Origin of the sequence: Pseudomonas brassicacearum subsp. brassicacearum (assembly GCF_008801605.1) — a bacterium.
Lineage (GTDB): Bacteria > Pseudomonadota > Gammaproteobacteria > Pseudomonadales > Pseudomonadaceae > Aquipseudomonas > Aquipseudomonas brassicacearum.
Map to the genome: position 1 here is coordinate 283071 of NZ_VZPJ01000002.1, position 57671 is coordinate 340741.

Annotated in this window: 40 protein-coding genes (2 of these 40 cut by a window edge); 15 read left to right on the plus strand and 25 right to left on the minus strand. The window is 61.8% G+C overall.

Translation table 11 applies throughout. The features are described 5' to 3' along the window. From F7R20_RS07055 to F7R20_RS07065, 3 genes are all read right to left on the minus strand, one after another. A protein-coding gene (locus tag F7R20_RS07055) for a dermonecrotic toxin domain-containing protein (protein ID WP_003206961.1) crosses the window boundary here: on the minus strand, window positions 1-1335 show its start. It extends 3267 nt beyond the left edge of the window; 1335 of the gene's 4602 nt are visible here — the first part of the coding sequence; the start codon lies at window positions 1333-1335; its stop codon lies off the left edge, out of view. A 245-nt stretch (window positions 1336-1580) separates the two neighbouring features. Beyond that, window positions 1581-2681 carry a polyamine ABC transporter substrate-binding protein gene (locus F7R20_RS07060; protein ID WP_003206959.1) on the minus strand — a complete coding sequence of 367 codons (1101 nt, stop codon included), beginning with the start codon at window positions 2679-2681 and terminating at the stop codon, window positions 1581-1583. Between the two features lie 11 nt (window positions 2682-2692). Continuing rightward, entirely contained in the window at window positions 2693-3724 is a 1032-nt protein-coding gene (locus tag F7R20_RS07065; protein WP_003206957.1) for a histone deacetylase family protein, read from the minus strand. A 680-nt stretch (window positions 3725-4404) separates the two neighbouring features. Between F7R20_RS07065 and F7R20_RS07070 the strand changes: the two genes are divergently transcribed. Together F7R20_RS07070 and F7R20_RS07075 are read left to right on the plus strand one after the other, a co-directional pair. After that, on the plus strand, window positions 4405-6105 hold the full coding sequence (locus F7R20_RS07070; RefSeq protein ID WP_003206956.1) for an ATP-dependent nuclease: 1701 nt from the start codon (window positions 4405-4407) through the stop codon (window positions 6103-6105). A gap of 102 nt (window positions 6106-6207) precedes the next feature. Continuing rightward, window positions 6208-7272, plus strand: coding sequence for a hypothetical protein (locus F7R20_RS07075; RefSeq protein WP_042956402.1), 1065 nt, complete (start codon window positions 6208-6210; stop codon window positions 7270-7272). 287 nt (window positions 7273-7559) lie between these two features. Here F7R20_RS07075 and F7R20_RS07080 read toward each other — a convergent pair whose 3' ends face one another. The 17 genes from F7R20_RS07080 to tssA all read right to left on the minus strand — a co-directional run bounded on the left by F7R20_RS07080 (window position 7560) and on the right by tssA (window position 32338). Continuing rightward, window positions 7560-7919, minus strand: coding sequence for a DUF6124 family protein (locus tag F7R20_RS07080; RefSeq protein ID WP_003206954.1), 360 nt, complete (start codon window positions 7917-7919; stop codon window positions 7560-7562). A 1128-nt stretch (window positions 7920-9047) separates the two neighbouring features. After that, the gene (locus F7R20_RS07085; protein ID WP_003206952.1) at window positions 9048-9671 is read right to left on the minus strand and encodes a hypothetical protein; all 624 of its coding nucleotides are present in this window, start codon (window positions 9669-9671) and stop codon (window positions 9048-9050) included. Window positions 9672-9676: 5 nt separating this feature from the next. Then, window positions 9677-14083 (minus strand): RHS repeat-associated core domain-containing protein, encoded by a 4407-nt coding sequence (locus F7R20_RS07090; RefSeq protein ID WP_003206949.1) that lies wholly within the window; start codon window positions 14081-14083, stop codon window positions 9677-9679. Between the two features lie 84 nt (window positions 14084-14167). Beyond that, window positions 14168-14446 carry a hypothetical protein gene (locus tag F7R20_RS07095; RefSeq protein WP_003206947.1) on the minus strand — a complete coding sequence of 93 codons (279 nt, stop codon included), beginning with the start codon at window positions 14444-14446 and terminating at the stop codon, window positions 14168-14170. Between the two features lies 1 nt (window position 14447). After that, window positions 14448-18887 carry an RHS repeat-associated core domain-containing protein gene (locus F7R20_RS07100; protein ID WP_003206945.1) on the minus strand — a complete coding sequence of 1480 codons (4440 nt, stop codon included), beginning with the start codon at window positions 18885-18887 and terminating at the stop codon, window positions 14448-14450. A 12-nt stretch (window positions 18888-18899) separates the two neighbouring features. Continuing rightward, window positions 18900-19334, minus strand: a complete 435-nt coding sequence (locus tag F7R20_RS07105) for a DcrB-related protein (protein WP_003206943.1) — start codon at window positions 19332-19334, stop codon at window positions 18900-18902. An 18-nt stretch (window positions 19335-19352) separates the two neighbouring features. Beyond that, window positions 19353-21290 (minus strand): type VI secretion system Vgr family protein, encoded by a 1938-nt coding sequence (locus F7R20_RS07110; RefSeq protein ID WP_003206941.1) that lies wholly within the window; start codon window positions 21288-21290, stop codon window positions 19353-19355. A 170-nt stretch (window positions 21291-21460) separates the two neighbouring features. Then, complete coding sequence (gene tssH / locus F7R20_RS07115; RefSeq protein ID WP_003206940.1) at window positions 21461-24151, minus strand: type VI secretion system ATPase TssH; 2691 nt, start codon at window positions 24149-24151, stop codon at window positions 21461-21463. Next, complete coding sequence (gene tssG, locus F7R20_RS07120; protein WP_003206938.1) at window positions 24144-25196, minus strand: type VI secretion system baseplate subunit TssG; 1053 nt, start codon at window positions 25194-25196, stop codon at window positions 24144-24146. The genes tssH and tssG overlap by 8 nt, the downstream gene beginning before the upstream one ends. Next, on the minus strand, window positions 25160-27019 hold the full coding sequence (gene tssF, locus F7R20_RS07125) for a type VI secretion system baseplate subunit TssF (RefSeq protein WP_003206936.1): 1860 nt from the start codon (window positions 27017-27019) through the stop codon (window positions 25160-25162). The genes tssG and tssF overlap by 37 nt, the downstream gene beginning before the upstream one ends. Next, window positions 27016-27528 carry a type VI secretion system baseplate subunit TssE gene (gene tssE / locus F7R20_RS07130; protein ID WP_003206934.1) on the minus strand — a complete coding sequence of 171 codons (513 nt, stop codon included), beginning with the start codon at window positions 27526-27528 and terminating at the stop codon, window positions 27016-27018. The genes tssF and tssE overlap by 4 nt, the downstream gene beginning before the upstream one ends. Continuing rightward, window positions 27522-27971 (minus strand): hypothetical protein, encoded by a 450-nt coding sequence (locus F7R20_RS07135; RefSeq protein WP_003206930.1) that lies wholly within the window; start codon window positions 27969-27971, stop codon window positions 27522-27524. The genes tssE and F7R20_RS07135 overlap by 7 nt, the downstream gene beginning before the upstream one ends. Next, entirely contained in the window at window positions 27968-28423 is a 456-nt protein-coding gene (locus tag F7R20_RS07140) for a type VI secretion system amidase effector protein Tae4 (protein ID WP_003206928.1), read from the minus strand. The genes F7R20_RS07135 and F7R20_RS07140 overlap by 4 nt, the downstream gene beginning before the upstream one ends. An 81-nt stretch (window positions 28424-28504) precedes the next feature. Beyond that, window positions 28505-28993, minus strand: a complete 489-nt coding sequence (locus tag F7R20_RS07145; protein ID WP_003206927.1) for an Hcp family type VI secretion system effector — start codon at window positions 28991-28993, stop codon at window positions 28505-28507. Window positions 28994-29213: 220 nt separating this feature from the next. After that, the gene (gene tssC / locus F7R20_RS07150; RefSeq protein WP_003206925.1) at window positions 29214-30710 is read right to left on the minus strand and encodes a type VI secretion system contractile sheath large subunit; all 1497 of its coding nucleotides are present in this window, start codon (window positions 30708-30710) and stop codon (window positions 29214-29216) included. 2 nt (window positions 30711-30712) lie between these two features. Continuing rightward, window positions 30713-31219, minus strand: a complete 507-nt coding sequence (gene tssB, locus F7R20_RS07155) for a type VI secretion system contractile sheath small subunit (protein WP_003206923.1) — start codon at window positions 31217-31219, stop codon at window positions 30713-30715. 81 nt (window positions 31220-31300) lie between these two features. Continuing rightward, entirely contained in the window at window positions 31301-32338 is a 1038-nt protein-coding gene (gene tssA / locus F7R20_RS07160; protein WP_003206922.1) for a type VI secretion system protein TssA, read from the minus strand. A gap of 414 nt (window positions 32339-32752) precedes the next feature. Here tssA and tagH point away from each other — a divergent pair, with 414 nt between their 5' ends. The 12 genes from tagH to tagQ all read left to right on the plus strand — a co-directional run bounded on the left by tagH (window position 32753) and on the right by tagQ (window position 50181). After that, complete coding sequence (gene tagH / locus F7R20_RS07165) at window positions 32753-34303, plus strand: type VI secretion system-associated FHA domain protein TagH (RefSeq protein ID WP_003206920.1); 1551 nt, start codon at window positions 32753-32755, stop codon at window positions 34301-34303. A 68-nt stretch (window positions 34304-34371) separates the two neighbouring features. Continuing rightward, window positions 34372-34878, plus strand: a complete 507-nt coding sequence (tssJ, locus tag F7R20_RS07170) for a type VI secretion system lipoprotein TssJ (RefSeq protein WP_003206918.1) — start codon at window positions 34372-34374, stop codon at window positions 34876-34878. A 15-nt stretch (window positions 34879-34893) separates the two neighbouring features. After that, window positions 34894-36228: a type VI secretion system baseplate subunit TssK gene (tssK, locus tag F7R20_RS07175; RefSeq protein WP_003206916.1), complete on the plus strand. Its 1335-nt coding sequence runs from the start codon at window positions 34894-34896 to the stop codon at window positions 36226-36228. Window positions 36229-36234: 6 nt separating this feature from the next. After that, window positions 36235-37551, plus strand: coding sequence for a DotU family type VI secretion system protein (locus F7R20_RS07180; protein WP_003206915.1), 1317 nt, complete (start codon window positions 36235-36237; stop codon window positions 37549-37551). Next, on the plus strand, window positions 37548-41048 hold the full coding sequence (gene tssM, locus F7R20_RS07185) for a type VI secretion system membrane subunit TssM (protein WP_003206913.1): 3501 nt from the start codon (window positions 37548-37550) through the stop codon (window positions 41046-41048). Before F7R20_RS07180 ends, tssM begins: the two co-directional genes overlap by 4 nt. Further along, entirely contained in the window at window positions 41045-41698 is a 654-nt protein-coding gene (gene tagF / locus F7R20_RS07190; protein WP_003206910.1) for a type VI secretion system-associated protein TagF, read from the plus strand. The genes tssM and tagF overlap by 4 nt, the downstream gene beginning before the upstream one ends. Next, window positions 41699-42430, plus strand: coding sequence for a PP2C family protein-serine/threonine phosphatase (locus F7R20_RS07195; RefSeq protein WP_003206909.1), 732 nt, complete (start codon window positions 41699-41701; stop codon window positions 42428-42430). Beyond that, window positions 42427-45525: a serine/threonine-protein kinase gene (locus F7R20_RS07200; RefSeq protein ID WP_033028160.1), complete on the plus strand. Its 3099-nt coding sequence runs from the start codon at window positions 42427-42429 to the stop codon at window positions 45523-45525. Before F7R20_RS07195 ends, F7R20_RS07200 begins: the two co-directional genes overlap by 4 nt. After that, on the plus strand, window positions 45525-46241 hold the full coding sequence (locus F7R20_RS07205) for an ABC transporter ATP-binding protein (RefSeq protein WP_003206906.1): 717 nt from the start codon (window positions 45525-45527) through the stop codon (window positions 46239-46241). The genes F7R20_RS07200 and F7R20_RS07205 overlap by 1 nt, the downstream gene beginning before the upstream one ends. Then, window positions 46241-47437 (plus strand): ABC transporter permease, encoded by a 1197-nt coding sequence (locus tag F7R20_RS07210; protein ID WP_003206905.1) that lies wholly within the window; start codon window positions 46241-46243, stop codon window positions 47435-47437. The genes F7R20_RS07205 and F7R20_RS07210 overlap by 1 nt, the downstream gene beginning before the upstream one ends. Beyond that, the gene (locus F7R20_RS07215; protein ID WP_003206903.1) at window positions 47430-49157 is read left to right on the plus strand and encodes a formylglycine-generating enzyme family protein; all 1728 of its coding nucleotides are present in this window, start codon (window positions 47430-47432) and stop codon (window positions 49155-49157) included. Before F7R20_RS07210 ends, F7R20_RS07215 begins: the two co-directional genes overlap by 8 nt. A gap of 85 nt (window positions 49158-49242) precedes the next feature. Continuing rightward, entirely contained in the window at window positions 49243-50181 is a 939-nt protein-coding gene (gene tagQ / locus F7R20_RS07220) for a type VI secretion system-associated lipoprotein TagQ (RefSeq protein ID WP_003206902.1), read from the plus strand. A 587-nt stretch (window positions 50182-50768) separates the two neighbouring features. Here tagQ and F7R20_RS07225 read toward each other — a convergent pair. After that, window positions 50769-51152, minus strand: a complete 384-nt coding sequence (locus tag F7R20_RS07225; protein WP_003206899.1) for a DUF6124 family protein — start codon at window positions 51150-51152, stop codon at window positions 50769-50771. 535 nt (window positions 51153-51687) lie between these two features. Between F7R20_RS07225 and F7R20_RS07230 the strand changes: the two genes are divergently transcribed. Then, window positions 51688-52068: a hypothetical protein gene (locus tag F7R20_RS07230; RefSeq protein ID WP_003206897.1), complete on the plus strand. Its 381-nt coding sequence runs from the start codon at window positions 51688-51690 to the stop codon at window positions 52066-52068. Between the two features lie 152 nt (window positions 52069-52220). Here the strand turns inward: F7R20_RS07230 and F7R20_RS07235 are convergent, their stop codons facing one another. From F7R20_RS07235 to F7R20_RS07250, 4 genes are all read right to left on the minus strand, one after another. Continuing rightward, the gene (locus F7R20_RS07235; RefSeq protein WP_003206896.1) at window positions 52221-53621 is read right to left on the minus strand and encodes an aminoacyl-tRNA deacylase and HDOD domain-containing protein; all 1401 of its coding nucleotides are present in this window, start codon (window positions 53619-53621) and stop codon (window positions 52221-52223) included. A 79-nt stretch (window positions 53622-53700) separates the two neighbouring features. Next, window positions 53701-55776, minus strand: a complete 2076-nt coding sequence (gene recG / locus F7R20_RS07240; RefSeq protein ID WP_003206894.1) for an ATP-dependent DNA helicase RecG — start codon at window positions 55774-55776, stop codon at window positions 53701-53703. 9 nt (window positions 55777-55785) lie between these two features. Continuing rightward, window positions 55786-56706, minus strand: a complete 921-nt coding sequence (locus tag F7R20_RS07245; protein ID WP_003206891.1) for a hydrogen peroxide-inducible genes activator — start codon at window positions 56704-56706, stop codon at window positions 55786-55788. 321 nt (window positions 56707-57027) lie between these two features. Then, window positions 57028-57671 carry the 3' portion of an energy transducer TonB gene (locus tag F7R20_RS07250; protein WP_003206889.1) on the minus strand. Its footprint extends 112 nt past the window's final position, so only the last 644 of its 756 coding nucleotides appear in the window; its start codon lies beyond the right edge, outside the window; its stop codon occupies window positions 57028-57030.

Genomic DNA, 57671 nt, shown 5'->3' on the forward strand with positions numbered 1-57671 from the left:
CGTCTTGTTGCCCGGGGGCAGGGCAATCAGGTTTTGCAAGGCCAGGTCGACGAGGTTGAACCGCGTGGTATCGAATTTGAAGGGCACTACGAAGGTACCCCAGACAACCGGGCTTTTTATCTCGATCTCGATTTTTTCCGGGTCCAGCGTCGAAGCGTCGTCGTGGTCGGATTGCATCTGCGTTTTCAGCGCCTGCGCCGCATACGTTTTGAGGGGGGGAATGTCGTCCAGGTAGGTTTTGCCGGCGTGGGAGCTGCTCATCGCCGAAAGATTCTTCATGTATTGGGCGAACAGGATCTGGTCGGAAATCGACGCGGCCTGCAGCCATTCGGGTAACTGTTTTTGGAACCAGCTTTCGCCAGGCCCTACGTCCACTCCGCTGGGGGCCGGTGGTTCGTCTTCTGCATAGCCCGGATTCAGACTGATGCTGGGGATGCCAAGGATCTTGACCTGCACGGCGATGATCCCGCAGGCCTTGCTGTCGAAAATATTGCCGCTGGGTTCATAGAGCCGCCAGCGAATTTTCGTCGGGTGGACCAAGGTGCCCAGGTGTTCTGGAAGGGCTTGTCCCAACGCGTGCCGTGAAGCGAACTTCTCATAACCGTTGAGCAACGAGTGCACAAGGATGACCTCCTTGTTGTCGATCAGGCCGATCAGCACCACCAGCGAGTTTTCATTCACGCGGTTGATCTCGTCGCCGTCGACCTCCTCGATGTCGACCAGATACGCGTGGCTGTCGTAGCTGTCGTTACGGTCTTGTGGGTCGGGGTACAGGAACAGTTGCCGGGCCATGTCGCATTCAGTCGCCGTCCAGCCCTCGATCTGCTTGACGTCCCAGAGCTTGCGCAGCGTGTGGGAGAGTTCATGCCAGCGTGGGCCGTAATTGCCGAACGGCATGTTCCAGTACGCCAGTTGCTGCTCCTGGCTGGCCGGCACCATGGCCGGCACCAGCTCGTTGATCAAACGGCCGATCTGGTCGATGCGCACCGGCAAATGCACCTCGGGCGCGGTGATCGGCAGTTGGGTCAGGAAGTGCAGCCCTTCGATCAACAACGTGGGTTTGCTCTGGTCCACCCGCGAGGCCAGCAAATCGCTGAGCGATTCATAGCGGGTGGGGCGCGCCACGATCTCGCCACCAACAATGTCCCAGGCCGGTTCGCCGATGACGGTGGTATGCGGGTCTAGATCCAGTGACGGGTACAGCTTCTTGAGTGCGTTGCGCAGCAGCATGGCCGCCACTTCCGGGTAGGTGGGGCCTGCGAGCAGTTGGTTGACCAGCGTGCTCCTGATACTCGCGTTGAACGCCGGGGCGGTGCCGGTAGGGTCTGATGTCATCTGAGTTGTCCCTGTCTCGAGATGGATGAAAACCCCGAAGCCGAACGCTTCGGGGTTTCCATGCTAGAGAGGCAAGGGACGGGGCAGGTGGTAACTATGTATACGCAGCCAACACCGGGTGGGAGCAAAGCTTGCTCGCGAAACAAGCGCCTCGGTCCTTGGCAGACCGCAGGGCCTTCATCGCGGGCAAGCCTTGCTCCCACAATGGTCTTGCTCCCACCATGGCCGTTATCCCACAACGGCTTTTACTGGCCGGATTTGATCCGGGTCCAGGCTCGTGTGCGCGCGCGCTCGGCATCCCGGGGCAAGGGTTGCAGGGTGTAGAGCGTGGTCATGGCCGCAGCGGTCGGGTACAGGTTGGGGTTGCCGCGGATAGCCGGGTCGACCATCTCGGTGGCGTCCTTGTTCGGGTTCGGGTAGCCGACAAAATCGCTGACCGGTGCAATCACCTGCGGTTGCAGCAAGTAGTTGATGAAGGTGTAGGCGTCGTCCGGGTTTTTCGCGCCTTTGGGGATGGCGAGCATGTCGAACCAGATCGGCGCGCCTTCCTTGGGCAGGCGCATGTCCACCGTCACGCCGTTCTTGGCTTCCTTGGCCCGGTTGGCCGCCTGGGAAAAGCTGCCGGAGTAGCCCACCGCCACGCAGATCTCACCGTTGGCGATGTCGGCCATGTACTTGGACGAGTGGAAATAGGTGATGTACGGGCGGATCTTCATCATCAGCGCTTCGGCCTTGGCATAGTCCGCCGGCTTCTTGCTGTTGGGGTCCAGGCCCAGGTGCTGCAAGGCCAGGGGCAGGATCTCCGACGGCGAATCGAGCAGCGCCACGCCGCACTGCTTGAGCTTGCTGATGTTCTCTTCCTTGAAGATCAGGTCCCAGCTGTCCACTGGTGCGTTGTCGCCGAGGGCGGCCTTGATCTTGTCCGGGTTGAAGCCGATCAGGATGGTGCCGTACATGTAGGGCACGGCGAACTTGTTGCCCGGATCGTTGGCTTCGATCAGCTTCATCAGCTTGGGATCGAGGTGGTTCCAGTTCGGCAGCTTGCTGCGGTCCAGCGGCTGGAACACCCCGGCTTCGATCTGCTTGGCCAGGAACACGTTGGACGGTACCACCACGTCATAGCCAGAGTTGCCCGTCAGCAGCTTGGCCTCCAGGGCCTCGTTGGTGTCGAAGATGTCGTAGACCAGCTTGACCTGGCTGTTCTGCGCCTTGAAATCCTCCAGGGCCTTGGGCGTGATGTAGTCGAACCAGTTGTAGACGCGCAAGGTGCGCTCCTCGGCCTGGACAGCGCCGCAAAGCAGCGCGGCGCACACGGCTGGAGCCATTAAACGCTTGAGTCTGTTCATGCAGTTATTCCTCATGGGGCGCTTTGGAAACCTTCAAGAACGTTCACGGCATTGATGCCGATTTCTGCCACCGCGTAGCCGCCTTCCATCACGAACAGCGTTGGTTTGCCGAGCGCCGCGATGCGCTTGCCCATCGCCAGGTAGTCCGGGCTGTCGAGCTTGAATTGCGAGATGGGGTCATCCTTGAAAGTGTCCACGCCCAGGGACACGACGATGACATCGGCGTCGTACCCCCGAATCTGCCCGCAGGCCTGCTCCAGCGCCGCGCTCCAGGTGTCCCAGCCTGAGCCGGCCGGCAAAGGGTAGTTGAAGTTGAAGCCCTCACCGGCGCCCTCGCCACGCTCGTCGGCATACCCCAGGAAGAACGGAAACTCCGCCTCCGGATGGCCGTGGATCGACGCGAACAACACGTCGCTGCGCTCATAGAAAATCGATTGGGTGCCGTTGCCGTGGTGGTAATCCACATCCAGAATCGCGACCTTCTTATGGCCCTGGTCGAGAAAGGCCTGGGCGGCGATGGCAGCGTTGTTGAGGTAGCAATAACCGCCCATCAAATCGCCAGCGGCGTGGTGCCCCGGTGGGCGGCACAAGGCAAAGGCACTGCGCGCACCACGCTGGATATCCGCCTGGGCGGTGAGGGCCACTTGCGCGGCGCTGTAGGCCGCCTGCCACGTGCCAGCGGTGATCGGCGCGCCGGCGTCGAAACTGTAATAACCCAACTGGCCGTGCAGGCTGGTGGGGATGACCGTGCGAAAGGTCCGCGCCGGCCAAGTGAAGGGCAACAAATCGCCGTCGCGGTTGTACTTGGCCCAACGGTCCCAGGCGCCTTTGAAAAATTCCAGGTACGCCGCGCTGTGAATACGCTGGATCGGCCCCAAGCCAAAATCCTGCGGCGCCTCCACCGGCCCCAGCCCCTGCGTCCTGACCCGCTCCAACACATGATCGGCCCGGGACGGCATCTCGAAGCAAGGCATCAATTGCCCGTCCATCAACTCGCAGCGCCCGTGGTGCAGGTGGTGATCGTCTGAGTAGATCGTCAGCATTTTTTTGTTCTCCGCAAGGCTGGTCGGTTTGAACACAGTCTTGCGGTGTGGGGCGTTTCAGAGAACGGCAGGAGAGGCCAAAAGGGGATCGAAATGGCCAATAACTTTGACCGTAAATCGCCCCTTGTTGGCGCGGGTGTGCGCGGGGTTGGGGCAGAAGGGGCGGCAGTTTCGATGGCGAGGTGGTGATTTTGCATGAGGGGCTTGCTCCCGTTCGGCGGCATGGCCGTCGTAGGGAGGCACAAAGTTTCGAGCGTAGTCGTCACATCAGTTGATGCCGCGTGTCTGAAATTGGTCGAGGTGGTCGTTAGTGGGCAGCCAGAGGAAGTCGTGTAATTGGTCAATCAATTGAGTTTACGACCAGCGGCGGGCGCTCCCCTTAACACCCATTAAGAAAGCACTTCTTCGACGAAAGCTACCGCGTTCGGTGCAGTTCGTTCGACCTTGGGCGCATATGGCAAAATGATGTCTCTCTGCTAGCATTCATGGGCTGCACCGCTATTTTGGGCACGAAAAATATGAATCGAACAGGCAATCTCAGGACTCGGTAACTGGGAGCGGTAGAAATATTAAAGGACGCGGCTAGGAAAATTTGGGAAAGAGATATTTGGCAAAAGCATCAGTTTTAATTGAATGTTTCATCTGCCGAATCGACTTGCTTAATAATTAAAGGAAGAAAAATGCGAATTGCCAGCATACGGATAAAAAATTTTAGGACTATATCGACTGATCAGACATTAAATATAAAAAATGGTCTTACCCTCATAGGTCCGAATAACTCAGGTAAAACAAATGCGTTATTAGCGCTTTATTATTTTTTTACCGGTCATGATAATAAGTATAACTATGATCCAGATCGCGACTTACCATTTAATTCGAAAAATATTCAAACTAGTTTGACTTGTTTTTTTGAAGCCGACCCCGATGCCGATAAAGAGATTTTAGATAAGCTTAGAAAATTGAGGCAAATGCTTAAAGTTCCAAAAACCGAAGCGTCTGAAAACACATTCTCCATAAATGTTTATTTCAATAAGTCGCTCCCGGTCTATCAGGTTTACCCGGGGGCAAAAAAAGCCGAAGGTAAATCTCCGCAATATTCGACGCTGCAAAAAACCATAGTCTCTTCCGTGCTGGAATGTTTCCAGTGTTATTACATTCCTTCGAACAAGTCAATTGCGCAACTGTATGATGAATTTGTTTCGCCTTTTGTTAAAAAACAGGTTGCTGAGGCTCTAAAGCCTTACGATTTGGAAATAAGGAAAAGCATATCGTCTCTTACCGATAGTATGGACAAAGAGCTAGCTGAATCAGGTTTGAGTAAAGTTAATTCATACTTAGAGTATCCTCGAAATGCGCTGGAGCATTTGATCTCAGGTTTCGAGTTGATGGTGCATGATACGAGTAAAAGCTCAATTTTCACGAAAGGTATGGGGTTGCAGTCGGCGGTACTTCTGTCGTCGTTTAAATGGATTACCCAACAAAATCCCGAGAAGTCTGTAATTTGGTTAATTGAGGAGCCGGAGACGTATATGCATCCTTCCCTCGCTTATCAAAGTTCTAAAATATTAGAGCAGCTTTCCAGCATCTCCACTGTGATAAAAACTACGCACTCCTTAAGTTTTATGCCGCAATCAGTTGCAGATGTTCAAGGTGTTACAACCGGGCCGAGAGGTGCTGGAACACGTCTTCACGTATATGACACTATGCAGCAGGCAACTGAAGATATTCGTGTGTCGTTAGGAGTTAAGTTTTCAGATTATTTTGGGTTAACTGATCTCAATGTATTTGTTGAGGGTGAGACTGATATTAATTATTTGACTACGATGGCGGATTATTATCAGGATGCATATGCTACGCCGATGTTGTTGGCGTCAGATACTGTCCAGTTTCGAGAGTTTGGAGGAGTTACAGAACTGAAAGGTTTTTTGCGTGCGAATTATGAACTAATGCGGCAAGAAGTCGCAGCAGTTTCGCTATTCGACGGTGATGATGCAGGAAGAAGAGGCGTTCAAGAGTTATCTGGTTATTTTGGAAAGAAGGGGTGTTTTAACGGTAATCAAGACTACGTAATTATTCCCAATAAAGTTGCGATTGAGGGGTTGTTCCCAGATCATTGGGTTGTAGAGCTACACCAGAAACATCCTGGATGGTTTGAAGTATTTATGCCTGATGCTGCGGGTGGCGTAAGTGAGTTCAAAGTTGGTGGGGTTCATAAAAACCAATTTATGTTAACGATGCTTGCAATGGCTGAGGCTTCGCCAAATTACGATTTTTTAGAAAAATTTGAGCCAGTGTTAGAAGCATTAGAAAATGCCTTAGTGGCTGGGATGAAAAGATTGTGGCCTGAGGGAGCTTTGTACCAGCAATGGAAGAGGGATTAGATAAGCTCCTTGCATTAGAAAAAACTAGGTTTCCGAAACCACATTCGTGATCGGTTTGAGTTGTTGTCTGGAATTTTCTATCGGGTTTTTTGGGTACATATAATGGCTATTGATAATTTCAAAAACGACACGCGTAATCAACATTTTGTTTCGCAAGCGGAGCAACGGCTTAATTCCTGCTCGGTTGATCCGTACTCAAAGAAAGCGGAAATACACCGCTTCGATGTGGTCGATAAAAAAAGGCAACAGATTCGCTCCAATGGAAAGAGTTTAATTAGAAAAAATCTAGCATTTCAGGATCTTTTTACGTTTGCGCGCGTAGGGGATTCCGAGAGAATTAATTTTGAGAGGCTATTCAATAAGTATGAGGGCGGTTATCCGGCGCAGGTAGCTGGCCTACTCGATTGGATCACTGTTGCTAGAACACGTGTTGATGTTACTAGCGAATCGATTGACCTACAAAAAATTAAAGGGTGTGATTTCGCAATTTTTTTAAAGCATGTTAAATATATATATACTTATAAATTAATGAATTGGTTAAGAAATCCATACAAAATTAAGGAGGTCTTGAAGAATTTTGACTCTTATGTGGATCATTGTATCGATAAGCCAGGGGCCTTTGCGCTCTATGTCGCTCTAACAGAGAAGAATAACGCAGAAGAAAAATATATCTGCGACTCCTACGGGGTCTCACCAAAGGAATATAAGGAATGGATTCGACTGCTGCTGTTGTTTTTGTACGCTGAAGGTGATGAGTCGACAAGCCTTGATGGGTTTGTTGATGAGTTTTTTTTGGCTAAAGAGTTTAGCACGAGCATCCTGGCCTTCGTGTTTGATAAAAAGTGTGCGCTACTATCTGACACCGGAGTCATTAAAGAACCGCTTAAAACTGGGCCGGCTATATATATGAATATAACTAAAAATTGCATAATTTTACTGCAGCATGCATTTGTGGATGGGAAGTACTTAGATGAGCTTATGGCAAAGCTATCATTGCCAGAGAGCGAGCGAGAGCGTCTAATGGAAATTCTTTCAACAAACGTGTACGGCAGGCTGTCTATTAACGACGAGGCGATGCTTGCTGGATATAACAAAATTTGCGTTAGAGAGGCTGCGTTACAAGTGTTTTGTGCGTCTCCTGATGTATATGGCGTAGAGGTGATTTAAGGGGAACTGCCTTCTAGTATTTCCGATCATTAGCTCTAACTGTTCCCAGTTACGGCGGGTAGCCTAAAGTTGATCCTGGCGAACGTTGATAATCGTCCACTGCTGTTATTAGGAGAGATATCTCACCTTTGAACTGTTCAGGCTGAGCTTTTACAAAATAGGGTTATCGCCAATTCTGTGTGTGCTAGCTAGCGAAGACGATAGAACGTTTATTATCCGCTCCGAGGACGTACATGGTTTGTGGCGAGAGAGCTTGCTCCCCCGCCACGGGGTTGGTGGTGCTGCGGCTAGCGTGGGTCGACGTTATCCAGCACTCGGTTCGCCAGTAATGAACTCATTTCGATCAACTGCTGGATGCCGAGGGCGATGTGGCGGCGGGGGCCTTCCAGGTCGAAGGCCAGGTTGCTGATCATCGCGTCGGCGGATGCCAGGTTTTCGCTGAGGTTGGCGAGCAGGCATTCGTTGTCGGCGTTTTTTGCCACTGTGAATAGCTGGCCCGGTTTGGATGCATCTTCGGACTTTTCCGGTTTGGGTAGCAGGTAGTGATCCAAGACGCGTTTGGTGGTTTCGTCGTGCTTTTTGGCTTTGGATTTGGTTTGCGCGGAAGTGTTGTCCGTTTCCGGAGGGTTTGGAGTTATTTTGAACATAAGCTGGAATCCTCGAGTTAGGCCGCGACCCTTTCCCTACTAAAAGAAGGGTGGCGGCTGTACGCAGGTTAGTAGACCGGGGATTCCAGCATTGCCGGCGCGCCGAAGCGCCCTGCGCACAGCCACCATCAAGGACAGGAATTGGAACACCTGCCTGAGTGGATAGCTCATGCATCTTGCGGAAAACCTCGGGCTACTAAACCCGACCACTGATGGGCAGTGGCAGGGAAACGATAGAACCCATGGGCAAGGCGCACAAGCGGACGGATTCTGGCGTAGTTGTAGGCAATGGCGCAAGGATTCGTAGCTTGGTGGAAGCGTTGCGGAGGGAGAATAAACAAGCCTTCGTAATGCCCAGGATTCGGGGCGAGGGAGCGTGCTCTCGCTCGGTGGCGCAGTGGTTTTTCTGTAGGAAGACGCCGGCTTTTTTTGGGCGGTTTTGCCGCCCAGCAGGATTGTGGTGCTGCGGCTAGGGGGAAACGACATTGTCCGGCATTCGGCTCGTCAGCAATGAATGAGTTTGAGCAGTCATTGGACGTCGGGCGGGGAACCGTACGGTGAAAATCCTTAATGTTCTACAAGCCCATCCTAGCTCGTCCCGGAGTCTTGATAGATCAAAAAACGATCGATTATTAGCTCTAATGGCATGTTTAGCTGGACAGCTAAACATGCCATTAGAGCTAAGGTATTGCACGTATAGGAAGTTTTGCTGCCGTCTCTGAACCAATCCGTATTTTGGTAGGGATCTTCGGAAGGACTCCTCGACCCGCAAGTACCAGAGGAGCTCATGGTGAAATTTTTAATTTTCTGCCCTAGGCGCAGTTTTTCTTCAGTGCGCCCAGAAAATCTTCATTTGAGCCGGTTTTGCGGATTTTTTCTTAACTCGCAGCACACCTTAAGGAGTTCGGGCTGGGCTTCACAGTGGAGAGCCTGCCGCCAATCTTTTGTGGAAGCGAGCTTGCTCGCGAAGGCGGCAGCACATACCAGGATTCAAGGTGTATGCAGACCGTGGCGAGGGAGCTTGCTCCCGTTCGGTGGCGCAGCAGTTTTCTGTAGGAATGCGCGGGTCTTTTTGGGGCGGCTTCGCCGCCCAGCGGGAGCAAGCTCCCTCGCCACGAGGATTTGTGTTTAACCTGCGCCTAGCAATTTGTTTGCAAGCGCCAAGTCGAACTGCTTGTTCCCAAATATGGATTTAGTCGTCAAGGCTTTCTTGAGCACATCCGAATCCAGGCTCAGATTATTTTTGTGCGCTGCAAAGACAATCGTCAGGAATGGAAACGCATAGTTATCCGGCTCGGCCAACACGTCATCGATTAATGCGGGGGAGCCAAGAACGCTGTGTTCTGCCTTGGGCAGGTAAAATTTTTCGAGCCGTTCGCTTATTTTTTTGACGGTTGCGCTGATGGCTTGAGGGGACGGGGTTCTGATGATGCCGCCCAGCTCGTCACCGAATTGTTTTGCTTCCTCCGACAAGGAGCTCTTCGACAAAAACGATGCGTTCAACAGCCGGCTCTCGTAGGGCGGGGATTGCTCTTTGCAGAAGCTAAAGGCCTCGCAGGTATAGATCTCCAACCCGGCGTAATAACCATCGGCCTTGGTCAGGTGTTGAACGTAGATTTCCCCAAGTTTTTCCTTGGCAGCGAGCAGGCCAAGTTTGTTTTTGCTGGCCTTCAGGTCCAAGTGGGGTGAGGTGATTTGCTTCAGCGCCGCAAGTAGTTCCACTTCCACGTTTTTGCGAATTTCTTGGCTCATGGTAGTCACTTATAAATTAGAAGATTGAAGGTGGCGTTGTGCTGTGCGCCTTTGCCGCCTAGCGGTACGCCAGGCTTGCCTTTGGTATCAACCTTGAACGATCCCTTCGTACCGGCGGAGGGTTTGATCGTGCCTCCACCCAGATGTTGCGTGGTGTTGGCCGGCTTCGTCATGTCGAAGACTTTGGAGTCGGTCTGGTTGGGGGTGAGTTTCCCGGTGCCGTGCTTGACTTCAAAGACGTGCAGTTTTCCGCGTTGGTCTCTGGCGACGAAGTCGGCGCGAATGCGTTTCCCATTGACCTTCATGGTGACTTCCTCCGCGACGATCTTGAATTTGTTGCGCTTGAGATCGTTAAGCGCCTTGGTTCGGCCTTTATTGCCACTGACTGCGCTTTTGCAGGCCCATCCCCATGGGTCAATCCAGGTCAGGGGGTTCGGTGCATATTGGTAAAGGTTTAATCCGCCCAGCAACCCAATCGGATCCGGCGTAGTAAACCGCCCCACATCCGGATCATAAAACCTGAACGTATTGAAATGCAGCCCGGTTTCCCGATCCAGGTACTGCCCCTGGAACCGCAAATTCTGCTCTTCGATGTAATACGGCTCGCGCACTTCCTCCAGCGTATTGCCCCAGACCCGATACGTGGCCTGCCACACATTGTGTCCGTCGGCTTCGGTGAGTTGTTCCGGCAGGCCGTTGAGGTCGTTGTGGTAGTAGCGGATTTTTTGCAGCGGGCCGCTGCCGTCGACGCGGGCCAGGGGTTCGTAGCCGTCGTCTTCGTAGAGGTACAGGCTGGTTTGCTGGTGGCGGTGTTCCTGCAACAGGCGCAGGCCATCCCAGGTGAAGCGGGTTTCGCCCAGTGGGTAACCATTGTTGTCGTGCTCGGCCTTGGCGATGCGCCGGCCCAGCGGGTCGTAGGCCATTTTCACCACGCTGCCGTTGTCGTTGCGCACTTCAATCAAGCGGCTTTCGGCATCGTAGGCAAAATGCTGCACGCCACGTTTGGCGCTGCGTTTTTCGATCATCCGGCCGAAGGCGTCGTAGCGGTAGCGCTTGTCCTGGTAGGTCAGCAGTTTGTTGTGCACCACCAATCCGGCGCCGGGCGCTGGGCCGTCCAGCAGGTTGGCGGCGGCGTCGTAGGTGAAGGTCTCGCGCTGGCCGTGCAGGCTGTCCTGGCTGGCGATGATGCGGCCGGTGGCGTCGTAGTGCAGCAACTGGCGCTGTTGTGCGGTGGATTGCTGGTCGAGTTTGCCGATGAGGTTGTCGGCGGGGTCGTACTCGAAGTGTCTTTGCACCGCCGCCGGCAACAGCGAGGGTTGGCTGCTGTGGCGGCGTTGCCGTGCGCGCAGGCGGCCGCTGCGGTCGTATTCGCTGCGGGTGTTGATCTGCCCTTGGGTGCGCAGCACTTCGCGGTGCAGGCGGTCGCGTTCGAAGTCGCTGATGACCTGGCCGTCGAGGTTGATCTGGTGCAGGTGGCCGCTGCCGTAGTACAGGCGGTTGACCCAGCGGCCATCGGGCAGTTGGGTCTGGATCAGGTTGCCGAGTTCGTCGTAGTGGTGTTGCAGGCTTCCGGCGGCGCTGTTTTCGGCGAGTAACTGGCCGAGGGCATCGTAGGCGAAGCTCAGGGTCTGGGCGTTGCCTTGCAGGTCGGTGAAGGTGACGGCGGTGAGTTGGTCCAGCGGGTCGTAGCTGTATTCGGTACGGCCATCGTCGGTGACTTTGGCGATCAGCCGGCCCACGGCGTCGCGTTCCAGGCGATGGACGGTGGGGGGCGGTGGGGCTTCGGGAACGAGCGCCAGGCCGGTGCCGTAGGGCGCGGGCATCGCCGTCACTGCCGCGACGTTGTCGAGGCGGTCGTAGTCGTAGCGCTTGGCGCTGCCGTCCAGGTCCTGCTGCTCGATCAACCGATCCCCGATATCCCAGGCAAACCGGTAGCTCTCGCCATTCTCGTTGGTCAGCGCTTGCAGCCGGCCGAAGCTGTCGTAGGCGAACTGCACCTGCCGGCCTTGGGCGTCTGTGCGTTGGCGGACCTGGCCGCGGCGGTTGTGTTGGTAGAGCGTGGTATGCCCGGCCGGGTCGGTGTAGCCGGTGAGTTGGCCGGCGGTGTCGCGCTGGTAGTGTTCGGTGCGGCCGTCCGGCAATTGGCTGCTGAGCAGACGCCCCTGGGCGTCGTAGCGGAATTGGGTGCGCTCGCCGAGGGCGTCGGTGATGATTTGCAGGTAACCGCGCGCGTCGTAGCTGAAGCGCGTCGGGTAACCCGAGCAATCGACGTGCTCCACCAATTGGCCGAACGGGTTCCAGCGCAGCTTTTTGCTTTTGCCGGTGGCGTCGATGATCTCCACGACCTGGCCGTGGGTGTCGTAGCGGTAGCGGGTGATGTGGCCCAGTGGGTCGGTTTCCTCCGTGCAGTTGCCGCGTTGATCGTAGCGGTATTTCCAGCTGTGGCCGGCGGCGTCGGTGTCCACCAGCGGCAGGGCCCAGTGTTCGAGCCAGAGGGTGGATTCGCTGCGGCCCAACGGGTCGGTTTCGCTTAGCAGGTTGCCGGCGTCGTCGTAGCTGAATTGGTACTGGCCGCCCTGTGGATCGGTAGCGCTGAGCAACTGGCGCTCATCGTTCCATTCGAACAGCCAGGTCTGGCCGAGGTTGTCAGTGAACTGGGTGATCTGGTGCTGGCTGTTCCAGTGCCGGGTGCTGACGCGTTGCAGGCTGTCGCTGATGCGGGTGATGCCCGCCTTGAGGTCATAGTCGAACTGGTAGGCGTCGCCTTCGTCGGTCCAGTGCCGGACCACGCGCCATTCCTGGTCGTCGATCAGGGCCCATTCGTAGAAGCAGTGCAGGCCGCTGGGCAACTGGTGCTCGACCATCCGTTGCCCGGCGTCGTAGCTGAAGCGCCGTTGCACCTGGCCGGTGGCGTCGCGCACTTCGGCGAGGGTGTTGGCCGCGTCGTAGGCGTAGCTGACCAGCACTTCCCGCGATTGGTCGGGGTAGAGGCGTTCGATGTGGGTGACGCGTTCGCCTTCGCGGATCAGCTCGACTTGCACCAGGTCGAAGGTGTCGCGCAGTCGCACCAGGCGTCCGGCGTCGTCGTAGTCGAGGTGGATGCGGTTGTCGTTGCGGTCGCCCAGTTGGCTCAGGCGCAGGTGCGAAGGGTTGGCTGGCGAAGGTTCGAACAAGCGGTACAGGCCGTCGTCGCTTTCGATCAGCAATTGCCCGTTCACATGACGGCGCACGGCCAGGCCTTCGCCGGCGCTGAACACCGCGCCGCCCAACGGGATGGAACCCATGTCGATGGGCCGGCCTTGTTCGTCGGTGTAGACCAGGGTTTCGCCGCCCTCGGGGTGGGGCAGGATTTCTACCTGGACTTCGTAGGCGACGCTCCAGCCGGCGCCGAACAGGCTGTCTTGGCGTTCGTCGCGGCTGTTGTACACGCGTTGCCAGTCAATCGGCAGGATGCCGGGCAAGACGAAATCCAGGTCCTCGTCACCGCCTAGCACCTTGGCCCCGGTAGCGGCATGCACCGGGTTCGACGAACCCAGGGCGGCGTTGGCGGCCGCGTTCGCCGCGCTGCTGACGGCCATGGACACCGCGCCGCCCACCAGCATGCACGGCAGTTTGCTGAAAAATTTGCCCTTGCCGCCCTTGAGCATCAGCAGCGCGGTGACCGCCAGGCCTACGCCCGGGGTCTTGCCGCTGCGGATCTCGCGCACCACCACCGAACCGCCGCCAATGGTCACGTCAGGGGAAATCAGCCCGGCCGACACCACGGTCGCATCGCAGGTGCTGCGGTCGCCGCTGCGCACGGCGGGCTGGCCGTTGATGGTGACCTTGTCCGAACCTTCGGCCATGAACTGCGGTGGCATGGGTGGGTGCTTGGTGCAGATCACCAGGTCTTCCGGCCGGGTCTCCGTACCGGGGGCGGGCGAGGCGACAGTGGGGCGCCACATCTGCGAGAAGAAATTCCCGGCCATGTCCAGGTAACTGGGTTCTTCTTCCGGCTCGGGCATTTCCAGTTCGGTGCCGGCCGGTGCGACATGGGAAACAACAGCGCCGGCGGCGCGGGCCGAGGGGATGTTGTTGGTGAAGGTGTCCTTGGAGCCGGTGAGGATGTTGGCCTGCACCGTGGGCGGAAAGAGGGCGTTGCCGATGCCCTCGCATAAATTGCTCAGGCCTTTGTCGGCCCCGGTCTTGCTCATGGCCAGGCCGACGATGGTGCCCACCACCAGGCCCAGGACGAAGCAACCCAGGCCGCCGGTGACAACGGTGATGCCCGTGGCCGCGACCACGGCGGCGGTCGCCAGGGCGGTGATCGCGATGTTGGCCGCCACCTCCAATACGCCGCCAAGGATGTCGGCCATCATTGAGGTGTGGTTGAGTGCATCGCCCAGGCGGGCGGCCCAGAGCGCGTCAGACATGCACGTTGCTCAGGCGGGTAGGGGGGCTGGGGAATGTGGGTTCAAGCAATTTGATGCCTTCCATTGCATCTGTGTCCTTGTGGGTTACGGCATGCTCATCAGGGCCATTCTCAGGCGCTTGATCAGTTTCGGGGTCTTGAGGCAATCGGCCGGGCGTTTGTTGCCCAGGGCGGGCACGGTCTGTTCCAGCCACCAGAACCCTTCCTTGAGCCCTCTTTTCCCGTAGAGCACGACGGCCATGTCGAGGTTGTCATCCATGGCCTTGGCCAGCGCGCGTGCGTTGTCGTCGAGGTAGTCCTCTTCGTACAACCGCACGAAATGCTGCCAATCGGCATCGCCGACGTATTCGTCTTCCAGTCCCATTTTAAAAACCTGCAAAGGAAATCAAGTTGCTGCCGGTCGGGTTTCGCGCCGACGGCGCCAGGATCCCATCATAACCATTAGCCTTGGCCCAGGCGCCGATTTGATGGGTCTGGGTGTACTTGTCGCCGGTAATGCTCTTGAGGGAGACCCCCAATTGTTTGCGCACATCGGCCCGGGTCAGGTCCAGGACGTTGTTGAGCTGCACTTTCTTGCTGACCAGTACCCGTGTGGACAGGTCCACGCCCCAGTGATTGACTTCGCCCATGGCTGTCTTGCGTGAGTTGGCGCCATAGACACCGCCCAGGCCGGGGGCGGTGTAACGGTGCCTGGAGGCGACGTTCCACTTGTGCGCGGTCCAAGTCGTGCTGATCCGCCCCGGCTCTTCAAAGCGATACACCGTTCGGTTGACCTTGCGACCCTTGGGCGGCGTCGAGCATTTCATCAGCCCGAAGGGGTCGATCCAACTCACCGGGTTCGGCGCGTACTGGTAGAGGTTCAGCCCACCGGCTAAGCCGATCGGGTCCGGTGTGGTGAAGCGGCCGATGTCCGGGTCGTAGAAACGCAGGGTGTTGTAGTGCAGCCCGGTTTCGCGGTCCAGGTATTGGCCCTGGAAGCGCAGGTTCTGCTCTTCGATGTAATACGGTTCGCGCAGCTCTTCGGCGGTGTTGCCCCACACTTGGTAACGGGCTCGCCAGAGTGTGTGGCCGTCGGCTTCCGAGAGCTGTTCGGGCAGGCCGTTGAGGTCGTTGTGGTAATAACGGACCTTCTGTTGCTCGCCCAGGCCGTCGACCCTCGCCAGGGGTTCGTGGCTGTCGTCGGCGTAGATGTAGAGGCTGGTCTGGCTGTCGCGGTGTTCCTGCAAAAGTTGCAGCGCATCCCAGGTGAAACGGGTGCGGTTGAGCAGCGTGGCGTGGCGGTCGTACTCGGCTTTTTCGATGCGTCGACCCAACGGGTCATAGGTCATTTTTACGACCGAGCCGTTATCGTTGCGCACTTCCACCAGGCGTTGTTCAGCATCGTAGCGAAAACGCTGGACGCCACGGCGGGCGCTGCGTTTTTCCACCATGCGACCGAAACCGTCATAGCGGTAGCGCTTGTCCTGGTAGGTCAACAAGCGGTTATGCGCGACCTGGCCTGTGCCCAGACCGTCCAGCAGGTTGGCGGCCGGGTCATAGGCGAAGCTTTCACGCTGGCCTTGAAGGTTGTCCTGGCTGGCGAGAATGCGGCCGGTGGCGTCATAGTGCAGCAATTGGCGATGGGACGCTTCGGGCTGGCTGTCGAAGCGCTCCACTCGCTGATCGCTGGCGTCATAACCAAACAGTGATTGCGCCACGGGCGGCAACAGCGTGGACTGACCCTGTTGCCGCCGCTGACGGGCCCGCAGGCGGCCACTGCGGTCGTATTCGCTGCGTGTGCTCTGGCGCCCCTGGGTGCGCAGCACTTCGCGGTGCAGGCGGTCGCGTTCGAAATCGCTGATGACCTGGCCGTCGAGGTTGATCTGGTGCAGGTGACCGCTGCCGTAGTGCAGGCGGTTCAGCCAACGACCGTCGGGAAGCAGCGTCTGGGTCAGGTTGCCCAGTTCGTCATAGCGATGTTCGAGGTTCCCCGCCCAGCCTTGCTCGGTAATCAATTGCCCCAGGGCGTCGTAACGCAAGCCCAGGCTTTGTACTTCACCGGTCTGGCTGGTGAAGGTGATCGCGTTGACCTGGTCGAGCGCGTCATAGCGGTACTCGGTGCGCCCGTCTGCGGTGACTTTCGCCACCAGTCGCCCCATCGCATCGCGCTCCAGCTCATGAATGATGGGGGCTTGGGGCGAGAGGTCCAGGTCGGTGCTGCCGGGCACCGCGAGCGCTTCCACGCGGGTGACGTTGTCCAGCGGGTCGTAGGCGTAGCGCTTGAGGCTGCCGTCCAGGCTGTGTTGGGCGGTCAAGCGGTCGGCGGCGTCCCAGGCAAACCGGTAGCGCTCACCGTTTTCATTGGTCAGGGCCAGCAGGCGCCCGTAGTTGTCGTAGCTCAGCTCAACCCGGCGGCCATGGGCGTCGGTGCGCACCCGCAGTTGACCGCTTAGGGTGTGTTGGAAATTTGTCGTGTGTCCAGCCGGGTCGCTATAGCCGATCAACTGTCCGCTAGCGTCACGCTGATAGTGCTCGGTGCGCCCGTCCGGCAGTTGCTTGCTCAGCAGCCGACCCTGGTCGTCGTAGCTGAAAAGCGTCCGCTCTCCCAGTGCGTCGGTGCTGCTGAGCAACAGCCCGCGCTCGCAATAGCTCAACCGTGTGGTGTAACCGGAACAATCGGTGTGTTCGCTCAGTTGCCCAAGGGCCGTCCAGCGCATGGTCTTGCTTTTGCCGGTGGCGTCGATGACCTCCACCACTTGGCCGTGGGCGTCGTGGCGATAGCGGGTGACGTGGCCCAGCGGGTCGGTTTCGCGAATGCGGTTGCCCCGCGCGTCATAGCGGTACTGCCAGGTATTTCCCGCGGCATCGGTTTCAGCCAGGGGCAGGGCCCAGTGTTCGAGCCACAGGGTTGACTCGCTGCGCCCCAGCGGGTCGCGGGTTTCGCAGAGGTTCCCGGCTTCGTCATAGCTGAACTGATGTTGTCCGCCGTTGGGATCGGTCGCCCCCAGCAACTGGCTTTCGTCGTTCCACTGGAAGGTCCAGGTGCGATCCAACGGGTCGGTGGTTTCGGTGATCTGATAGCGGGTATCCCAGCGACGGGTGCTGATGCGCTGCAAGCCGTCGGTGATGCGCGTGGTCCCGGCGGCCAGGTCGTAATCGAAGGTGTAGGCGTCGCCCGCGTCGGTCCAGTGGCGAACCACGCGCCATTCCAGGTTTTCAACCAACGCCCATTCATAGAAACAGCGAAGCCCGGTAGGCAGTTGGTGTTCCACCATTCGCCGCCCGGCGTCGTAGGCGTAGCGACGTTTTACCTGGTCGTTGGACTGACGGACCTGCGCCAGATCGCCCTGGCCGTCGTAGCCATAGTGCATCAGCACTTCCCGGCGTTGATCGGCATAGAGGCGGTCGATCCGGCTGACTCGTTGTGGCCAGCGCTCGTCATACGCCAGTGCGATGCGGGTCAGGTCGAAGGTGTCACGCAGTTGCGCCAGGCGTCCGTTGTCGTCGTAGTCCAGGTAGATACGGTTGTCGTTGCGGTCACCCAGTTGGTTCAGGCGTAGCAGCGCTGCATTGGCTGGCGTGGGTTCGAACAAGCGGTACAGTCCGTCCGCGCTCTCTATCAGCAGCTCGCCGTTGGCATGCCGTCGCACGCTGAGGCCTTCACCGGCACTGAACACGGCGCCGCCCAACGGGATGGAACCCATGTCGATGCGTCGGCCCTGTTCGTCGCTATAAACCAGGGTTTCGCCGCCGTCTGGATGGGGCAGGATTTCGACGCGCACCTCATAGGGCACGCTCCAACCGGCACCGAACAACCCGTCGCGGCGTTCGTCGCGGCTGTTGTAGAAGCGTTGCCAGTCGATCGGCAAGATGCCGGGCAGGACGAAGTCCATCTCCTCGACATCGCCCAACACTTTGGCCCCGGTGGCGGCGTGCACGGGGTTCGAGGAGCCCATCGCGGCGTTGGCCGCGGCACCCATCGCGCTACTGACCGCCATCGACGCCGCACCGCCGACCAACATGCACGGCAGGTTACTGAGGAATTTACCCTTGCCGCCCTTTAGCATCAGCAGCGCCGTGACCGCCAGCCCGACGCCCGGGGTCTTGCCGCTGCGGATCTCGCGCACCACCACCGAACCGCCGCCAATGGTCACGTCAGGGGAAATCAGTCCGGCCGACACCACGGTCGCATCGCAGGTGCTGCGGTCGCCGCTGCGCACCGCGGGCTGACCGTTGATGGTGACTTTGTCCGAGCCTTCGGCCAGGAATTGCGGCGGCATCGGCGGGTGTTTCATGCAGATGATCATGTCCAGCGGCTTGGGCACGGCACCGGGCGCGGGCACGGCGACGGTGGGACGCCACATCTGTGAGAAGAAATTCTCGGCCATGTCCAGGTAGCTGGGTTCGGCTTCGGGTGCTTCAAGTTCGGTGCCGGCCGGCGCGACATGGGACTCGATCGCTCCGGCGGCGCGGGCGGCAGGGATGTTGTTGGTCAAGGTGTTGGTGGAGCCGGTGAGGATGTTGGCCTGCACCGTGGGCGGGAAGAGGGCGTTGCCGATGCCCTCGCATATGTCGCTTAGCCCCTTGTCGGCCCCGGTCTTGCTCATGGCGAGGCCGACCACGGCGCCCACCACCGCGCCGAGTAGGAAGCAACCCAAGCCGCCAGTGGCAACGGTAATGCCCGTGGCCGCTACCACGGCAGCCGTCGCTACCGCGGTGATCGCAATGTTCGCGGCTACTTCCAGGACGCCGCCGAGGATATCGGCCATCATCGAGGTGTGGTTCAGCGCGTCGCCTAGCCGAGCGGCCCAGAGTGCGTCAGACATGCAAGGTGCTCATCAAGCCAGAACGTCGAACAGCAGCGAACCCTTGATCGTTGCCCAATGTGCCGCTTCGGCATCGCCCAGTTTCTCGGCTTTCACGTAGCTCAGGGCAAGCATTTTGCGGGTGCCGGGCAGTACCAGGGCCAACTGGAACTGGAAGACCTTTTCATTGCCCTTGTTGAACTGGCTGCGCAATTCGATGGCTTCGACTTCCTGGTTGGCGCCCACGCGCACGGTGGCGCCCGGTTGGCAGCGCAGGTCCTGGACCTGTTTTTCCAGGCGCTTGAGCTGGTCGTCGAGGTTGCTTTGCAGGGTCTCGCCCTCGGTCAGCAAACTGCGGCTGACGATCAAGGACGTGCCCAGCTCGGGGAACTTGAGGATGTTGATTGTCGCGTCCAGCAATTCGCTGGGCGGCAGCTGGAACTGGAATTCATTGAGGCGGTAAGTCATGGCGCAAAAATCTCGAGGTTAGCCCTTGGGTGCAGGGAACGCGGCTTGGATGTTGGCATCGATGCTGCCCTTGACGCCCTGGCCGTCCGGCGTGGCTCCGGGGCCGCCGCCGTTGTTCAGGTGCAGCACGCCGCCGGTGTTGAACTCGGCATCGCCGCTGGCGTAGAAGCTGATCTGTACGCCGGTCAGGTTGATCTGGCCGCTGGCGTTGAGCTCCAGGATGCTTTCGCCGCACACCAGGCGCAGGTTTTCGCCCACTTCAATCACGTAGCTCTGGCTGATGCTGTCGGTCTTGCGCTGGCCGACGGAGAGGATGTCCTCCTGCTTGACGATGCGCAGGCGGTTGTTGCCGATGGTCACCGTCTCGTTGTGGCCGATGCTCTTGTTGCGGTCATGGCCCACCGAGTGGCTTTCATCCACCTCGACCACGATGTCCTGGTTACGCTCGGCGTGGATGTACAGTTGCTCGGCGCCTTTCTTGTCTTCCATGCGGATTTCGTTGAAATTCGCCGGCGTGCCGCCCTTGCTCGAACGGCTTTTCATCCCGCTCTGGGTGGCATTGGCGGGCAAGTCATAGGGCACGGTCTGTTCGGCGTTGTAGACGCGACCGGTGATGATCGGCCGATCCGGGTCGCCTTCGAGGAAACTGACGATCACTTCCTGGCCAATGCGCGGGATCTGCATCGAGCCCCAGTTTTTCCCGGCCCATGCCTGCGACACGCGAATCCAGCACGAGCTGTTTTCGTTGGACTGGTCGTGCCGATCCCAATAGAAGTGCACCTTCACTCGGCCGAACTGATCGGTCCAGATTTCCTCGCCCTTGGGACCCACCACTAAGGCAGTCTGCGGGCCCTTGACGATAGGGCGATGGGTGATGGGCAGCGGCCGATAGCTTTGCTGGGCGTCGATGCAGGTCAGGCTGCTTTCGAACTGTGCTGTCGGCGCGCCGCCGCCGGTTTCGCCGCTTTCCTGGGAGAGGTAGTAGCGGGCGCCGACGATCAGGTATTCGCGGTTCTGGTCCTGGCGGCTGAAGCCGGTGAGGCTGAACAGGTGCCCCGAACCCAAGCCGCGGGCGTTGCCGGCCAGTTCGACCTGTTCGTGCTGGGTCTGCAAGGCTTCGATGCGGGTGCGGGCGTAGTGTTCGCCGTCCTGGCTCTGCACGTAGGTGCCAGGGTAGTCGTACAGGGGATAGTCGCCGGCAGTGTGTGGGCGGGGCATGGCCGAGCGTACGTCGATGCGTGCGCTGGGGCGTTGGAAGTCGTAGTCGTTGAGCTCCAGCGAGCCGGGCTGGACTTCCTGGGCCAGGTGCCAGTCGTGTATGTGGTCACGCTCGCGCTGCTGCTCGTTCTTGGGGTAGTAGGGCACCGAGCCGTAGCCGGGCGCCGTGGTGTGGGCTCCATAAGCGTCGGCCAGCACCAGCACATGTCGACCTTGCTCATGGCGGAAGAAGTAGTAGATCCCTTCCTGCTCCATCAAGCGGCTGACGAAGTCGAAACTGGTCTCGCGATACTGCACGCAGTATTCCCACTCGCGATAAGGCCGGCTCAGGGCGTCTTCGAAATCGGAAAAGCCCAAGTCGCGGAACACCTGCTTGATGATCTGCGGGATGGTGAGGTTCTGGAAAATCCGGCAATCGGAGGTACGAGTCAGCAGCCAAAACCACGGGCGCAGGGTGGCCTGGTAACTGGCGAACTGGCCCTGGTCGACGTTCTGGCTGAAACGGGCCACGATGCCATGGAAATAACGCTCGCCACCGCCATCGAGTTGCAGGCTCACGCACATGGGCTTGCCGAGCACCTGATTGAGGTCGATGGCGTTATCCAGCGAGTGCAGCTGCAACTCATAGTTGAACAGCCGCCCCAGTTCTTCGCCGCCGCCCATGTCCTTGAGCAGCAGTACCTCAGGTCCCAGGGGGCTGGTGATCTTGGCCAGGCGTGAGGCTTGGTTGAATAACATCGGTCATCTCATCGTTGTAATGGCTGCGCCGCTGATTGCCTGACGACACCGGAACAACTGTGGGAGCGAGCTTGCTCGCGAAGGCGGTGTGTCAGGCAACATCAATGGCACTGACAGATTGCATTCGCGAGCAAGCTCGCTCCCACAGGGTTATGCGGTGCTCCTTCGGGTCAGGCCGCGTCGCTGAAATCGTACTGCAATTCATTGTCCACGGCGCTGATCCGCACCCCGGCCAAAGCCTTGCCTTCGAGCATGCGGGTCAGGAACTCGCGGCTCATGTCCGGTAGCAGGCTGTTGGTCAGGATGGTGTCGATCATGCGCCCGCCGCTTTCGGTTTCGGTGCAACGCGAGACGATCAGGTCGATCACCGCGTCGTCGTAGTCGAAGGCGACTTTGTGGGTGCTTTCCACGCGCTTCTTGATGCGGTTGAGTTGCAGGCGGGTGATGGCCTTGAGCATCTCGTCGCTGAGCGGGTAGTACGGGATCGTCACCAGGCGGCCCAGCAAGGCTGGCGGGAAAATCTCCAGCAGCGGTTGGCGCAGGGCCTTGGCGATTTCTTCCGGCTCGGGCACGTTCTGCGGGTCTTTGCAGACCTGGGCAATCAACTCGGTGCCGGCGTTGGTGGTCAGCAGGATCAAGGTGTTCTTGAAGTCGATCACCCGGCCTTCACCGTCCTCCATCACGCCTTTGTCGAACACCTGGAAGAAGATCTCATGCACGTCCGGGTGGGCCTTCTCGACCTCGTCCAGCAACACCACGCTGTACGGTTTGCGCCGCACGGCTTCGGTCAGCACGCCGCCTTCGCCATAGCCGATGTAGCCCGGTGGCGCACCCTTGAGGGTCGATACGGTGTGGGCTTCCTGGAACTCGCTCATGTTGATGGTGATGACGTTCTGCTCGCCGCCGTACATGGCTTCGGCCAGGGCCAGGGCGGTTTCGGTCTTGCCCACGCCGGAGGTGCCGGCGAGCATGAACACACCAATCGGCTTGCTCGGGTTGTCGAGGCCGGCGCGGGAGGTCTGGATGCGCTTGGCAATCATCTGCAAGGCATGGTCCTGGCCGATGATGCGTTTCTTCAGGTGCTGGTCGAGGTTGAGCACGGTTTCCAGTTCGTTGCGGGCCATGCGGCCCACCGGGATACCGGTCCAGTCGGCGACCACCGAGGCCACGGCCTGGTAATCCACGGTCGGCAGGATCAGCGGGGTTTCGCCTTGCAGGGCGGTCAGGCGCTGTTGCAGGTCCACCAGCTTCTCGCGCAGTTGGTGGCTTTCGTTGTCAGAAGCTTCGCTGTTGTCTTCGCTGTCCACCACGCCAACGCGTTCGCGCAAGGTGGCGCGGGTGGCGAGCAGTTCGTCCACCAGGGTTTTCTCTTCGGCCCAGCGGCCTTCCAGCTCGGCCAGGCGTTCGCGCTCGGCGCTCAGCAGGGTTTCGCTCTGGGTCTGGCGGTTGCCGATGACCACGCCAATCGCGTGTTCACGGGCGATGATTTGCAACTCGGTTTCCAGCGCTTCGATGCGCCGACGGCTGTCGTCCACTTCGGCCGGTACGGCGTGCAGGCTGATGGCGACGCGGGCGCAGGCGGTGTCCAGCAGGCTCACGGATTTGTCCGGCAGCTGGCGCGCGGGAATGTAGCGGTGGGACAGCTTGACCGAAGCTTCCAGGGCTTCGTCGAGGATCTGCACCTGGTGGTGTTTTTCCATGGTCGAGGCCACGCCGCGCATCATCAGCAGGGCCTTGTCTTCCGACGGCTCGGCCACTTGCACCACTTGGAAACGGCGGGTCAGGGCCGGGTCTTTTTCGATGTGCTTCTTGTACTCGGCCCAGGTCGTGGCGGCCACGGTGCGCAAGGTGCCACGGGCCAACGCCGGCTTGAGCAGGTTGGCCGCGTCGCCCGTGCCGGCGGCGCCACCGGCACCGACCAGGGTGTGGGCTTCGTCGATGAACAGGATGATCGGCTTGGGCGAGGCCTGGACGTCTTCGATGACCTGGCGCAGGCGCTGTTCGAACTCGCCTTTCATGCTGGCGCCGGCCTGCAACAGGCCCACGTCGAGGCTGCGCAGTTCCACGTCCTTGAGGGCCGGCGGCACGTCGCCGGCGACGATGCGCAGGGCGAAGCCTTCGACCACGGCGGTCTTGCCCACGCCGGCTTCACCGGTAAGGATCGGGTTGTTCTGCCGGCGGCGCATGAGGATGTCCACCAGTTGGCGGATCTCTTCGTCACGGCCGACGATCGGGTCGAGCTTGCCGCTGCGGGCCTGCTCGGTGAGGTCGACGGTAAAGCGCTTGAGGGCTTCCTGCTTGCCCATGGCGCTAGGGGCCATGGCGCCGCTGGCTTCGCCCGGCACCGCGCCGGCATTGAAGCCGTCGCTGGCGGTCAGGGCGTTTTCCGGCGAGTCGCCGACGTATTCGTCAAACCGTTCGCTCAGGGCTTCGACCTTGACCTTGTCGAACTCCGACGACAAGCCCAGCAGTGCGTGGCGCAGGCTCGGGGTCTTGAGAATGCCCAGCACCAGGTAACCGGTGCGAACCTGGCTTTCGCCGAACATCAGGCTGCCGTAGACCCAGCCGCGTTCCACGGCTTCTTCGACGTGGGACGACAGGTCGGTGATGGACGTCGAACCCCGTGGCAGGCGATCCAGGGCTTCGGTCAGGTCACGGGCCAGGCGCGCCGGTTCGATGTTGAACTGGCGGATGATGCGGTGCAGGTCCGAGTCCTGCAGTTGCAGCAACTGGTGAAACCAGTGGGCCAGTTCCACATAAGGGTTACCGCGCAACTTGCAGAACACGGTGGCGGCTTCGATGGCTTTGTAGGCCACGCTGTTGAGTTTGCCGAACAACGCGGCGCGACTGATTTCACCCATGCTCATGGCTCCTTGAGGTCTGTGAGGTGTTGGCCTGTTCGGCGTAATGCCGGGCCAGTATTAAATCGTTGGCATCTGTTTCGGGGCGGCCCAGCCAGGTATTGAAACCCAGGCGGAAACGCCCATTGAGTTGCAATGCCGGGACTTCGGGCTGTTCCAGGACCAGGTTCAGGTCCCAGTCCAGTTCATGGCCCAGGTATTCGGCGACCCAGGCCACCAGCTCGTTGAACGGTTGGCTGCCAGGCAGCATGCCCATGTAGTCAACGAGCTTGAGTGGCCCCAGGCGAATGCGGAATTTGTGCTGGCGATCCCACACGAAGCGGCCCAGGCAGAAGTCCACGCCCAATTGATGAGCGCTGACCCCGACGCGGCTGCGTTCGGGCAGTTCCAGCCATTGGCCGACGTATTCTTCGATCTCCACCGGAAGGCCGAAGTACTCGCCGAGGATTGCCTTCAAACCGTCCGGGTAGCGGGTTTGCGCTGCCAGGTGGCCGCTGTAGTGCAGCTTCGCCGTGTCGGGAATCAACCCCTGGTTGAGCAGGCTGGGCATGCCCCGACCGCTCAGTGCCGCCAGGCGCGCCGACCAATAGTCATCGTCCGGGCGATCGTGGCTGACCGTCGGCCGCGCTTCGGCCCAGGCCCGATAAAACAGGCTGAGCAGGCGATGGTGAAACACATCGAGGAAGCGCTTGCTGGTGCTGTCGGCGTTGTTGCGCTGGCGTTCGCGCACGTATTCGGTGATGTGCAGCGGCATCGGGCCGTTGGGTCCGCCGAGGCCGAAGAAAAATTGCTCCAGGCGTGCCGGCGCACCGTCGCTGCCCGGTTGCACCGAGGCAAGGGTGGCCGGGGCGAAGGTGCATTCGGCCCGTTGCCCGAGGCGCAGCGGGTCGTCGGCCAGGCGCAGGGAATGGCCCAGGCGCGGCAGCTCGGGGGATTCGCACTCGATGCGCCGCAACGCCTGGAAGAAATCGTATTCCCAGGGTTCCTGGTGCATCGCTTCCAGGGTACTCACAGGGTCGGACGACGTCCGGGCTTGGCTTTCCATCGCATGATCTCGCCGCGTTCGGTGGTACGGATCACCGTCTCGGTAAAACTGTTGATCGACACGTAGCGTGCCAGGAAGCGCTCGAACACCGCGCCGAGCAGGAACACCCCGGTGCCGCGAAACGCGTTTTCATCGAATTCCAGGGTGATCTCCAGGCCGCGACCAAACACGATCGGGCCAGGCATCGGCAAGCGCCGGGTGCAGGCTTTGCTGCTGACTTCGCGCAGGCCTTCGATCTGCAACTGCAGCGCCGCGTCGTTGCTGTCGCCGTACAGGCGCAGCAGTTCACGCAGGGCGGCTGCGCCTTGGCCTTGTTCGCTCAACGACAAGTAGTTCAGCGACAACTGGCTGATCAGCCGCCAGGCCTTGGCGTCGTGGGCATGGCTGGCCCGTGGGCGACTGGGCCCGGCCACGCAGCGCACGGCGCCAACCGGCGCACTGTCGGCGAGGGTGAAGTCGGTCTTGCCGTTGCCCACGCTCATGAACAGCGGCAGGTCGCGGTTGGTGCACAGTGCGGTCACGCCCAGTTGGCGCAGGTCGTGGCGATAGGGCGCTTGCTGGCTGTCCACCAGGCTGACGAAGGTCTCGCTGCCGATGTAGGTCGAGCGCGGGCCGTTGCGTCGCTGGTCGCTGGACAGCACGCGCGGTTCGCGCCGCACGGTGTAATAGGCCTGGTCGCGGCCATAACGGGACGGATCGCGTACGGCGTAGAACGGCAGGAACGGTTGCTCCGGCCCGGTGCCGTGGCCGGTGAGGCCGTTCAGCGAATGCACTTCGAAATCCATCGGCCGGGTACGGTCGGCGATCACGTGGTGTTCGTTGACCCGATCCGACAAGTGAATGCGGTCCAGGCGCTTGGGAAACAGGTTGATGGCTGGGGTGCAGAACGGCAGGAACTGCGAAGCGCCGACGCTGCCTTCCAGGCTCGGATCGTGACGGTCGAACAGCACGATCAGCTCCAGCTCCTGGCCGTCGCAACGCTTGACCGCGCGGCTCAGCTGGGTGAAGTCGACGAACAGGAAACGGTGGGGCAGGGCGAAATATTCCTGCAGCAGGCGATAGCCCTGGAAGGCCCGCGGCACCACCGGCAGCGCGGCGTCGGCATCGTCGAAGCCGCGCGAGCGCAACGCATCCTGCGGCAGCCGCTCCACCCAGTCGCCGCCGGGCTTGCGGGCGAACACCGCGCAGGCATTGCCCAGCAGTTGTTCGTAGAGGCGGAAGGGCTGTTCGTCGGCACCGCTCAAGTACAGCGGCAGGTTGTCCAGGGCCAGGCTGTTGAACGGCAGTTCGGCGCCGGTGCGCAGGGTCAGGCGCAGGCCGGCCTTGGCTTTCGGTTCGCTGGCGGCCAGGCGCCCGAGCACGGCGGACGGGTTGCCGAAGTACTCGGCCTGGCTGACCTGCAACGGCCACAACGTCACCGCGTGGGCGGTGCGGTACTCGCAGCAGGTCTGGGTTTCACGCCCCAGGGCGGCACGCAGGACCGTATCGCGCGGCAGCGGGAAACCACTGCTCAGCGAGCCTTCGTCCGGGTCGGCCTGCAATTGCACCACCGTCATCGACGGCGTCGGCGCCAGGTAATGCGGGTAGGCGATTTCCAGCAGGTTGTGGGTGAAGGTCGGGTACTCGGCGTCGAGCTTGAGCTGCACTCGTGCCGTCAGGTAGGCGAAGCCTTCCAGCAGGCGCTCGACATACGGGTCGGCGCAGTCCATGCCGGACAACGTCAGCCGACTGGCGATCTTCGGGTATTCCTTGGCGAACTCCGCCGCGCTTTCGCGCACGTGGTGCAGTTCCTGGTTGTACAGTTCCAGCAGGCGTGGATTCATGAGCGTCTCCGCTGGTCGGCGTTGACCACGCGCACATGGCCGGTTTCCAGGTCCAGGTCGGTTTGCAGCATCAGGCGCAGCGGCACCGGCTGCGCCCAGAGATCGCCTTCGATCTCGAAACTCAACGCATTGTGGTTCATCTCGGCCGTCGCTCGGGCGCGCACTCGCAGGGTGTGGCGCAGGATTCGCGGTTCGAAGGTGGCAATGGCCTGGTGGATCAAGGTTTCCAGGGCCGAGACATCGACGTTCGACGCGCTGTTGCCGGCCAGTGCCGGCAGCCCGAAATTCACCACCGACGTGCCCGCCGGGGTATGCAACGTGGCATCGGCGCTGAGCAATGAGGTGGTGTTGAGCAGCCACGCCAGGTCACGCAGCACCGAGGCTTTTAATTGGGTCAGGGAGAGCACGCGCTTGTCGGCGCTTTCCTTCGGGTTGGTCGGATCGTCGTCGGTCAACCGGTCCAGCAGGGACGGTTGAAGGCGATCGCGGGTGGCAATTTCGGTTACCAAGTGAAAAGGCCCGTGTAATTCTTCTGGTCACCTGTGCCGCGCATGCAACTGGCGTTGCGCGCGATAACCGAGGGCTCGAGCTGCCCATTGATCTGGCGCACGGCGCGGTATTCGGAGCGACATTCCTGATTGTTATGGGGGCCAGCAGATACATGGACAACGATGACAATGGGCACCTTACCGAAGGTCTCGACGTGAGGTTTGCCCTGTCGATCGACCGTGAACTGGCAGGGCCAAGCCAAGTCGAGTGGCATCAGGGTCTGGTCGGGCTTGCGCAGCGCGCAGCGCGCCTGGTCGTTTTCCAGCCTCAAAGTTTGTCCGCCCATCGAGACGACCTGCTCCACCGCTACGGAGGCCGTTGTCGACGGGGATTGCTGTTGCGCACAGGCGGTCAGGCTGGTCAACAGGCAGACCACCCATATCGCGCAGTGAGTCTTGATCATACGAGCTCCCAGAACCAGATCGCTCGGGATCGATAGGCCGGATCGTCATACCCGAGGGTTAGGCCACGGTTCCAGAGGTCGATATGATCGCCGGTGCGACCTTCCGAGGCCTCTCCCACTTGCTGGAAACAATCCTTGAAGAAAATCAGGCCAGTCTTGTCTTGCAGCTTGCGTCGGTCCACGGCAGTTCCGCCGAGGATCAACGGGCGACCCAGATGATGTTTCCACAGCCAATTTGCCAATGACTCGGCCCCTCGTGCATGCCCATGGACGCACTTGGGTTCGGTATAGGTGGACTTGTTGACTTTGACGGTCAGCTCGGTGTTGAGCGTGATGCTCATGCGAATCGCGCATTGGTTTGCCCAAGGACCGTCGCAAGGTTTCGCGTCGGGATAGGTCACCAGCAAATCGGAATAGGCTTTCCACAAATTGATAAACGAAGGCTTGGCCATGACTCAGATACCACGTGGGAAAGAATTGGATTCGAGCAAGCACCAAACACCCCCGGCGCGTGGCACCGGGGGCGTGTTCGATTACACCTTGACGTTCTGACGGATGTTCCAGCCGAACTTGACCGGACCGCCTTCCTTGGTGCCGTCGGCTTTCTGTGGCTGGTAGTCCACCAGCACCTTGGCGAAGTTCAGGGTGACGTTTTCAGTCAGGCGATCATCGCCGCCCGAGCCGCCGGTGCTCAGGGAAGTGACCAGCACTTCTTCCAGGTTGATGATCATGTACTCGACCTGGCTTTCACCGCCGGCCTTGCGCACGGTCAGCTTGACCTTGTCGATGTGCTTGCCGCTGGCGCAGTGCATCATCAGGTTCGGCGACGCCTTGTCGACGTACTTGGTCAGGGACAGGTCCTGGACGTTGACCTTGCCCGCACCACCGCCGCTGCCCACGTGCATGTTGCCGGACTGGGACATGCCCCAGCTCCAGTTCAGGACATCGATCTCGTCCTTGTGGGCCTTGTCCATGGACTCGCCCTTGATGTCGCCAATCTTGATGAAAATATCAACAGCCATGTTTTCTCCCTGTGTGGTCTCTACCACATTGTTTGGTTGACGCTGACCTTGCGAAATTACACGTGCCGAACGGTTCCGATGATCTCCAAGCCACTGAAGATCGCCTGTGGGAGCGAGCTTGCTCGCGATAGCGCAGTGTCAGACATACGCATGACAACTGATCCACCGCCATCGCGAGCAAGCTCGCTCCCACATTGGCCTTGCACCGTTCAGTAAATCTTTATGCGCCCTTGGCCGAAGGCAGTTTCGATACCAGGCGCAACGACACGGTCAGCCCTTCGAGCTGGTAGTGCGGGCGCAGGTAGAACTTGGAGTTGTAGTACCCCGGGTTGCCTTCGACTTCTTCGACGATCACTTCGGCTGCAGCCAGCGGGTGCTGGGCCTTGGTGGTCTCGGTGGAGTGCGCCGGGTCACCGTCGACGTAGTTGAGGATCCAGTCCTGCAACCAGCGCTGCATCTCGTCCTTCTCTTTGAAGGAACCGATCTTGTCGCGCACGATGCACTTGAGGTAATGGGCGAAACGGCAAGTGGCGAACAGGTACGGCAGGCGCGCGGCCAGGTTGGCGTTGGCGGTGGCGTCCGGGTCGTCGTATTCGGCCGGTTTCTGCAGCGACTGGGCGCCGATGAACGCGGCGAAGTCGGTGTTTTTCTTGTGCAGCAGCGGCATGAAACCGTTCTTCGCCAGCTCCGCTTCACGGCGGTCCGAGATGGCGATTTCGGTTGGGCACTTCATGTCCACGCCACCGTCGTCGGTCGGGAAGGTGTGGGCTGGCAGGTTTTCCACTTCACCGCCGGACTCCACGCCACGGATGCGCGAGCACCAGCCGAAGTGTTTGAACGAACGGTTGATGTTCACCGCCATCGCGTAGGCGGCGTTGGCCCAGGTGTACTTGGAGCTGTCGGCACCGTCGGTGTTTTCTTCGAAGGCGAAGGCTTCCACCGGGTCGGTCTTGGCGCCGTACGGCAGGCGCGCCAGGAAGCGTGGCATGGTCAGGCCGATGTAGCGCGAGTCTTCCGATTCACGCAGCGAGCGCCAGCCGGCGTATTCCGGGGTGGTGAAGATCTTGGTCAGGTCGCGCGGGTTCGACAGTTCCTGCCACGAGCCCATGCCCATCACGGTCGGCGATGCCGCAGCGATGAACGGGGAGTGCATGGCCGCGCAGACTTTCGACAGTTCGCCCAGCAGCTCGACATCCGGTGGCGACTGGTCGAAGTAGTAGTCGCCTACCAGGCAGCCGTAAGGCTCGCCGCCGAACTGGCCGTATTCTTCTTCGTACATCTTCTTGAAGATCGGGCTCTGGTCCCACGCGGTGCCCTTGAATTTCTTCAGGGTCTTGTGCAGGTCGGTCTTGGAGATGTTGAGCACGCGGATCTTGAGCTGCTCATCGGACTCGGTGTTGTTGACCAGGTAGTGCAGGCCACGCCAGGCGCTTTCCAGTTGCTGGAAGTCGGGGTGGTGGATGACCTGGTTGACCTGGGCGGTGAGCTTGGCGTCGATGGCGGCGATGATCGATTCGATCGACTTGATGGCGTCATTGGACACCAGGTCGGTCTGCGCCAGGGCCTGTTCGGCCAGGGTGCGTACGGCCGTTTCGACGGCTTCGCGGGCGCGCTCGGTCTTGGGTTTGAATTCTTGCAGCAGCAGGGACGCGAACTCGCTGGTTTCTTCGGTTGCGCCCAGGTTTTGCACGCCTTCGCGAGCTGTATTGTCAGTCATGATCATTGGTCCTGTGCTGGCTTCGGCGCGCTCGCCAGGGCCTGCAACAGCGCTGGGTCCTTGATCGCCTTCATGATGATTTCTTCGGCGCCGGTCTTGCCGTCCATGTAGGTCAGCAGGTTGGCCAACTGGGTGCGCGCTTCGAGCAGCTTGTTCAGCGAGTCGACCTTGCGGGCCACGGCCGCCGGGCTGAAGTCGTCCATGCTTTCGAACGTCAGGTCCAGGCTCAGGTTGCCTTCGCCGGTCAGTTCGTTAGGCACATGGAACGCCACGCGCGGCTGCATGGCCTTGAGGCGCGAGTCGAAGTTATCGACGTCGATCTCGAGGAACTTGCGATCAGCCACCGCTGCCAGAGGCTCGGCGGGCTTGCCGGCGAGGTCGGCCATCACGCCCATGACGAAGGGCAACTGGACCTTCTTCTCGGCGCCGTAGAGCTCGACGTCGTACTCGATCTGCACTCGAGGCGCGCGGTTGCGCGCGATGAATTTCTGAGAACTTTGCTTCGCCACGTTGCTGCTCCTGGTCGCTTGAGCGACGGTGTTGGCGTCATCGGGGGTACCGGTGACGTGACTGCGTGATCCGTTCGCTTTTTATTCGCTGTCTGGGCCGCGCAGGTTTTCAAATTGACTCATGCCGTCGGGAATCAGGTTGCGCACAATGGCCGCGAAGTCGGCGTGCACCAGATTCTTGGCCCGGTTCAACAGCACCGGCAGCGGGCTGGAGGGCTCATGACGGGTGTAGTAAGCGAGAATCCGGTCCAGGCTGCGCAGCACGTCGTCGCGGTTGTTGATTTCGCCGCTGACGGTGCTCGTGCTGGTGTTGCGCGGCGTGCTTGGCGCGCTGGCATATTCCGTTGGCGCGGCGCTGTCGTCGCTGACGGGATCGGACAGGGCGCTGTCGCCGCTCTGCGGGGCGAACTGGCCGAGAATCTGCAGGGCCATCTTCAGCGGTTGCTTCAGCGGGCCAAGGTCCACGCCTTGGGCGGAACCGACCTGGTCGCTGACTTGCTGCTCGATGGCTTCGGCGGCGCTGCGGGCTTCCAGCAGGGCGGCACGGGTGATTTCCAACTGCTCGGGGTCGCTGTCGAGCAGGGCCCCGGCGAGCTGTTCGGCGCCGAGGTTTTCATCCGGGAAACTTTGCAGGCCGCTGGCGTTGGCGGCGGCGCGCAGGCTGACGGCACCGAAGGTCCGCGAGCGGGCCAGGATGCTCTCGCGCAGCAAGCGAATGGTGATGTCGGACGTCAGGCCGGCGAGGGCATTGATGCGCACGGTGGGGTCGTTGTCGTCCTCGGCGTCCAGGCGCGGATGCAACTCGGCCCAGTACTGCTTGAGCAGTTCGCTGATCAGCGTCAGCACACGGGCCATGCCCGGCAGGCCTTCGAGGGCCAGGGAGCTTTGCAACAGGAAATGGGTGATGCGCAGGTCTTTGCTGCGTTGCAGCAAGTCCAGGCTCTGCTGCTGGATGCTGCGCCACTCAGGAGGTTCGGCAGGCAGGATCGAATCGCCCATGCTGCGTTCGGGCTGGCCCCGGGAGTCGCGTTCCAGGCGCAAGAAATCCGCGTCATATTCCAAATCTTCACCACACGGCGAAGTCGCGGAAACGGCGGCGAGCAACAAAGGCACATCCACTTGGATCGATCTCCCTATCACCCGCTGAAGAAAGTCGGGCAGTTCACACGCAAGTTTCGGATGAAACTCACATGTTCCTTGACGGTAATGGCCCTTTAGACTTGCGCTGATCTTAAAGTGCCATCATGTATATTCAAGAAGTTGTGCATTTTTGGTGTAGTACTTATCGCTTGTCAAGGTAAGCTATTTCACCAATGTATCCCCTCTGTAACAGTTGTGATGGGCTTAACAGCCTGCCCGACCCATCGGTCGAAGCGGCAACTGACGTGGGGTTTTTGTCACGCAAGCCGGTTATGATCAGCAATCATGCTGGCAAAAAGCCGTTTCACGGCTGTTGGCAAAGGTTGCCGGCGGGTAGTCAGGGCCTGACCCCTCACCCCCGCCCGCGCGCGAAGTATTCAGCAAGGAGGCAAGATGCCGCTGTGTTTGACTATCACTAGTTATCACAAGATCACCCCAGGCCAGTGTTCTGAAAAGTCCATGGATCAGGGGGTGATGGCAATTGGCCGTAATTCCGATAATGACTGGGTATTGCCGGACCCTGAGCGCCTGGTTTCCGGCAAACATTGCGTTATCCAATACAAAGACGGGCGTTATTATTTAACTGATAACAGTACTAATGGTGTGGAATTGGTCAAGGCCGGTGTTCGCCTGCGCAAGGGCAACAGCGAACCCCTGCAAGACGGCGAAGTGATCCGCATCGGTGATTATGAGATCCAGGCGCGCGTCGATTTCAGCCTGCCGGTCACCGACAGCAACCCGTTTGCCGAATCGCCCAGCAGTTTCGAGGCCTTGATGGGGCGCCAGGGCGCAGCGGTGCATACGCCGTCGCCGCTTCATACGCCATCGCCGATCCAAGCGGCTCCGCCTGCGCATTTCCAGGGCGGGTCGGCCATGGATACCCTGCCGGACCTGTTCGATTTCTTGACCCCAGCCAGTGTCCCGCCGGCCACCCAGCCTGACCATGTGCCGGCCGAGCAGCACAACTTCCGCCCGCCGACGCCAATTCCCCGGCCGAGCCCACCGCCCGTGGTGGAGCCGGTGATACCGCCGTCTGCCTCGGTGATTCCGGATGACTGGGATCCCTTCAGCGATAAGCCGGTTCCGGTGGCGGTAGCCCCGCAGCCCGTGGCCCCGCAGCCGGTGCCGCTACCACCTGTGGTTGAGCCGGTCGCGTCGCCTGTCCCGCAGGCCCCGCTCGTCGACATTTTTGCTGAAATCAGCGCACCGCCGCCGGCACCCGTGCCCGAAGCGTCGGTCACCCGCGTCGAGCCCCCGGTCGCACCTCCAGTTGCTCCAGTTGCTCCAGTTGCTCAAGTTGCTTCGGTCGCTCCAGTTGCTCCGGTCGCTCCAGTTACCCCGATCGAGGCCAACCAACCCGATTTGCTGCAAGCCTTCCTGCGCGGTGCCGGGCTCGATCAGTTGCGCCTGGACAAGGCCAACGCCGAAGCACAGATGGAAAGCATCGGGCGCAGTTACCGGTTGATGGTCGAAGGCCTGATCGATGTCTTGCGCGCCCGCAGCAGCCTCAAGGGTGAGTTCCGCATCCAGCAGACGATGATCCAGCCGGTGGAAAACAACCCGCTGAAATTCGCCCCCAATGTGGATGAAGCCTTGCTGTTGCTGTTGCGCCACGGCAACCAGGCGTTCATGGCCCCGGACGCGGCGGTGCGTGACAGTTTCGATGACTTGCGGGCCCACCAACTGGCGGTGATGGCCGGCGTGGAAGCGGCCATCAAGCATTTGCTGGGGCGTTTCGAGCCGGCGCAACTGGAAGAGCGCATGGCCAAGCCCGGTGGGCTCTCGGGTATTTTCAGCGGCTCGCGACAGGCCCAGTACTGGCAGCAGTTTACCGAGCTCTACAGCAACATTTCCCGGGAAGCCCAGGAGGATTTCCAGGACCTGTTCGGTCGCGAGTTCAGCCGCGCCTACGAAGAACACAGTACGCGACAGCGACGCCGCTAAGCGGCGTCGTCCCATAACAAGATTGATCGGCACACAACGGATAGCTCAAACGTCATTGAGGACGCAGGATGATTCCCAGGTTTTTACTCGCAGTCGCCACCGTGCTTCTGCTGACGGCGTGCGCCAAGGATGCGGCCAACCCCCAGCCCGAAGAAGCTGAGGCCGACACCGCCGCCATCGAGCTGCACTTTCACGCCATTGCCGGCCTCAACCCCGGCGCCACCGGCCAGCCGGCCCCGGTCCGGGTGCGCATTTTCGAACTGAAAAATGCCGCGACCTTCGGCCGTGCCGATTATTTCGCCCTCGCCGAACGGGCCCAGGCAACGCTGGGCGCCGACCTGATCGACCAGGACGAGGTGCTGATCCAGCCCGGCCAGCAACTGAGCCTGCAACGCGACCTCGACCCGGCCACGCGGCATATCGGAATACTGGTGGGCTATCGCGAGCTGGACCAGTCGCTGTGGCGCACGGTGATGAACGTCCCGGCGCGCGAATACACCGAATACCAGATCAGCCTCGATGTGCGCGCCGTGCGCAGCGCCGTCGTCGTCCCCCCATCCAGCCCTGCCCAATAAGCAATCGGAGCCCCCATGTCCTGGAACAATCGCGTGGTCTGGTCGGAAGGCATGTTCATTGGAACGCAGCACTTCCAACAGCATGACCGTTACCTGGAAAACCTCATCGACGCACGCAGCCGCCCGTTGTCGGCCGGCGCCTGGGGTTTTTCCGAATTGCTGATCGACCAGGGCCTGCTGGCCCAGGGCAAGCTGGCGATCATCTCGGCGCGCGGCCTGTTGCCGGACGGTACGCCCTTCAACATTCCCCAGGATGACCTGGCACCAACCCCGCTGAACGTCGACGACAACCTGCGCGATGGCCTGGTGTACCTGGCCTTGCCGCTCAAGCGCGCCGGCGCCCGGGACACCGTGGACGAAGGCGAAGACCTCGGCGCTGCGCGTTATGTGAGCCAGGTGTGCGAAGTGCGTGACGACAACGCACCGTTCGAAAACCGCGCACCGGTGGCCCTCGGCTCACGGGCGCTGCGGCTGTTGACCGAACAGGATGGCATCGGCGACTACGCCGCCATCGGCGTGGTTCGCATCAAGGAAAAGCGCGCCGACCGTGCATTGGTACTCGACGACGCCTACATCCCGCCGCTGTTGGATGTGATCGCCTCCAAGCCACTGGCGGCGTTTCGCAGCGAACTGCTGGGCCTGCTGCATCAACGCGGCGAAGCCCTGGCCGGGCGGGTAGTGGCGTCCGGCGCCGGTGGCGCCTCGGAAATTGCCGATTTCATGCTGTTGCAACTGGTCAACCGCGCCCAGCCGCTGATCCAGCACCTGAGCCAGTTGAGCCCGCTGCATCCCGAGCGTTTCTACAGCGAGCTGGTGAGCCTGGCCGGGGAGTTCTCCACGTTCACCGCGTCCGGGCGCCGACCGCAGCAATACCCGCCTTACCAGCACGATGACCTGGCGCTCAGCTACGCGCCCGTGATGCAGGCCCTGCGCGAAGCCCTGTCGATGCTGATCGACAGCAAGGCGACGCCAATTCCGATTGTCGAGAAAGCCTACGGCATCCACGTGGCGATGCTGGCCGACAAGACCCTGCTCGACAGTGCCAGTTTCATCCTGGTGGTGCGCGCCGACGTGCCGGCCGAGACCCTGCGTGGCCGCTTCGGCCAGCAGAGCAAGGTCGGTTCGGTGGAGCACATCCGCGACCTGGTCAACCTGCAACTGCCGGGCATCGGCCTGCTGCCGTTGCCGGTGGCGCCACGGCAGTTGCCGTACCACGCCGGCTCCACTTACTACGAGCTCGACCGGGGCAGCGATCACTGGCAGCAACTGAGCAACTCCGGCGGCTTTGCGTTCCACATCGCCGGCCAGTTCCCAGGGCTGAACCTGGCCTTCTGGGCGATCCGAGGATAAGCCGCGATGAGTAACGACGATCGTACCCAGTTCATGCCGACGCCCGGTGGCCGTGGTGGAGATCCCTTCCGCCCGGACGCTGGCCGGCCACAGCCGACGCCTGCGCCTGCGCCTGCACCGCTGTCGATGCCGGCCGCGCCGGTGCTGACCGGCAAGGCCGAGGGGCTCAACCCGCTGGAAAGCGCCGCCGGCCCGCTGCTGGCGCTGCTGACGCGCCTGCGCAACACCATTGCCCACCCGGCGCCGGCCAGTCTGCGCGCACAACTGCTGGCCTACCTGCGCCAGTTCGAAGAGCGTGCCGAGGCCGCCGGTGTGGTACGCAACGATGTGTTGCTGGCCCGCTACGCCTTGTGTACCGCGCTGGACGAAGCGGTGTTGAGCACGCCGTGGGGCGGCACCAGCGATTGGGGCAAGCAGAGCCTGTTGATCACCGTGCACAACGAAGCCTGGGGCGGCGAGAAGGTGTTCCAGTTGCTGGAGCATTGCCTGCAAAGCCCGCGCGAGCGCCTGTATCTGCTGGAGCTTTTGTATCTGTGCATGTGCCTGGGTTTCGAAGGGCGCTATCGGGTGATGAACGACGGTCGCAGCCAACTGGAAGCGTTGCGTGAGCGCACCGCCGCCGTCATCCGCAGCGCCCGTGGCGACTACGAGCGCGAGCTGTCGCCGCACTGGCGCGGTGTCACTGTGGCCCGTGATCGACTGGCGCAATTCATGCCGCCATGGATCGCCGTGGCCATCGGTGCGGCGCTGTTGCTGGCGCTGCTGTTCGGCCTGCGCATGAAGCTGGCCTCCGATGCCGAGCCGGTGTTCAAGAACATTCATTTCCTCGGTGAAATCCCGGTGCAGACCATCGACCGCCCTGTGGTGCAACCGAAGGTGATCGAGCGCCCACGCCTGGCCGGTTTCCTCGCCGATGAAATCCGCGCCAACCGCATTGCCGTGGAAGACGCCGTCGACCGCTCGGTGGTGACCATCCGCGGCGATGAGCTGTTCGCCTCGGGCAGCGCCAGCATCAAGGACGATTTCCAGCCGCTGATGCTGCGCATCGCCGATGCGGTGCGCAAGGTCAAGGGCCAGGTCCTGGTCACCGGGCACAGCGACAATCGGCCGATCGCCACCCTCCGGTTCCCGTCCAACTGGGCGTTGTCCGAAGCGCGGGCGCAATCGGTGCTGCAAATTCTCTCGGCCAAGACTGGCCAGCCCGAGCGCTTCAGCGCCGAAGGCCGCAGCGACACCGAGCCGTTGGCATCCAACGCCACCACAGAGGGGCGTGCGCGCAACCGTCGGGTTGAAATCACAGTATTGGCGGAGGGGGTCGAGTGAAGGCGTTTTTCAGTTTTATGACCCGCTGGGTCATCCCATTGCTGGGGCTGATCGCCCTGAGCCTGATCATCTGGTTCGTTGGCCCGCTGCTCGATTGGCTGGTGCCCGAAGGCCGCCGCTGGGCCTTGATCATCCTGGTGTTCGCGGTATGGATCGCCTACCGGGTGCTGCGCATCATCCAGGCGCGCCGTCAGGCCGCCGAAGTGATGCGCAGCCTGGCCGCGCAAACCCCACCGGACCCGACCAGCATCGCCACCGCCGAAGAGCTCGAAACCCTGCGCCAGCGCATGGACGAAGCCTTGGCCCTGCTCAAGAAAGCCAAGCTGGGCGGTGACGAGCGCCGCAACCTCTACGAGCTGCCGTGGTACGTGATCATCGGCCCGCCGGGTTCGGGCAAGACCACCGCGCTGGTCAACTCCGGGCTGCATTTCCCACTGGCCGCGCAACTGGGCGCCGGTGCGGTACGCGGTGTCGGCGGCACGCGCAATTGCGATTGGTGGTTCACCGACCAGGCGGTCCTGCTCGACACCGCCGGCCGCTACACCACCCAGGACAGCGACGCGACCATCGACAAGGCCGCCTGGCTGGGCTTCCTGGGTCTGTTGAAAAAACAACGGGCCCGGCGCCCGATTGATGGCGCGTTCATCGCCATCAGCCTGTCCGACCTGCTGCTGGGCAGCGACGCCGAGCGCGCCGCCCATGCCGCCGCAATCCGGCTGCGGATCCAGGAGCTGTACACCCAACTGGGTGTGCGCTTCCCGATCTACCTGATGCTGACCAAGCTCGACCTCGTGCCGGGGTTCATGGAGTATTTCGATACCCTGAGCAAGGAAGAGCGCGCCCAGGTCTGGGGCATGACCTTCGCCCTGGACGATGGCAAGAGCAGCGATAGCCCGCTGGCGCACCTGCAAAGCGAATTCACCGGCCTTGAGCAGCGGCTCAACTACCGCTTGGTGGAACGCCTGCAACAAGAGCGCGACCCGGCGCGGCGCGATCTGATCTACGGTTTCCCGCAGCAGTTCGGCGCCTTGAAAGATTGCCTGCAAAGCTTCCTCGAAGGCGTGTTCAAACCCAACGCCTTCGAAGAGCGCGTGTTGCTGCGTGGCGTGTATTTCACCAGTGGCACCCAGGAAGGCAGCCCGATCGACCGCCTGATCGGCTCCATGGCCCAGAGCATGAACCTGGATCGTCAGCACCTGGCGCGCCAGACCGGCACCGGGCGCAGTTATTTCATCGAAAAACTCTTCACCGCCGTGGCCTTCGCCGAGCGCGGGCTGGTGGGCGTCGATCCGAAAGTCGAGCGGCGGCGCAAGTGGATCGCCCGCGGCGTATTGGCCTCCACCGTGGTGCTGGTGTTGGTGGTCAGCACGTTGTGGTGGGTCAGCTATCGCGCCAACCAGGCCTACATTGCCCAGGTCGACCAGAAGGTCGCGCCGTTGGGGCAAACCGTGCAGAACCTCAGCCCGGCGCAACGCGACGTCCTCGCCGTGTTGCCGTTGCTCAACGCCGTGAAACACCTGGCTGACGACGCACCGAGCTGGGCCGAAGGCCTGGGCTTGTACCAGGGCGACATGCTCGAAGCCGAGTCCGGCAGCGTCTACCGCAAGCTGCTGATCGCGGTGTTCGCGCCACGTCTGCTGACGCGGATCGAAGAGCAGCTGCACAGCGGCGGCAATTCGGATTTCCTCTACGAAGGCTTGAAGGCCTACCTGATGCTCGCCGACACCGAGCATTACGATGCCGACTTCATCAAGGCCTGGATCGCCCTGGATTGGGACCGCAGCCTGCCGCGGGATTTGCCGGCCGAGCAGCGCCAGGCCCTGACCGCGCATTTGCAGGCGCTGTTCGAGCGGCGTCCGCCCCTCGCGCGCCTCGATCCTCGCCTGGTCGAAGACCTGCGCCGCCAGTTGCAGCAATTGCCGGTGGCCCAGCGGGTCTATGACCGGATCAAGCGCCAGAAGCTGCCCGAAGGCATCCCGGACTTCCGTATCAACGAAGCCGCCGGGCGTGACGCGGCGCTGGTGTTCAGCCGCAAGAGCGGCAAGCCATTGGGCGAGCCGCTGAGCGGGTTCTTCACCGTCAAGGGTTACCGCCAGGGCTTCTTGCTCACCAGCCTGAGCCAGACCGGCACCCTGGCCGAAGAGCAATGGGTGCTTGGCCACGAAGAGGCCGATCAGCAGAACGTCGCCAGCCTGGCTGCCGATGTGCGTCGCCTGTACTTCCAGGACTACCTGCGCCAATGGGACGCCTTGCTGGCCGACATCGACTTTGTGCCGATCACCAGCGTGGCCCAGGCCGCCGATGTGCTGCGGGTGATTTCCGGCCCGACCTCACCGTTGAAAAAACTGCTGGTGGCGGTGGCGAAGGAAACCGACCTGCAACAGGATGAACGCCTGCTGGCTGCCCAAGGTGCGCCGGTAGAAGGCGGTGTGGACAAGCTCAAGGAACGCCTGGGCAGCTTGCTCGGCCAGGAGCAGGCGACGCAAAACGCACCGGCGCAAAGCGATGATCCGATCACCGCGCACTTCGCCGAGCTCAACAGCATCGTCAGCAAAAGCGAAGGCGAGCCGGCGGCCATCGACGGTTTGCTGGCCGACATGAACGCTTTGTACGTGCAGGTCAGCGCCATGGTCGGTGCCAGCGGCGACGCCTTGCTCGGCGAAGCCAAGAACCAGGCCACGGCCGCCGCTACACGCGTCAGCCTTAATGCCGAACGCCAGCCGCCGCTGGTGCAGGGCCTGGTCAAGTCGGTGGTCAACTCCACCACCAACAGCATGATGGGCGGGGTGCGCAACCAACTGAACGCCGCTTGGACCAGCGAAGTGGTGAACATCTATCGCCAGTCCCTGGCCGGGCGCTATCCGATGTCGCCAGGCAGTGCGCGGGACGCGACCCTGGATGACTTCGGCCAGTTCTTCGGCGTCGGCGGGGTGATGGACAACTACTTCCGCAAGTACCTGCAACCCTACGTCGACACCTCGACCCCGACCTGGCGCTGGCAGCCGGGCGCGGCGCAGAAGCTCGGCATCGCCCCTGGCGTGCTGCAGACCTTCCAGCGCGCGGCGACCATCCGCGATGCGTTCTTCCGTTCCGGTGGCACGCAGCCGATGGTGCGTTTCGAACTCAAGCCGGTGGCGATGGACTCGACCATCACCCAGTTCCTGCTCGACCTCGACGGCCAGCAACTGAGCTACGACCACGGCCCAAGCCGGCCGACCGCCATGCAGTGGCCGAACCCGGGCAGCATCGGCGTGGTGCGGATCTCGATCATGCCGCCGTCGTCCAGCGGTCGCTCCGGCATCACCCTGGATGGGCCGTGGGCCTGGTTCCGGCTGCTGGAACAATCGGATCTGACCGCCGGCAACTCGCCGGATCGCTTCAACCTGCGGCTGCGGGTCGATGGTGCCAGCGCCTCTTATGAGCTGCGGGCCAACAGCGCCTTCAACCCATTCAAGAGCCGGGTGCTCAGCGGCTTCAGCCTGCCGGAGCGGCTATGAGTACACCGGGCTTCTATGGAAAGTTGGCCAGCCGCGGCGATTTCGTCAGCCGTGGCTTGCCTCAGAGTTTTATCGGCCCGTGGGATTCGTGGTTGGCGGCGGGTTTGCTCGCCAGCCAGACCAGCCTCGGCGAGCGCTGGCTGGACGCCTATCTGGTCAGCCCGCTGTGGCGCTTCATGGTCGCACCGGGTGTGTGTGGCCCGGACGCCGCGGTCGGCGTGGTGATGCCGAGCATTGACCGGGTCGGCCGTTATTTCCCGCTGACTGTCGCGATGCTGCTGGAGCCCGACGCGGACCCGGCGTCGGTGGTGGGCGGTGCGGACGAGTGGTTTGAGCGGGTCGAGAACCTGTTGCTGAGCACGTTGAGTGTCGAGGCCAGTTTCGAGGCGTTCAACGAACAGCTGGAGACCCTGGGCAGCCCGATGTACCTGCCGCGCACGCCGAGCAGCCGCTTTGCCAGCCTGCATCGCTTCGATGCCACTGACCCGCAACGGCGCATGAGCGCCCTCGCCGAGGCAGCCTGCGAAGGCGCGAGCCTGTGGTGGGGCCAGGGATCGGAGCGCATTGCCCCGGGGTTGATGCGCTGCCAGGGACTGCCGGCGGCGGCTGATTTTGCGCAATTTTTGCTCGGCCAAGAAGGTGTTGTGTAGATGCGTCCAAGTGCCGGAAAAGCAATCAAGTCTGCAAGCAAGAGCCATGTCGGGATGGTCCGCCAGGTCAACGAAGACGCCTGCCTGGACCTGCCGGAAAACGGCCTCTGGGTCGTGGCCGACGGCATGGGCGGGCACGCGGCGGGCGACTACGTCAGCAGCCTGATCGTCGACAGCCTGCGCGGCATTGCCGTGGGTCGTTCGCTGGACGAATACGTCGCGGCGCTGCAAAGCGACCTGTTGCGGGTCAACGCCGCCGTGCGGGAAGAAACCGCCAACCGTGGCGTGACGATGATGGGCAGCACTGTGGTGGTGTTGGCCGCCCGCGACCTGCGCGGCATGTGCCTGTGGGCCGGTGACAGCCGTTTGTATCGCCTGCGCGACGGCGTGCTCGAAGGCATCTCCCGCGACCATAGCTACGTCCAGGATCTGCAGGACAGCGGCCTGCTCAGCGAAGCCGAGGCGCGGGTGCATCCACGCGCCAACATTGTCACCCGGGCGATTGGCGTCGAGGCGCAACTGAACCTGGCGCTGACCGAGCTGCTGCTGGTGCCCGGCGACAGTTACCTGTTGTGCAGCGACGGGCTGACCAAGACCGTCGAGGACGATGAAATCCGCGAGGTATTGAGCCACGACGAGCCCGGCGAAATCGCCAGCAGCCTGGTGTCCCTGGGCCTGATGCGCGGCGCGCCGGACAACATCACCGTGGTGGTTGTGAAGGTGCCGTCATGAGCTTGACCTTGAACATTGTCATCCCCGGTTACGACATCGAAGGGCCGATCGGCGAAGGCGCGATGGCCAGCGTGTACCTGGCGACCCAGCGTTCGCTGGAACGCAAGGTGGCGTTGAAAGTCATGGCCGCCGCACTGGCGGCCGACCCGACCTTCTGCGAGCGTTTTTTGCGCGAAGGCAAGACGCTGGCGCGCCTGTCGCACCCGCACACCGTCACCATCCATGACATCGGCAACGTCGGTGAGCTGTATTACATGGCGATGGAGTACCTGCCCAACGGCACGCTCAAGGAACGCATCGCCGCGGGCCTGACGCCGGAGCAGGGCCTGACCTACATCCGCCAGATCGCCTCGGCCCTGGGTTATGCCCACGGGCTGGGCCTGGTCCACCGTGACGTCAAGCCGGCCAACATCCTGTTCCGCGCCGATGGCACGGCGGTGCTCTCGGACTTCGGCATCGCCAAGTCCCTGGACGACCGCACCCAGTTCACCCAGGCCGGCTTTGCCGTCGGCACGCCCAGCTACATGAGCCCGGAACAGGCCCGTGGCCAAGACATCGACGGCCGCGCCGACCTGTATGCCCTGGGCGTGGTGCTCTACGAAATCCTTGTTGGCAAACTGCCGTATACCGGCAACGACGCACTGTCCACGGCCCTGGCACACCTGACCGAACCGTTGCCGGAACTGCCGGTGCACCATGGCCGTTACCAGGACGTGTTGCGCAAGCTGCTGGCGAAGGATCCGGCGGAGCGTTTCCCGGATGCGGCGGCGTTGCTGCGGGCGTTGGATAACCTGCCAGACGAGTCGGCGGAAGCGACGCTGATCCGACCGTTGTCGTTGCAACTGCCGGAGACGCCGAAACCGGTGGATGACCTGGCGGGTTTGACGCCCATGTCCATCGACATTCCCAGCGGCCCGGCTTATTCACCACAGCCGCCACAATCGCAGCCCAAGCCCGTTGCGCCGCCGATAAAACCGCCGGTTCAATCCTCGGTGTCGGAGCAACGCAAGGGGCCGGTGTTCGCCCTGGCTGCCGTTGCGGTCGCCGTGGCGCTGGCGTTGGGTGGCGCGGGTTATTGGTGGTTGTCCGGTGATGACGGCAAAGACGTGAAGACGCCAGTGGCCACGACCACCTCGGTCAAGCCACCGGAAGTGAAGCCGCCGAAGACCCCTGAAGTGCCAGCGGTCAAACCACCCGTTGCCCCTCCGGCTCAGCCACCCGTGGCGACCGAGGCCGATGGTGGCCAGCGTCCGCTGTTGATGGCCGGCAAGAAAACCCTGTTCCAGCGCGTGCTCAGCAAACCGGGGGCGAAGCTCGCCGATGCGCCGGGCGCCGCACCGGGCAAGGCGCTGCCGGCGTTTTCCGTGCTGTACGTGTATCAGCGCAAGGACGTCGACGGCGGTTCGTGGGTGCGGGTCGGCGCCGCCACTGACGGGCGCAGCGACGGCTGGTTGCCCGCCGCCCAGGTCAGCGACTGGAAGCAGAGCCTGGTGCTCAAGTTCACCGAACGTTCCGGCCGTGCGCCGGTGATGTTCCTGCGTCAGCCTGGCGACGTGGAAAAGCTCTTGGCTAACCCATCGGCCGCCAAGAACGTGTTGCTCAAGGCCCAGCAGAGCCCGCAGGACGACCAGCAAGTGCTGGCCCTGGAGCCGGCCGCCAGCGCCGTGCCGCAGAGCCAGTTCTATCTGTTGCCGATCTTCGATTCCCGCGAGAGCCTCGATGAAAACGGTCAGCCGGTGCAGTTGCTGAATGTCGCGTCGATCGATCCTGGCAATACCCCAAAGGCGTCGAGCAACACGCCGATCACCACCGCCAATGCCGACGCGTTCCGTACCGCCGTGGTGCTTGTGGTGGACACCACCGTGTCGATGCAGCCCTACATCGACCAGGTGCGCGACGTGGTCCACGAACTGCAAACCCGCATCGCCGAGCGCGGCGAGTTGGATAGTGTCAGCTTCGGCATGGTGGGTTTCCGCAGCAGCATCAAGAAGACTCCAGGCCTGGAATACGTCGCCAAGACCTTGATCACCCTGGAGCAGGGGCGCGACCCGCAACGCTTCATGGAGCTGGCGCGTCAGGTCAAGGCATCGACGGTGTCGAGCCATTCGTTCAACGAAGATGCGTTTGCCGGGGTCATGGAAGCCGTCGAAGGCATGGACTGGTCCGGTTACGGCGGGCGTTTGATCCTGTTGGTCACCGACGCCGGGGCCCTGCGCAAGAACGATCCGTTTGCCGCCACGCAAATGAACGAGGCCGAAGTGCGCCAGGCCGCACTGGGCAAGCAGATCAAGATCTACGCCTTGCACCTGCTCAGCGACGCCGGCAAGAAAACCCATGCCGGCGCTCAGAGCCAGTACCGCACCCTGACCGCCGACGCCAACCCGCAGATCGGTGACCTGTACATTCCGGTGCCGGGCGCCGACGTGCGCAAGTTCGGCGAGCGCGTCGACGAGATCGGTTCGGTGTTTGCCGACCTGGTGCATCAGGTGCGCAGCAACAAGGCGCAAAGCGTGCCGCTGTTGAGCGCCGCGCCGAGCCTGGCCGACAAGTCGGCCGCGGTCGGCTACGCGATGCACATGGACTTTTTGGGGCGTAAATCCGCCAGCCAGGCGCCGCAACTGGTCAGCGCCTGGACCGCCGACCGCGACCTGACCAACCCGGCACTGCCGGCGTTCCAGGTCTGCGTGATGCTGACCAAGCTGCAACTCAACGACCTGCAGCAGTCGCTGAAGCTGATCGTCGACGCGGCCCGCAAGACCCAGAGTTCGCCCAAGGATTTCTTCCAGGAAATCGCCAGCGCCAGTGCCTACATGAGCCGCGACCCGTCGGCCCTGCGCAAGGGCGGCAACCTGGCCGACGGCGGGATTCTCGGCGAGTACCTCGAAGGGCTGCCGTACCGCAGCAAGTCGCTGAACATGACCCAGGATCTGTGGCTGTCCTTGAGCGTGGCCGAGCAGGAAGATTTCATCGACGAGCTGGATTCGAAAATCCGCCTCTACGAAACCTTCCACAACGACCTCGCCAACTGGGTGCGCTTCGGCGATGCCGAGCCGGGTGACGCCTTGTACCGCGTTCCATTGTCGACGCTGCCGTGATGCTGACCCTGAACGCAGTGCATAAAAGCCGGGGCGCCGGCAGCCAGCGCTACAGCCTGGTGATTCCACGGCTGCATTTGCGCGGCGGTGAACAACTGGCGGTGGTCGGCCCCAGCGGCTGCGGCAAGAGCACGTTGCTGGACTTGCTGGCGCTGGTGTTGGCGCCGGATCAGGCCGGCCAGTTCGACTTCACGCCGGCCGACAAGCCGCTGGACATCGCCAAATTGTGGCGTGCGTCGCAACAGGGCACCTTGGCTGAGCTGCGCAGTCGTTACCTGGGTTATGTTCTGCAAACCGGCGGCCTGTTGGGCTTCCTGGATGTGCGCGGCAACATCGCGTTGTCGCGAAAATTGCTGGGCTTGAAGGATGACGCAAGCGTGACGCGCCTGGCTGGGCAGTTGGACATTGCCGATCAACTGGACAAGAAACCGGCGGATTTGTCCGTCGGCCAACGTCAGCGGGTCAGCTGTGCCCGGGCGTTGGCCCATGGGCCGCGCCTGCTGCTGGCCGATGAACCGACCGCCGCCCTCGACCCGCTGAACGCCGAGCGCGTCATGCAGTTGCTGGTGGCCCAGGCGCGCGAGCACGGCGTCTGCTGTGTGGTCGCGACCCACGATGAAGCGCTGGCCCGCGCCAGCGGTTTGCAGGTGCGGCGCATCAGTTGCCGTCGCGATGTCGACGGCGGTGTCACCGCCACCCTCGGGGAGGCTTGCTGATGCGCGGCGCGCTGGTGGCTTCCCTGGCCTGGCAGGATTACCGCAACGATGCCTGGCTATCGGCCTGCTCGGTGTTGGCTTTGGTGGCCGTGGTGGCGCCGTTGCTGGTGCTGTTCGGCCTGAAGTTCGGCTTGGTCAGCAGCCTCACCGAACGCTTGCAGAACGACCCGGCCACCCGGGAAATCATCCCCTTGGGCGGCGGTCGCTTCAGTGCCGAGTTCGTCGAACAATTGAGCCAGCGCAGCGACGTGGCCTTTGCTTTGCCGCGCACCCGGCAGATCGCCGCTACGGCGGATTTGAGCGGCGATGCGTCGGTCGTCACGGTCGAGATGATTCCCACCGCGGCCAGCGATCCCTTGTTCGATCATTTGCCGGTGCCGCAAGGCCTGGATCAAGTGGTGCTCAGCCAGACCGCCGCTGAAAAGCTCGGCGCCAAGGCCGGCGATTGGTTGCAGGCCAGTTTCGGCCGGCAGGTGGCCGGTCGCAGCGAGGCGCAGCGCACCCGCGTGCAGGTGCTGCACGTGCTGCCATTGGAAGCCTTCGCCCGCGACGGCTTGTTTGCGCCGCTGGCGTTGCTGGAGGCGGCGGAGGATTACCGTGACGGCCGTGCCGTGCCCGCGTTCGGCTGGCCGGGGGATGTCGCGGGCGTAGCCGGGCAACGGGTCTACCCGGCGTTTCGTTTGTATGCCCGCAGCCTCGGCGATGTCGAGCCGCTGCGGCAGTATTTCGCCGGGCAAAACCTGTTGGTATCGACCCAGGCCCAGACCATCGCACAAGTGCAATCGCTGAGCCGCAATCTGTCGATCGTGTTCTGGATCATCGCCGGGTTGGCCTTGGCCGGCGCGTTCGCGGCGATCTTTGCCGGTGCCCTGGCGGCGGTCGAGCGTAAGCGCCGGGAGCTGTCGGTGTTGCGCCTGCTGGGGGTTTCCACCGCGGCGCTGTTGCTGTTCGTGGTGTTGCAGGCGCTCTACAGCGCCACCTTTGCGGCCCTGTTGAGTGCCGGCCTGTATGGCCTCGCGCAGTCGGGCCTGAATTATTTATTTGCGCAGATGCCCGGTGAATACGCCAGTCATCTGTTGGTGCGTCACTACACCTTGGCCCTGGTGGCCGTGCTCGGCGTCAGTGCCGTCGCGGCGGCTTGTGGTGGCTGGCGGGTGGCGCGCATCCAGGCGTGTGAAGGAATTCGCGATGTATAAGTTATTGGGCGCCGCCGTGGCGCTGAGCCTCGCCGGTTTGGTCTGGGCAGATGAAGGCACGGACAAGCTGGACAACCCCAAGCCGTTGCCCGACGACGTCAGCCTGCCGCTGCCGTGCGAAGGCCAGATGGTGTTTCGCTACGTCTACATCCTCGCCCAGGGCACCCTGGACGACCGCGAGATCAGCCTCGGTTACCCGTTCAGCGAAGACGAGGCGGGCTATCAGCAGTCGTTCATTTCCGGCTACCGGCGCGACTTCATCAACGGTCAGTTCACACTCAAGGACCTGCCCAAGGACTGGAACAAGACCATCACGCCGTTGATGCCCAAGACCGACGCCAAGACGCCGCTCAAACCGATGCTGTACTTCATCGGCAAGTATGAGGTCACGGCCCGGCAATACGCCCAGGTCATGGCCCAGGCGCAGTCACTGGCCAGCGGCGAAGCGGCGCCGGCCTGCGAAACCTTGCAAGCCGATTTGCCCCAAGGCGTGGCCGGGCGTTTGCCCAAGGTGAAACTGTCGAAGTTCGAGGCTGAGCGCTTCTCGGCGGTGTACAGCGCCTGGCTGATGAAATACCACAAGGATCTTCTGCCGGTGAGCGGTCGCGGTACTTCCGCCGAAGACGGCGGGCTGGGTTTTGTGCGCTTGCCGACGGAAGTCGAGTGGGAATTCGCCGCTCGTGGTGGGCAAGCCGTGAGCCGTCAGGACCTGGAAGGGCGCCTGTTCCCAAGGCGCCTGGAAGGCAGTGAAAGCGACGGGCCGTTGGCCGATTGGGCGGTGTTCAACCAGGTCGCTGGTGGTACCGGCCAGGCGGCGCGGCTGATGCCCATCGGCACCAAACTGCCGAACCCGATTGGCCTGTTCGACGTGGTCGGCAACGCCGCCGAGATGGTCCAGGAATCCTTCCAGTTGGTGCACGCCGGTCGCCGTCAGGGCGCCTATGGCGGCTTCGTGGTCAAGGGCGGCAACTACCTGGAAGGCGAGGGCACGCTGTTCACCGGCATGCGCCGCGAATACCCGTTGTTCGCCGCCGACGGCACCGAGCAAAGCAACGAAACCACCGGTTTTCGCGTGGCCGTCGGTGCGTTGTCGGCGCCGCGTTCGCGCTACAAGGAATTGTTTGCCCAATGGCAGAAAGAAGGGCGGCTGGCGTCGCTGACTGATGCCATCGACGATGCCGACGATCCGACCAAGCGCCTGGACAGCATCATCGCCGCCAGCGTCGACCCGCGTCTGCAAGCCGAATTGGGGCTGGTCAACGAAGAGCTCAAGCGCAACGTCTCGCTCATCGCCCAGCAGCGCGAGGAAGCGGCGGGCAACCTGATTCAGTCGTCGGCCTTGGTGGCCGAGACCGTCAACAACTACAACATTCGCCTGACCAATCTGCAGAACAGCCGGCAAGCCGCCCTGGATGCCAAGGACGAGGCCAGCGCCACGCTGTTCGCCACGGCCATCGACAACGGCCGCAGCGCGCTGGATGGCGCGGTGGCGATTTATATCGACAACCTGGCCACCGGCACGCGTTACACCGATGCCGTGATCCAGGCGCAGTTTCAGCGCATCAAGGAAGAATTGGAGCGCAAACCGGTACTGGGCAAGAGCCTGGTGGCGCGTGCAACGTTATTCGTTCGTCATGTCGGGGATTATCGTCAGCAAAAACGAGCCGACCCGGCGGCGATATTGAAGGAATTGCTCGCATCGAACGCTCAGCGGTCTTGAGTGTTCGTTGTCAGCGAGCTTGGAAGGGACTCAGGCGGCGATAGCGCCGCGCTGAGCTGGTCAACACTTAAACGAGAACACAACTATGCTTTTCTCCCGTAAACCATTTGCTTCGGTTTCCAAGCGTCACTTGCTGATGGTCGCTGTCGGCTTCAGCACTGTACTGACCGGCTGCGCCACGTCGCCGACTTCCAAAGTCGCCTCGAGCACCAAGGTCGAGTACTACCCGAACTGCTACGAGCCGGTGCAGCACTTGCGCTCCACCGAAGGCAACATGACCAAGTCCGTGGTCACCGGCGCTGCCGTCGGCGCGGTTGGTGGTGCACTGCTGGGTGCCCTGACCGCGGATAAGGAAGACCGTGGCCGCAACGCCGCCATCGGTGCCGCGGGCGGCGCCCTGGCCGGTGGTGCAGCTGGTTACTACACCGAGCGCCAGAAGCAGATCGCCGATGACAACCAGCGCATCGCGTCCTACGCCGCCGACGTCAACAAAAGCGTCTCCGACATCGACCGCAGCACCGCCTACGCCAAGACTTCGCAGCAGTGCTACCAGAACGCGTTCAGCAAACTGGTTGCCGACCGCAAGGCCAAGACCGTCAACGACACTGAAGGCCGCAAGCGCCTGGCAGAAATCGTCGCCGGCCTGAAAGAGTCGAACGACCTGATTGTCGCGGTCAACGGCAAGGCTTCCGAAGACCTGAACAACTACACCCAGGCTTACGAGAAAGACCTGCAGCAAGTGGGTGTGCAGCGTACTGACGTGGTGACCGTGGCTACCGCCGATACCACGCCGGTCGTGGCGCAGACCAGCACCAAGACCAAGAAGAAAGTGACGCCGGCGAAGAAGAAAGAACTGCCAGTCGTGCCGAAAGAAGCGGTGACCACCGAGAAAACCCTGCAGACCGCCAAGGCCAAGCAGGATGAAAGCAAGCAGGTCGCTAGCGCCGGTACCACTCAGGTCAACAGCATGTGCAAAAACCCGGACCTGGGCGACTGGGCACCGGTTCCTTGCCCGAATGTTTGATTGAGTGATGGCGGCTGCTCGCTGATCAGCAGCTAAAACCTGTGGGAGCGAGCTTGCTCGCGATGGCGTCGGTTCAGTTGGCATTAATGTCGACTGACCCGCCGCCATCGCGAGCAAGCTCGCTCCCACTGTTGTTTTTGGGGGCATATCCGTTGTTGCGGTAACGGCGGCTTAGGGTTCCGCCCTTACGGCGGGTCACTTTCGAAAAGCCCGGAAGCCGGCCCAGTCGAAAGTAACCAAAGCGCTTTATGCCCCACCACTTGGTGCCTCGCTTAGGCTCGGCATGCCTGAACGAAGGTATTGCTCCGTGGGCCCGCCGCGAAGGGCCATCCATGGCCCAGCGCGGCTATCCCGGCATCCATGCCGGGATGCCCACTGCGCAATGCCTGCGTTCGGCCATCGTGGTTAACGGGGTGCCGAGATCAACGTCCACCGCGAGGCGGCCTAACAGCCGACCTGGCTCTCCGGCCTTACCCCGCTCCCACAGTTGTTTTGAGTTGACTGTGGTATCCGCGACAACCCAACTCCCCCCTGTGGGAGCGAGCTTGCTCGCGATGGCGTCGGCCCAGTCTGCATCAATACGAACGCTACCCCTTGGCCCCAGGCGTCGCCATCTCCTTGGTTTCCAGATGATCCAACGCCCGCTCGACCAACAACTGTACCCCATCGGCCATGCGACTGATCGCCAGGGCGACACAGCGGCGAGAGTCATCCACGTCGTCAGCCAGGTCGGCGGCGATGGTGCTGATGGAGAGCAGGTCTTCGGAGGCGTTGGCCAGCAGGGTTTCGGTGTCGATGTGGGGGGACACGATGAAGAGTTGGTTTTTGTCGGGTTCGGGCGGTGAGTCGGGCTTGGGGTTGAGGTAGTAGTCGAGGGCGCGGGTGGCGGCGTCATCTAGCTTTTTTTCTTCCTGCGCTTGGACGCGGGATTTGTGGCCGCTTTGCGGCGGATTTGGAGTGACCTTGAACATAAATGCATTACCCGATATGTAATTGAATGAAGGCTGCCACCTTTCGTTGCACCGAAAGAGGTGGCAGCTACGCGCGGGTGTGCAAGACCGGGCATATCGGACCCCGGCAGACCTCGAGAGTCTCCCGCGCGCAGCCGCCATAAACACACCAATACGGGCATGAGCCGTTTGGTGTAGCAGTTGCGCGCCGATATGTACCGGACTTGCACGTCCGTGTCACCGTTTTTTGCGATGACGAACAGAGGTTAGCGGCGCTCGTAAGCGCTGCCTAGTTCATGAACAGCCCGGCGTTTTGAAGGAAATGTCCGAGGAACAGGAGGGCAAAAAGATCAAAAGATCGCAGCCTTCGGCAGCTCCTACGGAAATCGATGTAGGAGCTGCCGAAGGCTGCGATCTTTTGATTTTTGGTTTCGTGACTTGGCAGTCATCTTTCGCGAAAACCAGCTTATCTTCCGCCAAAGCGATCCGATGATGGCGTTACGCCGAAGAATCGCTAAACTGCCAGCCATTCATCTTTCATCACGAGGCTGTGCCCATGAAATTTCGTTTTCTGCTGTGGATGCTGGGGTTGTTGATGGGCAAGGCCAGTCGGACCAATCCGGCGTTCCAGCAGCAGTTGGGCGACAAGGAATTGGTGTTTCAGCTGCAAACCCTGGACGGCAAGGTCGCCCGGCATTTCACGGTGAAAAACCAGCGCATCACCAGCCAGTCCGGCACTTACCCGGAGCCTGCGTTCGCCATTGCCTTCAAGGACGCCGCCTATGGCTTCGCCACGATGCAGGCCAAGAACAAGCAACTGGCGTTCATGACGGGGATTCAGGACAAGTCGATCCAGATCAAGGGCAACCCGGCGCTGGTGATCTGGTTCCAGGGGCTGACCAAATACCTGAAGCCGAAGAAGTCTAAGAAGACTTAAATCGAGCGGACCATGTTTGATCGTTCCCACGCTCCTGCGTGGGAATGTCGCCAGGGACGCTCCGCGTTCCGCTTCTGAGATGTGACGCAGAGCGTCACGGGATGCATTCCCACGCAGAGCGTGGGAAAGATCAAATGACCGGGCGAGCCTATTCAGCCGTGGCTGAACTGCGAGGCCAGTTCGCGCAGCAGCACTTCCGCCTCGAGCACTTTGCTGACTACGTCGTTGACCTTGTCCCGAGACAGGCCTACGCGCTCGAGCAATGCATCGGGAATTTCCTCGTCCGGGCCGGAGCCGATCCCTCGCGAGCGCAGCAGGCGTACGGCCAGGCATACCAGGTTCGGGTAGGCGGCGTATTCGCCGTCGTAGTGCGGGTCGTGCTGGAAGCGCAGGGCGGTGGCCAGTTCGTCGGGCATGTCCCAGTAGCGCATCAACCAGGCGCCGATCTGCTCGCGACTGATGCCCAGCAGGTGCTGTTCCACGTAGCTGTGGCACAGGTGCGGGTTGACCTCCAGGTGCCGGCAGATCAACGAGAAGTGCGGCGGGAATACGTGGGCCAGCAGCAGATAACCGAAGTTGTGCAGCAGGCCGGACAGGTATGTCAGGCCACCTTCGGGACGCTGGGCACGCGGCATGGCGCGGGTCAGGCCTTCGATGACGGCGGCGGTGTAGATCGACTGGTGCCAGTACGGCGTGGTGTGTTGCGGGTGGTCCTTGGGCAGGCTCAGGGTCTTGCCCAAGGCCAGGCCCAGCGCCAGGTTGATCACCAGGTCGAAGCCCAGTACCCGCACGATGGCATCTTCCACCGAACGAATCTTGCCGGGTGATGCGTAGTAGGGCGATGCCGCCCAGCTCACCACTTGCGCGGCCAGGGCCGGGTCGGTTTCCACCACGCCGGTGATGTCATCGATGGTCGCGTCCGGGTCGACCCGCAGCTTGATGATTTTCTGCGCGGTCTCGGCCAACGGCGGGATCTCGATGGTTTCTTCCAGCCGTTGCTGGATACGCCGGGCGGTGAACGCCTGCACAGCCTGGGTGATTTCCGCGCGGTCGTCGTGCGGGCGGTCCAGGTTGGGGGTGATGTTGCTCACGGCTTCGCCGAACGTCGCGGCGCTGGCCTTGGTGAGCATGGTCTTGAACGCTTCGCTGGTGACTTCCAGCAACAGCCCCGGCTCACCGGAGTTGATCAGCAACTTCGGTTCGCGCAGCAGGCTTTCTTCGTACAGGCAGGGCGAGCTGGTGAGCGCCGGCAGGCCGGGCAGCAGGCTCAAGCTGTGCTTGCCGAGCATGCGCTCCAGACGTTCGGTCGGCACTGCCGTGAGTTTGCGACCAGTGAGTTCGGCCAGGCGGTTGAGGTCCAGCAGCTGGCTTTGCGGAAACAGCACCATGAGCGCGCCAACGGCATCGTGCAGCAACACCGCCTGCACTTTGCGGGCTGGGTTCAGGCCGGGGCGTTCGAGCACTTCGTCAAAGCCGATGCCCAATTTCTCGAGCAACAGCCGAATAACAGACGGAGCGTGCGGGGATTCGGGGACGAGGGCAGCTTCTGTCATGGTCTGTATCCGTTTTCCTACAAGTTGGTCAGTATAACCAGCTTGTCCGGTACGCGCGTCCGGAAAACTGAGCGCGTGCTCACACTTGGCCGTATTGCTGCCCGTGACGCAGCCAGCGATCCAGCAGCGGGCTGACGTGGTCGGGCCAGCGTTCCAGCAGCGCCTGGGCGGCATCGCGTACGGCGGGAAGCAGGTCGGCGTCGCGCATCAGGTCGGCCACCTTGAATTGAAGCAGACCGGTCTGGCGCGTGCCGAGCATTTCACCGGGGCCGCGCAATTCGAGGTCTTTTTCGGCGATGACGAAACCGTCGTTGGTTTCGCGCATGATCCCCAGACGCTGGCGCCCGATCTGCGACAGCGGCGGGTGGTACAGCAGGACGCAATGGCTGGCGGCACTGCCCCGGCCGACGCGGCCGCGCAGTTGGTGCAGCTGCGCCAGGCCCAGCCGTTCGGGGTTTTCGATGATCATCAGGCTGGCATTGGGCACGTCGACGCCCACCTCGATCACCGTGGTCGCGACCAATAGCTGCAGGGCGCCGGCCTTGAACTCAGCCATGACGGCGGCTTTTTCGGCGGGTTTCATGCGGCCGTGGATCAGCCCGACCTTCAACTCGCCGAGTGCGGCAGTGAGGTCTTCATAGGTGGTTTCGGCCGCCTGGCAGGTCAATTCTTCCGACTCCTCGATCAAGGTGCACACCCAATAAGCCTGCCGCCCTTCGGCGCAGGCGCTGCGCACGCGCTCGATCACTTCCCCCCGTCGGGTGTCGGTGACCAGCACGGTATTGACCGGCGTACGGCCAGGGGGCAGTTCGTCGAGGATCGAGGTGTCGAGGTCGGCGTAGGCGCTCATCGCCAGGGTCCGCGGGATCGGCGTCGCGGTCATGATCAGTTGATGAGGGCACATCCGTCCGCCCACGCCTTTCTGCCGCAGGGCCAGGCGCTGTTGCACGCCGAAGCGGTGCTGTTCGTCGATGATCACCAGGGCCAGGTTCTTGAACTGCACTTCGTCCTGGAACAGCGCATGGGTGCCGACCACCATCGGCGCGCCTTCGGCGATCTGTGCCAGGGCGGTTGTGCGGTTCTTGCCCTTGAGCTTGCCGGCCAGCCAGGCGACTTCGATGCCCAACGGTTCGAGCCAGCGCTGGAAGGTGATGAAATGTTGTTCGGCCAGGATCTCGGTGGGCGCCATCAGCGCCACCTGATAACCGGCCTCCAAGGCCTGCAGCGCTGCCAGGGCTGCGACCACGGTCTTGCCAGCGCCGACATCGCCCTGGATCAGCCGCAGCATCGGCTCGGGCTGGCTCAGGTCGTAGGCGATTTCGTTGCCGACCCGTTGCTGGGCGCCCGTGGGGGTGAAACCGAGGTTGGCCAGGTAGCGGGCCGGCAGATCCCTGGCCTTGGGCATGGCCGGGGCGCGCAGGGAACGCAGGCTTTCGCGCAGGCGTTGCTGGGACAGTTGATGAGTCAGCAGTTCTTCGAACGCCAGGCGGTGCTGGGCCCAGTGATGGCCGAGGGCGAGTTCGTCGACGTCGGCATCGGCGGGCGGATGGTGCAGGTAGCGGATCGCATCGGCCAGGGGCGCCAGGTGGTAATCCCGGGCCAGTTCCGTGGGCAGCCAGTCGGGCAGGCTGCTGGGGCCGAGCAGGGTCAGGGTTTGCTGGCAGAGCTGGCGCAAGCGTTGTTGGGTCAGGCCTTCGGTGAGCGGATAGACCGGGGTCAGGGTTTCATCCACGGGCGGCGGTTCGTCGCCGGTGATGGCGCGGTATTCCGGATGATAGATCTCCAACCCCGAAGCCCCGGGTCGCGCCTCGCCGTAGCAGCGCACGCGGGTGCCGCGCTTGAGGCCTTCCTTTTGTGCATTGCTGAAATGGTAGAAGCGCAGGCTGAGCCCGCCGGTGCCGTCCTGCAAGCGCACCACCAGGCTGCGCCGACGGCCCATGACCACGTCGGCGCCGCTGACGGTGCCTTCGATCACCGCATCCTGCCCCGGGCGCAAATGGCCGATGGGCACCACGCGGGTGCGGTCCTGGTAACGCAGCGGCAGGTGGAACAGCACGTCCTGGAGGTTTTCCAGGCCGACCTTGGCCAGTTTCTCGGCCATGGCTTCACCGACACCCTTGAGTGTCGTGACCGGCACTTTCGACAGCTCAGTCATGGCCGTGGCTTACTTGCCAGCGGGCGGCTTGGCCACGGAGCACAGACGGATCGAGTCGGCGAGGATCTCGATGGCCTTGGGCCGCGGGAAACTGGCGCGCCAGGCGATGGCAACGGTGCGGAACGGCACGGGCGGCGTCAGTGGGCGGACTTCGATCACGCCGGGGGCGTAATGATGGCTGTCCACCGCCGACAGCGGCAGGATCGAAATGCCCAGGCCTGAGGCGACCATGTGGCGGATGGTTTCCAGGGAGCTGGACTCCACAGTGGTGTGCTTGGCGCCTTCGCTGCCCTTGGTCAGGGTCGGGCAGGCTTCGAGCACCTGGTCGCGGAAGCAGTGGCCTTCGCCAAGCAACAGCAGGCTCTTGTCGTTGAGCAGGGCGGCGTCGATGGTTTTTTTCTGGGTCCAGGGGTGCTGGGCCGGCATCAGGACGTAGAACGGTTCGTCGTAGAGCGGCAGGGTCAGGACGTCGGCTTCGTTGAACGGCAGGGCGATGATGATCGCGTCCAGCTCGCCGTTGCGCAGCTTGTCGCGCAGCACATGGGTGAAGTTTTCTTCGATGTACAGCGGCATCTGCGGGGCGACCCGGTGCAGTTGCGGAATCAGGTGCGGGAACAGGTACGGGCCAACGGTGTAGATCGCGCCGACTTTCAGCGGGGCGGTCAGCTGGTTCTTGCCGGCCTGGGCCAGTTCGCGAATGCCCTGGGCCTGCTCCAGGACCTTTTGCGCCTGGGCCACGATGCCTTCGCCTACGGGAGTCAGGCGCACGGCGCTTTTGCTGCGCTCGAAAATCAGCACACCGAGTTCGTCTTCAAGCTTTTTCACGCCCACCGAGAGCGTCGGCTGGCTGACGTGGCAACGCTCGGCCGCATGGCCGAAATGCTGCTCTTGGGCGAGGGTCACGATGTAGCGTAATTCTGTGAGGGTCATGGCGAGCGTCCGTGAAGTTGCGAGCCAAGCATACCGGCTGCAATCGATAGACGCACGTTATCAGACTGGGGGTGCGGTGTGACACTGTCCAATGTCTGTGTGGCCAGGGATTTATTCAAGAATGTGGAATTGTCTGTGGGAGCAAGGCCTGCCCGCGATGAAGTTAACGCGGTGTTCGCTGGAACCGAGGTGCCTGTATCGCGAGCAAGCTTTGCTCCCACAGATGCCCTGGCTCCACAGATGGCTTTGCTCCCAATGCCCTGCACTCCAAACCGCTTACCAGGAACAGCAAGCCCCTGTTGCAGGGGCTGGTAATTGAGGTCAGCGCCGGCGCTTGTCGATGGAGTACACAAACGGTGCCGTCAGTTCGATGGTGCCGTTGGTCAGCAGCTCGGCCGGCGGCTTGGGCAGCGGTTGGGCTTTGCGGATCATTTCCAGGGTGGCCCGGTCCAGGGAGTCCGTGCCGGAGCTGCCCACCAGTTCGAACGACAACACGTTACCTTCGGCATCTACCACGAAGCGCAGGCGGTTGGTGCCTTCCTTGTTCATCTGCCGGGCCCTGAGCGGGTACTCCTTGTACTTGCCCAGGTGCGCCAACAGCGTGCCCTGCCAATTGGCCTTGGCAGCCGATTGCGCAGGCGACGGGCCAGGCGCCGGTTGCGCGGACTTCTCGGCGACTGACTGGGTTGGCGGGGTGTCGCTGGGCTTCTGCTCCGACGGCTGTTCCTTCGGCGGCTCGGGCTTTTTCTCCACCGGTTTGGGCTTGGGCGGTTGCGGCTTTGGCTTGGGCTTGACCGGCTTGGGCACGGAAATCTCCGGCTTCGGCGCTTCGGCAAGCTTGGGCAGCGGCAGTTCTTCGACCGGCTCGGGAGGTTGCGGCGGTGTGACGACTTTGGGCGGTGCCGGTGGCGGTGGGGCGGGTACCGGCGCCAGCTCGACCATCATTGCCTGGGGAGGCAATTCGA

Coding starts and splice junctions, on each gene's coding strand:
- F7R20_RS07060 (WP_003206959.1), bottom strand. CDS start 2,681: ATGAACAGACTCAAGCGTTTAATGGCTCCAGCCGTGTGCGCCGCGCTG.
- F7R20_RS07065 (WP_003206957.1), bottom strand. CDS start 3,724: ATGCTGACGATCTACTCAGACGATCACCACCTGCACCACGGGCGCTGC.
- F7R20_RS07070 (WP_003206956.1), top strand. CDS start 4,405: ATGCGAATTGCCAGCATACGGATAAAAAATTTTAGGACTATATCGACT.
- F7R20_RS07075 (WP_042956402.1), top strand. CDS start 6,208: ATGGCTATTGATAATTTCAAAAACGACACGCGTAATCAACATTTTGTT.
- F7R20_RS07080 (WP_003206954.1), bottom strand. CDS start 7,919: ATGTTCAAAATAACTCCAAACCCTCCGGAAACGGACAACACTTCCGCG.
- F7R20_RS07085 (WP_003206952.1), bottom strand. CDS start 9,671: ATGAGCCAAGAAATTCGCAAAAACGTGGAAGTGGAACTACTTGCGGCG.
- F7R20_RS07090 (WP_003206949.1), bottom strand. CDS start 14,083: ATGTCTGACGCGCTCTGGGCCGCCCGCCTGGGCGATGCACTCAACCAC.
- F7R20_RS07095 (WP_003206947.1), bottom strand. CDS start 14,446: ATGGGACTGGAAGACGAATACGTCGGCGATGCCGATTGGCAGCATTTC.
- F7R20_RS07100 (WP_003206945.1), bottom strand. CDS start 18,887: ATGTCTGACGCACTCTGGGCCGCTCGGCTAGGCGACGCGCTGAACCAC.
- F7R20_RS07105 (WP_003206943.1), bottom strand. CDS start 19,334: ATGACTTACCGCCTCAATGAATTCCAGTTCCAGCTGCCGCCCAGCGAA.
- F7R20_RS07110 (WP_003206941.1), bottom strand. CDS start 21,290: ATGTTATTCAACCAAGCCTCACGCCTGGCCAAGATCACCAGCCCCCTG.
- tssH (WP_003206940.1), bottom strand. CDS start 24,151: ATGGGTGAAATCAGTCGCGCCGCGTTGTTCGGCAAACTCAACAGCGTG.
- tssG (WP_003206938.1), bottom strand. CDS start 25,196: ATGGAAAGCCAAGCCCGGACGTCGTCCGACCCTGTGAGTACCCTGGAA.
- tssF (WP_003206936.1), bottom strand. CDS start 27,019: ATGAATCCACGCCTGCTGGAACTGTACAACCAGGAACTGCACCACGTG.
- F7R20_RS07135 (WP_003206930.1), bottom strand. CDS start 27,971: ATGATCAAGACTCACTGCGCGATATGGGTGGTCTGCCTGTTGACCAGC.
- F7R20_RS07140 (WP_003206928.1), bottom strand. CDS start 28,423: ATGGCCAAGCCTTCGTTTATCAATTTGTGGAAAGCCTATTCCGATTTG.
- F7R20_RS07145 (WP_003206927.1), bottom strand. CDS start 28,993: ATGGCTGTTGATATTTTCATCAAGATTGGCGACATCAAGGGCGAGTCC.
- tssC (WP_003206925.1), bottom strand. CDS start 30,710: ATGACTGACAATACAGCTCGCGAAGGCGTGCAAAACCTGGGCGCAACC.
- tagH (WP_003206920.1), top strand. CDS start 32,753: ATGCCGCTGTGTTTGACTATCACTAGTTATCACAAGATCACCCCAGGC.
- tssJ (WP_003206918.1), top strand. CDS start 34,372: ATGATTCCCAGGTTTTTACTCGCAGTCGCCACCGTGCTTCTGCTGACG.
- tssK (WP_003206916.1), top strand. CDS start 34,894: ATGTCCTGGAACAATCGCGTGGTCTGGTCGGAAGGCATGTTCATTGGA.
- F7R20_RS07180 (WP_003206915.1), top strand. CDS start 36,235: ATGAGTAACGACGATCGTACCCAGTTCATGCCGACGCCCGGTGGCCGT.
- tagF (WP_003206910.1), top strand. CDS start 41,045: ATGAGTACACCGGGCTTCTATGGAAAGTTGGCCAGCCGCGGCGATTTC.
- F7R20_RS07195 (WP_003206909.1), top strand. CDS start 41,699: ATGCGTCCAAGTGCCGGAAAAGCAATCAAGTCTGCAAGCAAGAGCCAT.
- F7R20_RS07200 (WP_033028160.1), top strand. CDS start 42,427: ATGAGCTTGACCTTGAACATTGTCATCCCCGGTTACGACATCGAAGGG.
- F7R20_RS07205 (WP_003206906.1), top strand. CDS start 45,525: ATGCTGACCCTGAACGCAGTGCATAAAAGCCGGGGCGCCGGCAGCCAG.
- F7R20_RS07210 (WP_003206905.1), top strand. CDS start 46,241: ATGCGCGGCGCGCTGGTGGCTTCCCTGGCCTGGCAGGATTACCGCAAC.
- F7R20_RS07215 (WP_003206903.1), top strand. CDS start 47,430: ATGTATAAGTTATTGGGCGCCGCCGTGGCGCTGAGCCTCGCCGGTTTG.
- tagQ (WP_003206902.1), top strand. CDS start 49,243: ATGCTTTTCTCCCGTAAACCATTTGCTTCGGTTTCCAAGCGTCACTTG.
- F7R20_RS07225 (WP_003206899.1), bottom strand. CDS start 51,152: ATGTTCAAGGTCACTCCAAATCCGCCGCAAAGCGGCCACAAATCCCGC.
- F7R20_RS07230 (WP_003206897.1), top strand. CDS start 51,688: ATGAAATTTCGTTTTCTGCTGTGGATGCTGGGGTTGTTGATGGGCAAG.
- F7R20_RS07235 (WP_003206896.1), bottom strand. CDS start 53,621: ATGACAGAAGCTGCCCTCGTCCCCGAATCCCCGCACGCTCCGTCTGTT.
- recG (WP_003206894.1), bottom strand. CDS start 55,776: ATGACTGAGCTGTCGAAAGTGCCGGTCACGACACTCAAGGGTGTCGGT.
- F7R20_RS07245 (WP_003206891.1), bottom strand. CDS start 56,706: ATGACCCTCACAGAATTACGCTACATCGTGACCCTCGCCCAAGAGCAG.